Source organism: Sunxiuqinia dokdonensis (assembly GCF_001270965.1).
GTDB lineage: Bacteria > Bacteroidota > Bacteroidia > Bacteroidales > Prolixibacteraceae > Sunxiuqinia > Sunxiuqinia dokdonensis.
In genome coordinates this window covers 1-57,671 of record NZ_LGIA01000161.1, presented here as the reverse complement: position 1 = coordinate 57,671, position 57,671 = coordinate 1, and the positions used below count along the sequence as shown (strand labels likewise).

At 45.9% G+C, this 57,671-nt stretch carries 47 protein-coding genes, 1 tRNA gene and 1 pseudogene (1 of these 49 running past the window's edge); 23 read left to right on the top strand and 26 right to left on the bottom strand.

All coding sequences use genetic code 11. The features are described from left to right. Both NC99_RS12455 and tyrS read right to left on the bottom strand, forming a co-directional pair. A protein-coding gene (locus NC99_RS12455; RefSeq protein ID WP_053184158.1) for a GumC domain-containing protein crosses the window boundary here: on the bottom strand, positions 1 to 762 show its 5' portion. 192 nt of this gene lie to the left of the window's left edge; the window shows 762 of its 954 coding nt (coding positions 1–762); it begins with the start codon at positions 760 to 762; its stop codon lies off the left edge, out of view. Between the two features lie 77 nt (positions 763 to 839). Continuing rightward, on the bottom strand, positions 840 to 2,132 hold the full coding sequence (gene tyrS / locus NC99_RS12450) for a tyrosine--tRNA ligase (RefSeq protein WP_053184156.1): 1,293 nt from the start codon (positions 2,130 to 2,132) through the stop codon (positions 840 to 842). 461 nt (positions 2,133 to 2,593) lie between these two features. On the opposite strand from tyrS, the gene NC99_RS12445 reads away from it, so the two are divergent. Both NC99_RS12445 and NC99_RS12440 read left to right on the top strand, forming a co-directional pair. Then, complete coding sequence (locus NC99_RS12445) at positions 2,594 to 3,577, top strand: hypothetical protein (RefSeq protein ID WP_053184155.1); 984 nt, start codon at positions 2,594 to 2,596, stop codon at positions 3,575 to 3,577. 31 nt (positions 3,578 to 3,608) lie between these two features. Then, on the top strand, positions 3,609 to 5,582 hold the full coding sequence (locus NC99_RS12440; protein WP_157624853.1) for a BACON domain-containing protein: 1,974 nt from the start codon (positions 3,609 to 3,611) through the stop codon (positions 5,580 to 5,582). 211 nt (positions 5,583 to 5,793) lie between these two features. On the opposite strand, the gene NC99_RS12435 is transcribed toward NC99_RS12440, so the two are convergent. Continuing rightward, a tRNA-Met gene (locus NC99_RS12435) sits at positions 5,794 to 5,867 on the bottom strand. A 239-nt stretch (positions 5,868 to 6,106) separates the two neighbouring features. Between NC99_RS12435 and NC99_RS12430 the strand changes: the two genes are divergently transcribed. The 9 genes from NC99_RS12430 to NC99_RS12390 all read left to right on the top strand — a co-directional run bounded on the left by NC99_RS12430 (position 6,107) and on the right by NC99_RS12390 (position 15,706). Beyond that, entirely contained in the window at positions 6,107 to 6,484 is a 378-nt protein-coding gene (locus NC99_RS12430) for an START-like domain-containing protein (protein WP_053184250.1), read from the top strand. Positions 6,485 to 6,547: 63 nt separating this feature from the next. Then, the gene (locus tag NC99_RS12425; protein WP_053184148.1) at positions 6,548 to 8,029 is read left to right on the top strand and encodes an LptF/LptG family permease; all 1,482 of its coding nucleotides are present in this window, start codon (positions 6,548 to 6,550) and stop codon (positions 8,027 to 8,029) included. Position 8,030: 1 nt separating this feature from the next. Continuing rightward, positions 8,031 to 9,236: a glycosyltransferase family 4 protein gene (locus NC99_RS22480; protein ID WP_053184146.1), complete on the top strand. Its 1,206-nt coding sequence runs from the start codon at positions 8,031 to 8,033 to the stop codon at positions 9,234 to 9,236. Then, on the top strand, positions 9,229 to 10,422 hold the full coding sequence (locus tag NC99_RS12415) for a glycosyltransferase family 2 protein (protein WP_053184144.1): 1,194 nt from the start codon (positions 9,229 to 9,231) through the stop codon (positions 10,420 to 10,422). Before NC99_RS22480 ends, NC99_RS12415 begins: the two co-directional genes overlap by 8 nt. 67 nt (positions 10,423 to 10,489) lie before the next feature. Further along, positions 10,490 to 11,713 carry a bifunctional 3,4-dihydroxy-2-butanone-4-phosphate synthase/GTP cyclohydrolase II gene (locus tag NC99_RS12410; protein WP_053184142.1) on the top strand — a complete coding sequence of 408 codons (1,224 nt, stop codon included), beginning with the start codon at positions 10,490 to 10,492 and terminating at the stop codon, positions 11,711 to 11,713. A 7-nt stretch (positions 11,714 to 11,720) separates the two neighbouring features. After that, on the top strand, positions 11,721 to 11,942 hold the full coding sequence (locus tag NC99_RS12405) for a DUF5522 domain-containing protein (protein ID WP_204374986.1): 222 nt from the start codon (positions 11,721 to 11,723) through the stop codon (positions 11,940 to 11,942). A 199-nt stretch (positions 11,943 to 12,141) separates the two neighbouring features. Continuing rightward, entirely contained in the window at positions 12,142 to 13,044 is a 903-nt protein-coding gene (locus NC99_RS12400) for an OmpA/MotB family protein (RefSeq protein ID WP_053184140.1), read from the top strand. Positions 13,045 to 13,442: 398 nt separating this feature from the next. Further along, a complete protein-coding gene (locus NC99_RS12395; protein ID WP_053184138.1) occupies positions 13,443 to 14,732 on the top strand; it encodes a TlpA family protein disulfide reductase in 1,290 nt (429 codons plus the stop codon). Between the two features lie 11 nt (positions 14,733 to 14,743). Continuing rightward, positions 14,744 to 15,706, top strand: coding sequence for a TraB/GumN family protein (locus tag NC99_RS12390; RefSeq protein ID WP_053184136.1), 963 nt, complete (start codon positions 14,744 to 14,746; stop codon positions 15,704 to 15,706). A gap of 49 nt (positions 15,707 to 15,755) precedes the next feature. Here NC99_RS12390 and NC99_RS12385 read toward each other — a convergent pair whose 3' ends face one another. The 12 genes from NC99_RS12385 to NC99_RS12330 form a co-directional block, all read right to left on the bottom strand. After that, positions 15,756 to 16,283 (bottom strand): archaemetzincin family Zn-dependent metalloprotease, encoded by a 528-nt coding sequence (locus NC99_RS12385; RefSeq protein WP_053184134.1) that lies wholly within the window; start codon positions 16,281 to 16,283, stop codon positions 15,756 to 15,758. A 48-nt stretch (positions 16,284 to 16,331) separates the two neighbouring features. Further along, on the bottom strand, positions 16,332 to 17,672 hold the full coding sequence (locus tag NC99_RS12380; RefSeq protein ID WP_053184133.1) for a sigma-54-dependent transcriptional regulator: 1,341 nt from the start codon (positions 17,670 to 17,672) through the stop codon (positions 16,332 to 16,334). Between the two features lie 33 nt (positions 17,673 to 17,705). Continuing rightward, positions 17,706 to 19,376 carry an ATP-binding protein gene (locus NC99_RS12375; protein WP_053184126.1) on the bottom strand — a complete coding sequence of 557 codons (1,671 nt, stop codon included), beginning with the start codon at positions 19,374 to 19,376 and terminating at the stop codon, positions 17,706 to 17,708. A gap of 212 nt (positions 19,377 to 19,588) precedes the next feature. Next, positions 19,589 to 20,299 carry a glycine cleavage system protein H gene (locus NC99_RS12370; protein WP_053184124.1) on the bottom strand — a complete coding sequence of 237 codons (711 nt, stop codon included), beginning with the start codon at positions 20,297 to 20,299 and terminating at the stop codon, positions 19,589 to 19,591. 46 nt (positions 20,300 to 20,345) lie between these two features. Further along, on the bottom strand, positions 20,346 to 21,578 hold the full coding sequence (gene nrfD, locus NC99_RS12365) for an NrfD/PsrC family molybdoenzyme membrane anchor subunit (RefSeq protein ID WP_082326465.1): 1,233 nt from the start codon (positions 21,576 to 21,578) through the stop codon (positions 20,346 to 20,348). After that, positions 21,571 to 22,437, bottom strand: coding sequence for a 4Fe-4S dicluster domain-containing protein (locus NC99_RS12360; RefSeq protein WP_082326464.1), 867 nt, complete (start codon positions 22,435 to 22,437; stop codon positions 21,571 to 21,573). The genes nrfD and NC99_RS12360 overlap by 8 nt, the downstream gene beginning before the upstream one ends. Positions 22,438 to 22,479: 42 nt before the next feature. After that, the gene (locus NC99_RS12355) at positions 22,480 to 24,150 is read right to left on the bottom strand and encodes a hypothetical protein (protein WP_082326463.1); all 1,671 of its coding nucleotides are present in this window, start codon (positions 24,148 to 24,150) and stop codon (positions 22,480 to 22,482) included. A gap of 923 nt (positions 24,151 to 25,073) precedes the next feature. Next, positions 25,074 to 26,000: a DUF4382 domain-containing protein gene (locus NC99_RS12350; RefSeq protein WP_053184116.1), complete on the bottom strand. Its 927-nt coding sequence runs from the start codon at positions 25,998 to 26,000 to the stop codon at positions 25,074 to 25,076. Positions 26,001 to 26,051: 51 nt separating this feature from the next. Next, entirely contained in the window at positions 26,052 to 26,978 is a 927-nt protein-coding gene (locus NC99_RS12345; protein WP_053184114.1) for a FecR family protein, read from the bottom strand. 95 nt (positions 26,979 to 27,073) lie between these two features. Further along, entirely contained in the window at positions 27,074 to 29,635 is a 2,562-nt protein-coding gene (locus NC99_RS12340; RefSeq protein WP_157624851.1) for a TonB-dependent receptor, read from the bottom strand. Then, complete coding sequence (locus NC99_RS12335) at positions 29,622 to 30,458, bottom strand: FecR family protein (protein WP_053184110.1); 837 nt, start codon at positions 30,456 to 30,458, stop codon at positions 29,622 to 29,624. The genes NC99_RS12340 and NC99_RS12335 overlap by 14 nt, the downstream gene beginning before the upstream one ends. Further along, complete coding sequence (locus tag NC99_RS12330; RefSeq protein ID WP_053184108.1) at positions 30,455 to 30,961, bottom strand: RNA polymerase sigma factor; 507 nt, start codon at positions 30,959 to 30,961, stop codon at positions 30,455 to 30,457. Before NC99_RS12330 ends, NC99_RS12335 begins: the two co-directional genes overlap by 4 nt. A gap of 409 nt (positions 30,962 to 31,370) precedes the next feature. Between NC99_RS12330 and NC99_RS12325 the strand changes: the two genes are divergently transcribed. Beyond that, positions 31,371 to 32,357, top strand: coding sequence for an adenosine kinase (locus tag NC99_RS12325; RefSeq protein WP_053184106.1), 987 nt, complete (start codon positions 31,371 to 31,373; stop codon positions 32,355 to 32,357). Between the two features lie 135 nt (positions 32,358 to 32,492). Here NC99_RS12325 and NC99_RS12320 read toward each other — a convergent pair whose 3' ends face one another. Together NC99_RS12320 and NC99_RS12315 are read right to left on the bottom strand one after the other, a co-directional pair. Further along, entirely contained in the window at positions 32,493 to 33,107 is a 615-nt protein-coding gene (locus tag NC99_RS12320; protein ID WP_053184104.1) for a deoxynucleoside kinase, read from the bottom strand. Between the two features lie 62 nt (positions 33,108 to 33,169). Beyond that, positions 33,170 to 34,687, bottom strand: a complete 1,518-nt coding sequence (locus NC99_RS12315) for a GH3 auxin-responsive promoter family protein (protein ID WP_053184102.1) — start codon at positions 34,685 to 34,687, stop codon at positions 33,170 to 33,172. A 179-nt stretch (positions 34,688 to 34,866) separates the two neighbouring features. On the opposite strand from NC99_RS12315, the gene NC99_RS12310 reads away from it, so the two are divergent. From NC99_RS12310 to der, 9 genes are all read left to right on the top strand, one after another. Further along, positions 34,867 to 35,427, top strand: coding sequence for a CvpA family protein (locus tag NC99_RS12310; protein WP_053184100.1), 561 nt, complete (start codon positions 34,867 to 34,869; stop codon positions 35,425 to 35,427). A 256-nt stretch (positions 35,428 to 35,683) separates the two neighbouring features. Continuing rightward, entirely contained in the window at positions 35,684 to 36,913 is a 1,230-nt protein-coding gene (locus NC99_RS12305) for an LL-diaminopimelate aminotransferase (protein WP_053184099.1), read from the top strand. A gap of 191 nt (positions 36,914 to 37,104) precedes the next feature. Beyond that, entirely contained in the window at positions 37,105 to 37,854 is a 750-nt protein-coding gene (locus NC99_RS12300; protein WP_053184097.1) for a peptidase associated/transthyretin-like domain-containing protein, read from the top strand. A 452-nt stretch (positions 37,855 to 38,306) separates the two neighbouring features. After that, positions 38,307 to 39,125 carry a pseudouridine synthase gene (locus NC99_RS12295; protein ID WP_082326461.1) on the top strand — a complete coding sequence of 273 codons (819 nt, stop codon included), beginning with the start codon at positions 38,307 to 38,309 and terminating at the stop codon, positions 39,123 to 39,125. A gap of 39 nt (positions 39,126 to 39,164) precedes the next feature. Then, positions 39,165 to 39,647 (top strand): RNA polymerase sigma factor, encoded by a 483-nt coding sequence (locus tag NC99_RS12290; RefSeq protein ID WP_053184095.1) that lies wholly within the window; start codon positions 39,165 to 39,167, stop codon positions 39,645 to 39,647. A gap of 10 nt (positions 39,648 to 39,657) precedes the next feature. Then, entirely contained in the window at positions 39,658 to 40,341 is a 684-nt protein-coding gene (locus NC99_RS12285; protein WP_053184093.1) for a hypothetical protein, read from the top strand. Beyond that, the gene (locus NC99_RS12280) at positions 40,328 to 42,763 is read left to right on the top strand and encodes a DUF5686 and carboxypeptidase-like regulatory domain-containing protein (protein ID WP_053184092.1); all 2,436 of its coding nucleotides are present in this window, start codon (positions 40,328 to 40,330) and stop codon (positions 42,761 to 42,763) included. Before NC99_RS12285 ends, NC99_RS12280 begins: the two co-directional genes overlap by 14 nt. A gap of 306 nt (positions 42,764 to 43,069) precedes the next feature. Further along, the gene (gene era, locus NC99_RS12275) at positions 43,070 to 43,954 is read left to right on the top strand and encodes a GTPase Era (RefSeq protein WP_053184090.1); all 885 of its coding nucleotides are present in this window, start codon (positions 43,070 to 43,072) and stop codon (positions 43,952 to 43,954) included. A 122-nt stretch (positions 43,955 to 44,076) separates the two neighbouring features. After that, entirely contained in the window at positions 44,077 to 45,384 is a 1,308-nt protein-coding gene (der, locus tag NC99_RS12270) for a ribosome biogenesis GTPase Der (RefSeq protein WP_053184089.1), read from the top strand. A gap of 352 nt (positions 45,385 to 45,736) precedes the next feature. On the opposite strand, the gene NC99_RS12265 is transcribed toward der, so the two are convergent. The 4 genes from NC99_RS12265 to NC99_RS12250 all read right to left on the bottom strand — a co-directional run bounded on the left by NC99_RS12265 (position 45,737) and on the right by NC99_RS12250 (position 49,778). Then, positions 45,737 to 47,434: a PNGase F N-terminal domain-containing protein gene (locus NC99_RS12265; RefSeq protein ID WP_053184087.1), complete on the bottom strand. Its 1,698-nt coding sequence runs from the start codon at positions 47,432 to 47,434 to the stop codon at positions 45,737 to 45,739. A 151-nt stretch (positions 47,435 to 47,585) separates the two neighbouring features. Then, entirely contained in the window at positions 47,586 to 48,353 is a 768-nt protein-coding gene (locus tag NC99_RS12260; protein WP_053184085.1) for a TIGR00266 family protein, read from the bottom strand. A gap of 97 nt (positions 48,354 to 48,450) precedes the next feature. Next, positions 48,451 to 49,353, bottom strand: coding sequence for a YihY/virulence factor BrkB family protein (locus tag NC99_RS12255; RefSeq protein ID WP_162231211.1), 903 nt, complete (start codon positions 49,351 to 49,353; stop codon positions 48,451 to 48,453). Between the two features lie 32 nt (positions 49,354 to 49,385). Further along, on the bottom strand, positions 49,386 to 49,778 hold the full coding sequence (locus NC99_RS12250; protein ID WP_053184081.1) for a DUF4783 domain-containing protein: 393 nt from the start codon (positions 49,776 to 49,778) through the stop codon (positions 49,386 to 49,388). Between the two features lie 248 nt (positions 49,779 to 50,026). On the opposite strand from NC99_RS12250, the gene rlmH reads away from it, so the two are divergent. Beyond that, positions 50,027 to 50,500 (top strand): 23S rRNA (pseudouridine(1915)-N(3))-methyltransferase RlmH, encoded by a 474-nt coding sequence (gene rlmH, locus NC99_RS12245; RefSeq protein ID WP_053184079.1) that lies wholly within the window; start codon positions 50,027 to 50,029, stop codon positions 50,498 to 50,500. Positions 50,501 to 50,518: 18 nt separating this feature from the next. Beyond that, a complete protein-coding gene (locus NC99_RS12240) occupies positions 50,519 to 54,181 on the top strand; it encodes a sensor histidine kinase (RefSeq protein WP_053184077.1) in 3,663 nt (1,220 codons plus the stop codon). Positions 54,182 to 54,230: 49 nt separating this feature from the next. Here the strand turns inward: NC99_RS12240 and NC99_RS12235 are convergent, their stop codons facing one another. From NC99_RS12235 to NC99_RS12215, 5 genes and pseudogenes are all read right to left on the bottom strand, one after another. Beyond that, positions 54,231 to 54,896, bottom strand: coding sequence for a YiiX/YebB-like N1pC/P60 family cysteine hydrolase (locus NC99_RS12235; RefSeq protein WP_204374985.1), 666 nt, complete (start codon positions 54,894 to 54,896; stop codon positions 54,231 to 54,233). A gap of 53 nt (positions 54,897 to 54,949) precedes the next feature. Then, on the bottom strand, positions 54,950 to 55,366 hold the full coding sequence (gene arfB, locus NC99_RS12230; protein WP_053184075.1) for an alternative ribosome rescue aminoacyl-tRNA hydrolase ArfB: 417 nt from the start codon (positions 55,364 to 55,366) through the stop codon (positions 54,950 to 54,952). A gap of 57 nt (positions 55,367 to 55,423) precedes the next feature. Beyond that, the gene (locus NC99_RS12225; protein WP_053184072.1) at positions 55,424 to 56,296 is read right to left on the bottom strand and encodes a rhomboid family protein; all 873 of its coding nucleotides are present in this window, start codon (positions 56,294 to 56,296) and stop codon (positions 55,424 to 55,426) included. A gap of 9 nt (positions 56,297 to 56,305) precedes the next feature. After that, positions 56,306 to 57,046 (bottom strand): rhomboid family intramembrane serine protease, encoded by a 741-nt coding sequence (locus tag NC99_RS12220; RefSeq protein WP_053184067.1) that lies wholly within the window; start codon positions 57,044 to 57,046, stop codon positions 56,306 to 56,308. Positions 57,047 to 57,128: 82 nt separating this feature from the next. Beyond that, positions 57,129 to 57,671 (bottom strand): annotated as a pseudogene (locus tag NC99_RS12215) (DNA mismatch repair endonuclease MutL); the annotation flags it as partial.

The window sequence follows — 57,671 nt, the reverse complement described above, 5'->3', positions numbered from 1 at the left end:
GCTGGCAATGGTGTCGCGCTGCATTTCCAGGGCCAGCAGCTCTTTTTGAAGTAGAAAAAAACGGCCCCCTTTTTCTTCCAGGTTGGTCATCAGATTCTTAATATCGGCAATGGCACGGCTGTTGGCACCGCCTGCCAGCGCCGACATATAACCCTGAGTCACCTGTTCTGCTTGAATTTCGTAATCGAGCAAGCCATATTCTTTTCTCAGTGGCTCCATTTCGGCCGCAATCGCTTCAATTTCCTTTCGCTTGCGGTTCAAATCTTTCATGAAAAAAGCAGCTTGTTCCCGGGCTTTTTCTCGATTCAGACTGAGTACTTTACGGTTGTAAAAAACAATCAGCGAATCCACCAGGTCGCTGGCCACTTGCGGGTCAGCATCAAGCGCCGTGAGCTCAATCGATTCATATTCCGTTTTTTTACATGCGATCCGGTCATTGTATTCTTTCAGAATTTTGGTACGAAAATGGGCTTCGTCCGGCTTGATGTTGAACCGTTCCTGCAGCTTGAAAGTATGAATGATCTGCCACTTGAGATCGGTCGAATTCAGCACCTCAAGCATTTGCTCACTTTCCGATTCTTCGGAGTAGGTGCTGGTGTTGGTTGGGTAAATCCGTGCCTGCGACTCAAACATGGGCGTGATGAACCAGGGCGATGAGAATAGGGCAGCTCCGACAATGGCAATGGCGCCGATGGTAATCAAGTGCGTTTTCCATTTCCAAATCAGAGCCAGCAGGTTCTGGTTGTCAAAAAAGCTTTTCATAAGCGTTATCGTGTTAGGTCGTAATTCATGAACGGATTTCCCTTCCGATTATTATCAGGTTCCCACCCCTGCAGTTGCTATTCAGCAATTAGCAGGTAGTAATTCTTCTTTCCTTTTTGCACCAAAATATATTGATTACCAATGAGAAAATCGGTATTGACGATTAAATCCTGATCCGTAATTTTTTCCTTGTTGATGCTCAGTCCGTTGCCTTTGATGGTTCGTCGCAATTCGCCTTTCGACGGGAAAACGGCAGCGGTTTCGGCCAGCAAGTCCACCACGTTTATTCCCTTGGCAAGTGCCGCTTTGGAAACCGGAAACTGGGGAACGCCTTCAAAAACCGACAAAAACGTTTGCTCATCCAGCTTGCGCAGGTTTTCGGCTGTTCCGCTGCCAAATAAAATTTGTGAGGCCTCCACAGCCATGTCAAAATCGTCGCGCGAGTGAACCATCACGGTCACTTCTTCGGCCAGCCTTTTTTGTAGTTCGCGTGCATGCGGCGCCTCCCGGTGTTTGGCAACCAGTTCAGCAACTTCAGCCTGGCTTAAGAGGGTGAAAATCTTGATATATTTTTCGGCATCCTCGTCCGATGTATTCAACCAGAACTGGTAAAATTTATAAGGCGAGGTTAGTTTGGCGTCGAGCCACACGTTGCCACTTTCGGTTTTCCCAAACTTGGTTCCATCCGCTTTGGTAATCAACGGGCAGGTCATCGCAAAAGCTTCGCCACTCTCTTTTCGCCTGATGAGCTCGGTGCCGGTGGTAATGTTTCCCCACTGATCGGAACCGCCCATTTGCAGTTTACAGTTTTTGGTCCGGTAGAGGTGAAGAAAATCGGTTCCCTGAACCAATTGGTAGGAGAATTCGGTGAACGACATGCCGGTTTTTGCTTCCTCGCCCAAACGTTTTTTTACGCTGTCTTTCGACATCATGTAATTCACTGTGAGGTGTTTGCCAATGTCGCGAATGAAATCCAAAAAGCTGTATTCCTTCATCCAGTCGTAGTTGTTGACCAACTCAGCCGCATTGGGGGCATCCGAGTCAAAGTCCAGGAAGCGGTTCAACTGTGCTTTCAGGCAATCCTGGTTGTGGCGCAGCGTTGCTTCGTCCAGCAAGTTGCGTTCCTGCGATTTGCCCGAAGGGTCGCCAATCATGCCGGTAGCGCCGCCAACCAAGGCGATGGGCTTGTGTCCGGCCAGCTGAAGGTGCTTCAGCATCATAACGCCAACCAGGTGCCCAATATGTAAAGAGTCAGCCGTTGGGTCAATGCCAACATAAGCTGTGGTCATTTCTTTTTGCAGTTGTTCTTCTGTTCCGGGCATGATGTCGTGAATCATCCCCCGCCAGTTCAATTCTTCAACAAAGTTCATGGGTAAGTATTTTTGATTTTAATTTTTTACAATTGTTGTTTGCTTGTTGCTTCCTGCTCGTTTTTTTGATGAGCTGATTAGCATACCCGACCGGTTCCGACCGCGAAATCTCGGCAAAGATATAAAAATGAACCGTTAAGGGTTTGAAGGTCATCGAAAATATTTGAAGGTATTTCGATCGCACGTTTCTAATCCGTTAAGCTCGAATTTCAGCGAGAACGCCCGTTGGTAGGATTTTTCAACCGAATAAGTAAAGAGCATCTACGTGCAGAAAATGCAAGAATGACAAGGGTGCCGGGGCTCAACTTTTTCAGAAATGGATACAATTCATCGCGTCGCAGAAAAAAATCAAAATAAATATCATTTATAATGTATAATACATTGTTGGAAAGAGAAAAAATACTTTATTTTGAATCGAAGCGCCTAATAGGCGTCAAGAAACCTTAAATCACCTATTTGCAATGAAAAGACTCCTGCCTGTTTTGTTGTTTTTTATGTCATTGGCTGCCACTCACGCACAAGACAAAATTATTACTATCCAAAAAGATACGATTGAATGCCGGATAATTTCAGTTGGTGCCGAGCGGATAAGCTACGAGCAAAAAATTGCTGAAAATTATGTTGCCGGAAAGTCAATTGCCATTGCCGATGTATTGCAATATTTTCGTGCGCAGCATTCGGATGCAGTGCAAGGCATTGTCGGATTGAAAGTCAGCCGGCCAAAACCTGAACGCCGCTATTTGTTGACAGTTCAAGGAGGGTTGGCCCATTCGTTTACCGAATTTGCCGAATCAAAGAACTATATGACTTCGATCGGAATTTCGGTATCGGAGGCCGATGACTACATCGGGAAACTCAAAAACGGGTACCACCTGAACGCGGGTTTTCACTATCTGCTGACAAATTTTCTGGGAGTTGGTGCCGATTATTCTTTTTTCTATTCTGCCTCGGAGGGCGAATTTTTAATCAATGGCTATGGTGGGATGAACCTTCCTGTTTATGCGCAAATGGACTTGAATGAAAAAGTGTTTACCCATTTTGCCGGCCCTTCGGTTTTGTTTCAGCAATTTCCTGACAAGGAGAGAAAACTGAAAATTTCAGAAACGCTGTCGCCGGGTATTGTTATGTTTCGCGGTGAGAGCAGAGGCACTGAATATCAGATGTATTGGGGCGAGGATGGATACTACTACGGTGAACCTCCGCAATATTACGACCAGGCCAATTCGGTAACGAAAAGTACAGCGTTCGGTGTTAAAGGCGGTTTGTCAGTCGAATATTTTGTGGCGCCGCAACTGTCGGCAGGCCTGACGGGGAGCTTTCTCTGGGCGAAACTTCAGAGAATTTCAATGAAAAGTTTGGACTACGATGTGGAAGATCAGAAGCTGGAAAACGCGGTCAGCGTTTCACGGATCGATTACGGGTTTTCTGTTCGCTACAGTTTTTAACCGAATGTTGTACAAATAAAAAATGACCACGATGAAACGGATTTTGAAAAACAGCATCATACTAGCAACCGCCATTTTATTTTTTTCGTGTAGCGATGACTTTGTCAATGAACGCCTCGATCTTTCAGGAGTGGCCGCCTCTGCAATTATCATTTCGCCAGACTGGGACACCGACGACTACCAGTTTGAGTGCGAAGGTGTGGGAAGTGCCGGGTTCAGGATCGACAGCAAACCCGACTGGCTGAGCACAGACAGTCATTCAGGCAACTTTTCAAGTGACGTGGCCTCCATTCGTTGCAGGGCCAACACCGTCGCAGGTTTCTCAAAAACAGGGATCTATGTCGATCAAGTGTTGATCACAGCAAGCGAAAAGCAGTACGCTGTTCCTGTGTATTATATTACCGAAGGAAATCCTTCTGCAGAAATTAACCGGACTTTTGAAATCGATTACAATCACTATTACAGCCAGATGGAAATCTCCAATTCGGGCGATGGTATTTTGCTTTGGGACATTGTGGACATGCCCGAGTGGCTGTCGGTTGACATGAGCCAGTTCAACCTGATGTCGGTTGTGCTGGGCCAAGGAGCAGCTGCCACGATTCCTTTTGTCCTGGATGCTGGCAAAGCAGCTCAAAGCAGCCTTACGGGAACCATTACGCTGCTGACCAACGACAAAAACAATCCGCAAATTGATATTGCCGTTTCGGCCAATTTGGGAACGCCGCGGCTGACAGTTTATTCGTATTATTTACCCGTTGATTTTGGACCGACTGCCTCAGATAAATCACTGAGTATAAACAACAGTGGCAACGGAATCCTGACGTGGAAATTCGAAGGTCTTCCCGATTGGCTGAAAGTATCACCTGAAAACGGGATTTCTTATGGATATTCTGACTATGAAATTATGCTTACCTGCGACCGAAGCAAATTGGCGCCAGGATTAAATTCGGCCACTATTTATGTGAAATCCAACGACCCCACCCAACCATCCTATCCGATATCGGTATTTGCCCGCGCCCCGGGAGACAACGCTAATGTGCGCGAACTGGAAGGAAATTTGGTTGATGCGACCTTTGATCAAAGCACCAATACCTTGTATTACGTGACAAGCCAGCCGAATCAATTGGTGACCTATGACGTAACTTCGAAAGCAGTGTTGCATGAAATTGCCTTGGATAAGGCTCCTACCTGTTTGGCTGTTTCAGAGGATTTTACAAAAGCTGCAGTTGGCCATGGCGGGATGATTAGTGCGATCAACTTGAATGATTATTCGGTTGAAAGAACTTTTGAATATGGCTATACCATTTACGACATGGAGTGGGCAAAAGACGATTGGTTCTGCTATACAAAAGCCGGAACTTACATGAATAATTTACTTTGGATCAACATTTCAAGCTCGGAGACCGCTGAAAGCGATGACAATGAGATGGACGAAGGAACTTATTTGAAGAAAGTGCCCCGGCAGCCCTATGTTATTGCTGCCAGAAGACATTCCAGCCCATCGGGAATCACTGTTTTTGATCTCGATACAAAATTGGAGAAAAGTTATCGCCACCAAAGCATCGGCAGTTATTGGTTTTCTGCTGATGGTCAATTTATGTTTGAATCGAACGGAAATGTTTACAGGACCAACGCGGTGGTTGCTCCTTCAGGATGGAATGTGGAGTATATTGCGCCGATCGGACAACTGCAAGGATCCAGCGCCTGGTCTTATGAAAACACGTTCCCTTGGATTAATCATTGCGATGCGACTCATTCGATTTTCGGAATAAAGAATCAAGATTATCAGACGGTTTCATCTCTAATTTACCAGTTCGAGGATAACGATTACACCCAGGTAAAAACCTATATGTACGATAATTTATATCAGCCCGACGCGCAAACTCCGGCCTATGAAGTAGAAGCGCGTTATGTGTTCTCGAACGGTTCAGGAACCGAATTGTCGGTTTTACGCAAAGGAAAAGACAACAATAACTGGTCGGTAGAGTTCATTTCTGTGGAGTAAAAAAAGGCTGCAGTATGTCGGTGTTTTTACAATCCATTTCCTATTGAAAGTAAAAGCACTGAATTGTTGTTGAAGCTTTTGTCTTTCAGGCATCAACAGACGAATTTGAATTGCCAATCCACTAATCATTTTATGTGCGTACCTGTGTGCAAATTACATGCAAATAAAAAGGAGCTACAAATTCTATCTTTGTAACTCCTTTATTATCAAGTAGCGAGAGGCGGGCTTGAACCGCCGACCTCATGATTATGAATCATGCGCTCTAACCAGCTGAGCTACCTCGCCATTCATTTTTGCGGTTGCAAATATAGTATTTATTTTTTGTCGCCATAAGCCAAACCTAAATTTTTATCGATTCTTAAAACAAAAAATGTGACAAGGCTGTTTGTTCATCCTGTATTCATCGAAGATCCAATGATGAACAGAACAAAAGTACAGGAAAGATTGGAATTTTTACTTGGTGAATTTCCAACGGATTGCTATATTGGAGCAGATTCCCTATATTGCACAAAATGAAAAACCCGATGTCAGAAAAAGCTAAAATTCGACTGGAATATCCAATTAATTGTTCGCCTAAGGTGTTGTTTAACAGGCTGAGTACGGCTTCGGGCTTGGCCGAGTGGTTTGCCGATGATGTTCGGGTGAAAGGCAATCTTTACACCTTTGTTTGGGAAGGAAGCGAACAACAGGCGGAAAAGACACTGCAAAAGGACGATCGGATGGTTCGCTTTAATTGGGTCGATGAAGAAGACAGCTATTTCGAGTTTAGAATTACCAAAGACGAGTTGACAGGCGATGTTTCGCTGATTGTAATTGATTGTTCGGATGAAGACGAAGCTGAAGAGACCTCCGGATTGTGGAATTCGCAGATTGCTGACCTGAAACACATCCTCGGCTGTTAAGTGATTTTAACTTTCTATTTCTCCAAAATAACTTAGCTTTGTATTCGTTTCCAAAAACAGATTATGAAGCGACTGCACCTATTTGTATTAAAAACTTTTTTCGGGCCATTTCTGATGACCTTTTTCATCGTTGTGTTTGTCCTGCTCATGCAGTTTCTGTGGAAATACATCGACGACATGGTTGGCAAAGGACTGGAGTGGAATATTGTGGCCGAACTGCTGCTTTACGCGTCCTTCGCGCTGATTCCCATGGCTTTTCCTCTGGCCATGCTTTTAGCATCGATTATGACTTTTGGCAATCTTGGTGAAAACTACGAGCTGGTGGCCATTAAGGCGTCGGGGATTTCGCTTTTTCGCATTATGCGTCCGCTGATTGTTGTTGCCGTTGCTTTAACCTTCTTTGCTTTTTACTTTTCAAATAATATTTTGCCAAAAACCAATCTTAAGTTTGGCGCTTTGCTCGTGAGTGTCAAGAACCAAAAGCCTGAGATGGTTATTTCCGAGGGCGTTTTTTCAAACGAAATTGACGGCTACAGCATTAAAGTTGATCGCAAAAGCAACAAAAACAACATGCTTTATGGGCTGTTGATTTACGATCACACCGACAACAAAGGCAACACCAACGTCACGGTTGCCGATTCAGGATTCATGAGAATTTCAGAAGACAAAAAGTACATGGTCATGACCCTGTACAACGGACAATCGGCTACCAACATGGATCCAAACAAGCGGGGTAAAGACCGGACGTTTCCATTCCGCCGTGAAACGTTTGGCAAGGAGGTCGTCACAATCTCGTTGGAAGGATTTGACTTCCAGCGAACCGATGAAAACCGAATGCGAAGCCAGTACAAAATGATGAATCTGGATCAGCTGACTCACCAGGAAGACTCCTTTTACACCGACTTTAAGGCCCGGGTCAGGCGTTTTGCCGTTTCGATGACTTATCCCAAACCACTGAACGATGCGGTAAATTTTATGACCCAACCCACCGATTCGCTAAAGAAAGATTATCGCGCAACGCCCGATACGCTGGTGAATTTCGATTCCATCTACCATTCGCTGGAGCCCCATGTTCAGAATGAAGTGATCAGCATGGCCATTAGCCAGGCCCGGTCGAACCACCAAACGATTAATCAGAATCTCCATGAGCTTTACAATCGAAAAACATTCATCAATAAGCTGACCATGGAAAAGCACAAAAAGTTCACTTGGTCGGTGGCCTGTCTTATTTTCTTCTTTATTGGCGCACCCCTTGGGGCTATTATTCGGAAAGGCGGGCTTGGAATGCCGGTTGTTGTTTCCATTCTCATGTTCATTACCTATTACATGGTTTCCATTTCGGGCGAAAAATTTGCTCGCGAAGATCTCTGGAACATGTCTACCGGCATGTGGTTTTCAACCCTGCTCTTTTTGCCACTTGGCATCTTCCTGACCTACAAGTCAGCGAACGATTCAGGTTTGTTAAACCTTGAGACCTACGAACACAACATCAAACGTTTGTTCGGGTTTTTATTCAAAAGAAAAGAAAAAACCGAAACCCATTAGTATGCGAATTCTCCAGGTGTGCAACAAGGTTCCCTGGCCCCCGAAGGATGGCGGTGCCATTGCTACCTTAACCATGTCGAAAGGTTTTACGCTTTTAGGCCACGATGTGCATGTTTTGGCCATGAATACAAAAAAGCACCACATCACCATCGATGAAATTCCGCATGACCTGAAGGAAAGGATGCATTTTGAACTGATTGATGTTTCGGCAAGAATTACAACCATCGGCCTGTTGGGCAACTTGCTGTTTTCAAACTTACCCTACAATGCCAGTCGGTTTATATCCCGTCAGTTTAGCCGGAAACTGGCTGACTTGCTGCAAGCGAAAACCTTCGATCTCATTCAGCTTGAAGGCCTTTATCTTTGCCCCTATATTCCGTTGATTCGCAAACATTCCAAAGCATTGATCTCCTATCGGGCGCACAATGTGGAGCACGAAATATGGGAGCGTACCGCTGCGGTCACGCCGGGCTTCCGGAGTATCTATCTGAAGTTACTCGCTAGTCGGATCAAAAAGTTCGAAATAAGTTACTTAAACAGCTATGATGTTTTGGTTCCGATTACTGACCGGGATGGCGATTTGCTCGACCAACTTGGGAATACCAAACCCCGGCACACCACCCAGACTGGGATTGATTTGGCCACCCTGGTGCCCAAAGCCGGACAGCTCGAATACCCATCGGTTTTTCACCTTGGTGCGCTGGATTGGGCGCCAAACCAGGAAGGATTGCTGTGGTTTTTGGAAAACTGCTGGCCGAAGCTCCAGCAAAAATACCCGCAGCTCAAATTTTTTGTGGCCGGAAGAAATGCACCGGACTGGCTGCAATCGAAACTTCAATATAAAAATGTGGTTTTTTTGGGTGAAATTGAAGATGCCTATGCTTTTATGAATTCCAAAGCCATTATGGTTGCTCCCTTGCTCTCGGGAAGCGGGATGCGGGTGAAGATTATCGAGGGGCTGGCGCTTGGCAAAGCCATTGTGTCAACCGGTATTGGTGCCGAAGGTATTGCTGTTGAAAAGGGCAAACACATCTTGCTGGCCGACGAAGCCGACGAGTTTATTCAGGCGGTGAGCAACTTGATTGAAGACCGCGACCTCTACGACCAACTCTGTAAAAATGCCATCGATTTTATTCACGATAAATTTGACAACCTGGCCATTGCCGAATCGTTAACCGACTTTTATAAGCAATACCTGAATGCTTGAAATTGTCTTTTTGATATTGTTGCTTGTTGTTGTTTACACCTATCCGGGCTATGCTGTCGTGGTGTGGGGATTGGCCAAAATCAAGCAAGCAATTGTTGGGCAGCAAACACTTCCTACGCTGGATGTAGAAGAATTGCCGAAAGTTTGCCTCTTTGTGACGGCTTACAACGAGCTTGAAATTGCCGAACAGAAAGTACAAAACTCCTTCAAGCTAAACTACCCGAAAGACAAAATTCAGCATTTGTGGATCACCGATGGATCGAACGACGGAACCGTTGATTTGCTTAGAAAACACCCCCGATTGCAGGTAGAACACCTTCCGGAACGACAGGGAAAAGCACAGGCCATAAACCGTGGGATGTCATTTGTGAAAGCGCCGTTGGTGGTGTTCTCCGATAGCAACACCCTTATCGCTGAGAATGCCATCCTTGAAATTGTCCGGCAGTTTGAAGATCCAAATACGGGTTGTGTGGCAGGTGAGAAGCGGATTGTTGAAAAAGATCAGGACACAGCGACTGCCTCGGGCGAAGGATTGTATTGGCGGTTGGAGTCGTTTATCAAGCAGATGGATGCCCACCTCCATACAGCTGTGGGCGCAGCCGGCGAACTGTTTGCCATCCGCACCCCGCTTTTCCAAACACTGGAGCCCGACACCGTGCTCGATGATCTGATGATTTCACTTCGCATTGCAGCCAAAGGCCATCGGATTGCCTACGCACCCCAAGCTTATGCCACTGAAACTGCTTCGGCCGGGATCCGCGAAGAGTTCAAGCGTAAAACACGAATCGCAGCCGGCGGCGTTCAAAGCATCGGTCGGTTGGCTCATTTGCTCAATCCCTGGCGCTACGGATGGCTGAGCTTTCAGTTCTTCTCGCATAAAGTACTGCGATGGACCCTTGCGCCATTCGCCCTATTCCTGCTCTTTGTTATCAATTTTTTCATATTGTGCGAGCAGCAAAGTTGGCAGAGCCTGGACGTTTACACCGTTCTCTTTTATATTCAGGCACTGATGTATCTTATCGCGGGTGTCGGGTGGTTGTTCGAGAACAGGAAAATCCGCTTCAAACTCTTTTTTATTCCTTTTTATTTTGTAGCCATGAATTACGCTTCGATTGTTGGAATCGTCCGCTACCTCAAAGGCGGACAATCGGTTGTATGGGAAAAAGCAAAACGCGCGAAGGTGTAATTTGTCATTTGTAAATCGATAATTTTCCGTAGTTTTGCACCTGCATTTTGGAAACCAGATAATTATAATGGACGAGTTCAATTTAAATACGATACCAGAGGCCATTGAAGCCATCAGAAAAGGTGATCTGATTATTGTTGTTGATGATGAAGACCGGGAAAACGAAGGCGACTTTATTGCTGCTGCAGAACTAATTACCCCGGAAAAGGTGAACTTTATGGCTACGCACGGCCGCGGTTTAATCTGTGTGCCGCTGACCGAAAGCCGCTGCGAAGAATTGGAACTGGACCTGATGGTCGGCAAAAATACCTCGTCGCATCAAACCCCTTTTACCGTATCGGTCGATTTAATTGGACACGGCTGTACGACTGGAATTTCGGCCAGTGATCGGGCCAAAACCATACAGGCACTGGCGGATGAAAATACAGATCCGGAAGAACTGGGTCGTCCCGGGCACATCTTTCCCCTGAAAGCCAAAGACCGTGGCGTATTGCGCCGTAGCGGACATACCGAAGCGGCTGTTGATCTGGCGCGTTTGGCCGGAATGAAACCCGCCGGTGTGCTTGTCGAAATTATGAATGAAGATGGAACCATGGCTCGTCTTCCGGAGTTGATGGAGGTGGCAGAAAAATTCAACCTGAAAATCATCACAATCAAAGACCTGATCGCCTATTTGCTGAAAACGGAAAGTTTGATCGACCAGGGCGAAGAGGTGGAGATGCCGACCAAATATGGCGATTTCCGAATCATTCCTTTCCGTCAGAAATCGAACGGAGCCGAGCATGTGGCCCTGATTAAAGGTAGCTGGGAGGACAATGAAGAAATTCTGGTGCGTATGCACTCATCTTGTATGACCGGTGATATTTTCGCATCCTACCGTTGCGAATGTGGCGAGCAGCTGCATAAATCGATGGAGATGATTGAAAAAGCCGGCAAAGGCGTTGTGGTGTACATGATGCAGGAAGGCCGCGGCATTGGCCTGATGAATAAAATTGCCGCCTACAAACTACAAGACGAAGGGCTCGACACCATCGAAGCCAACATCCATCTGGGTTTTCAGGCCGATGAGCGCGACTATGGCGTGGGCGCCCAAATTTTGAGAAATGTGGGTGTACACAAAATGAAACTGCTGACCAATAATCCGGTCAAGCGCGTGGGAATCGAAGGTTACGGTTTGAAAGTCACGGAAATTATTCCGGTTGAAGTGGCTCCCAACGAACACAACCAAAGATACCTTAAGACCAAGCGCGATCGCATGGGACACTTTCTCCAACGATTTAAATACGATTAGTTGAGCGATGGGAATGTTCGATGATTTATTCCTCGACAGCTACGACAATTCCGTGGAAGGTGAAGATTATTACCTGACCCGCGAAGGCTATCGTGTGATGACCGAAAGTTTCCTTGTTAAGCGCGGCTACTGCTGTGCCAACGGCTGCAGGCATTGTCCGTACCATCCCAAAGCCCAAAAGGGAAACCGCCAACTGCGGCCCGATGTGGCTAAAAAATATCAGAAATAAAGTTTCATCTTTGGGTTTCAAGTTTAAAGCTTGAAACAAAGGCACTAACCGTGGTTGATTGACAAAATTACCACTTCAACCCCAGACTGAACTTTTAACAGTATGGTATGTTGATTTTTATCAGTTGGGAGGCGGACTTTCGATTCGACCCGTGAAGGCCATTTGAAGCGTAGTGATATCAAACTTTAATTCACATAAAATGAAAGCAAAAAACCTCATCTTGATGATTAGCGTGTTTGCCTTGCTGGCAAGCTCATGCAAACCATTTTACCAGTGCGGCCAAGCCAAGCCCGAGAAAGATCTTTTTGTGTCGCGGCGGGTAAACGTGCTCCTAGACGAGCGGGATAGCCTTTGCCAAACGCTCGACCTGAGGGAACGCGAAATTGTTTCGCTGAAATCAAACATCTCGGATTTGAATGGCGAAATAGCCGATCTAAATCAAACCATCGAAGACGTGGAGCGCAAGTACAATAACCTGGTTGGGGAGAATCTGTCGCAGTCGGAACAATACAACCGGGCATTGCAGCAAAAATCGAATGAATTGGAAGAAAAAGAAAGGTTGATTGAGGAACGCGAGCGGGCCTTGAACGAACTGCAGCAGGTGATTGCGCGGCAGGATTCGATTACCAACCGGCTGAACAACACTTTGCGAAATGCCTTGCTGGGTTTTCAATCGGATGAATTATCGGTTGAAATCAAAAATGGAAAAGTTTACGTCTCCATGTCCGATAAACTCTTGTTTAAATCGGGCAGTGCCGCCATCGAATCCAAAGGCAAGGAAGCCATTAACCTGTTGGCCGATGTGCTGGACAAGAACCGCGACATTGATATTCTTGTTGAAGGCCATACCGACAGCATTCCCATTCGAACGGCTGTTTACCGCGACAACTGGGACTTAAGCGTGGCCCGTGCGACCTCCATCGTCCGGATTTTGACCGAGGAGCACAACATTGCGCCCACCCGCTTAACCGCATCGGGCAAAGGAGAATATTCGCCCAAGGCATCAAACAGCACTGCCGAAGGCAGAGCCATCAACCGCCGAACCGAAATTATTCTTTCTCCAAAACTGGATGAAATCATGCAGTTGCTGAACGCGAACTAAAGCGAAAGTTAATCCTGAAAACCGGACGGAAACACCAAAAACCAGACGGAAATGGTATTTGACCTGGTTGAATGGCATTTCCGTCTGGTTTTTTCCATTTCCGTGCGGTTGGATCGCTCTTCCGTCTGGTTTTTTCCTTTTCCGTCTGGTCAAATGGCTCTTCCGTCACGTTTTTCCCATTTCCGTGTGGTCTGATCGCTCTTCCGGACGGAATTTCCGGTATCCGCGCCGAATGAGCGGAAGTGTTCAGGTGAGCTTAAAAAACCGCTGACAATTGCTCGCCGTGACAGTATTGTGTTACTGATTATTATTTCTACATTTAACAACAGTTTATCTGGATGATAGGATAACTACTAAAAACTTATAGACAGCCTTAAACGAAAACTAACCTGAACAACATGAAAGTAACAACAACATTGTTCGCACTACTTTTCTTCTTTATTACAACCTACGCACAAGAAAATAATATCAACGAAAAACTTGGTTCAATTGAGCTGCAGCAGATTAAAGATGGTGCTTGCACCGGTTTTAACTTCCTTGAGCAAACCAGTGGCAAAATTACGATCATTGAATTTTGGGAAACCTGGTGTGGTCCCTGTATTGAAGGGATGAGTCATTTAAATGCTTTGAAAAGCAAATTTCCAAATTCATTAAAAATCGTTTGCGTTTCAAGTGACAACTTTGAAAAGACAATTGATTTTATTTCTAAAAATGATTATCCATTCGACTTTATCTATGACAGCGAAAAGAATTTGTCAAAAATATTCCCTCATACGGGTATTCCACATACCATTCTTATCGACAAAAAAGGAATCATTCAGGCTGAAACTTATCCAGGTTATGTAACCGAACAAATCTTGAGTGAATTAAACAACGATAATCCAGTTAATCTGCCAGCAAAAAAGAATTTTGTTCCCTCTGAATTGGGACGGAATGAAAACAAAAGCTCATTGATAACATTCGAATTGCAAAGACATGAGCTTGGTGAACGAAACTATATTGAAACAACCACGAACATGGACACTCCCGTGAAGATTATAAATGGATATTCAGCGGGAATGTATTATGACACGCTTGAAACAATCAATGGGTGTATAATCGCCGGAAAAAACGCATTGCAAATTTATCAGTACGCCTACAACAATATTCCAATATCTCGTTTTTCATATGATAGCGACTTGAGCTATTTGGACTCGCATTTGCCAAATCACCTCTACAAAATGAATTTTTCATGTTCAAGTCTATTGGGCAATTATCAAACGATCTTAATTAACCAATTAAACAGTGTTTTTGGATTGGAAACAAAGATCATCGAAAAGGAGGTCGAAATTCTTATTTTAGATTCAATCGACACAAACAACGAAGCTTGCAACGAGTCAAGCGGCAACGTCCAAAGTCAGACGTTTCAGTACAGTTACAAAGATTATATTCTCAGCGGATCTGGTATTAGTGTGTCAGCCATTCTCAAAAGCATAGAGGATAAGATCGGTATGCCTGTCGAAAGCAAGCTCGAAGAACCTACCCTTTTCGATTTAAATATCGCGATTAAAGATGAAGAAAATCAGGATGTTAATGTTTGGCTTAATCATTTCAAGAAGAATGGACTAATACTAAGACAGGACAAAAAGCTTATCCGGTTTGTTAAAATTGAAAAGGCGGCTCATAATACCGTTCTTTCCGATATGTAAAAGCCTTGATTATGAATTTTCCTTTTTTGAAATCAATATTTGGCCTGCTGACGCTGATTATATTTTGTTGTTGCGGCAGTGATAAGAACACTGACGGAGGTTTATTGTGGCGGATAACTGGAAACGGACTACAAGAACCATCGTACTTGTTTGGCACAAACCATGGGATGAGTGGTGACTTTTTGAACCAGGTTCCTCATTTTTTTGAAGTTCTTGATTCGGTAAAGCAACTGGCTGTTGAATCTGACCCGGCAACACCGGGAAGACTGGATTTAATCAAACCCGTAAATAAGTATTTGTCGCCCCAATTTTCGTATCGTGATTTGTTGAATGAAGATGAGATCGCCGTTTTGGACACTTTGCTTTCGCGTTATGCGAAAGTTGATTCTGAGAAAATAAACTCAGCTCCTTTCCATCTTTTAATCAATCTGCAAATGGGAATTACCCGAAACGAATCCCTTAAATGGGCGGAAGTAAATCCGTATTTGCGCATGGTAGATTTCAGCAGAAACATCGATTCGAGAATATTGAAAATTGCCAAATTCAGATCTTATCCAATTGTTGAACTGGATTCGGAGGAAGAAATGGACCGGCTGGGACTAAGGGATTGGAGCATTCTGTTTTCTTCGGATGACTTGCAAGTTCAAGCAAAAGAAGTAATACGAGCTTTGGTTGATCTGGAAAAGGACTCGCTAATAGCAATTACAAAAAAAGGGCAGGAGGCCTATTATGCACAGGATCTAAATTCAACTGGTCAGTGGAGTACCCATCCGAAACTTTTGAAAGACAAAAAAGCGGAGGAGATTTATTACAACATGTGCACCGCTAGAAATATCTTTTGGATAGAACGGATTGTATCTGCAATCGAGCAACAACCAACGATGATCGCCGTTGGAGTTGGCCATTTGCCTGGTGAAAAAGGAGTGATCAATCTTTTAAGAGATCAAGGCTTCACTGTTCAACCAGTAGAATAAGATCAGAATGATTAGAAAAGACAGATAAAATCCCGAAAGCTGAGATTCTTTACCCCAACTCTTTTTTACATTTCGCGCAAAACGACCAGCTTTTTTGGTCAATATCTTCCACGTAGGTGCTGGATCGCATGACACAAGTGGGGTTTGGGCAGTGAATCAGTCCGAAGGCGTGCCCCAACTCGTGAATAACTTCCTTGCACAGGCGGTCAATAAACACACGTTCATCGGGCTTAAGTCCGTAGCGTTCGTTATACAGCCGGTAGGCCGAAGCAATGCCACAGCGCCCGTTTAAAAATGCCTGTCCAAAAATAAAGGTCAGAATAGGAATGTAGAGGTCGACATTGAATAGCGCCAGGGTTTTCACCCGGTCCGAAGCAAACTGCTTGTCAATATCGCGCAACAGGAGGTTGCCATTGTATTGCCGACGTGCGGGATCAAAATATTCGCTCAGGTCAAGATGGCCCTCCTCGATCACCACCGGAACCCGGAATTCGCGTTCCACATCGTACATGATCTCACCGAGAAATCGTTTCTCGAAATATCCAAATGAGATTAAGGTGATGTTTTCCGGCTTCATGCGCGACGCGGTTTAATGAATGGTTCGGGTGCGATCAAGTTTTCCGGTTTATTTCGTTTGCTTCAACTGGTATTTTTTGATCTTGTTGTACAGGGTAACACGGTCAACTTTGAGCGCTTTGGCCGAAGCTGAAATGTTCCAGTTGTATTTATTCAAAATTTGCAGCACGTGATGTTTTTCCAGCTCATCCAGGCTTTCAAAGGCCGGCATGGCTTCCGACTTTTCAATCGGCAGATCTTTCAAGGTGATTTTTTTGCCGTTTCCAACCACAATGGCCCGTTCGATCATGTTTTCCAATTCGCGGATGTTTCCCGGGAACGGAAACTCTTCCAACCTTTTTAAGGCTGCCGGATCGATCGTCATGATGGGCCGGTTCATGGTGGTGCAGTATTTTTTTATGAAGTAGTCGACCAGCAGCGGAATATCTTCGGTACGTTCACGCAGGGGCGGCACCTGGATGTTCACCACATTGAGCCGATAGTAGAGGTCTTCGCGAAACACGCCGTTGTCGACCATTGCCTTGAGGTCGCGGTTGGTGGCGCAGATCACCCGAAAGTCGGATTTGATTTCCTTGTTTCCGCCAACCCGAACAAAACTTTTGCTTTCGAGCACCCGCAATAGCTCCACCTGCATTTTGGAGGAGATGGTCGCAATTTCGTCGAGGAAAATGGTTCCGCTATCGGCCATTTCGAACCGACCTTTGCGATTATACACCGCACCGGTAAAGGCGCCTTTTTCGTGGCCAAACAGTTCGCTTTCGAGCAAGCTTTCGGACAAAGCGCCGCAATGCACACTCACCAGCGGAAAGTAGCGGCGGGGCGAGTTGGCATGAATGGCGCGCGCCACCAGCTCCTTGCCGGTTCCACTTTCGCCGGTAATAATCACCGAAGCGTTGGACTGGGCCACGCTTTCAACTTCGCGAAGCACCTGCATCATGGCTTCGCTTTCGCCAATCAGATCTTCCACATTTTCCAACGAAACTACTTTATCCTTCAGCACTTCGTTTTCGTCCATCAGCGAAATTTGTTTCGACGCATTGCGAATCAGGTGCGACAGGTCATCCGGATCAAAAGGTTTGGTGACATAATCGAATGCCCCATCCTTCAGCGCCTGAACGGCCGTTTCGACTGTTGCAAAAGCCGTCATCATAATTACAATGGCATCTTTCTGAATGGTTTTAATGCGTTTCAGCATTTCCAAGCCATCCATTCCGGGCATCTTGATATCGGCCAGCACAATGTCGAAACTTTCAGCTTCGAGAATAGATAAAGCTTTTTTGGCATCTTCGGCACAATCAACATGGTAACCGTCTTCGATAAACCAATTGAACAAGGAATCCCGAACCGATCGTTCATCGTCAACAACTAATATGGAGATTTTCTTTGTCATGGCTCATTTTCATTAAGTTCCGTATAAATTATTTCATGTTTTTATTAGCGGCAGGGTGATAGCCATGGTCGTGCCGGCTCCCTGTTCTGACTTTGCTTCGATCTTTCCTTTGTGATTTTGAACGATGCCATGTACAATGGACAAGCCCAGTCCAATTCCGCTGGCCTTTTCCTTGGTCGAAAAGAATGGTTCGAAAACGTAGGGCAGATCCGCTTCATCAATCCCCACTCCATTGTCAATCACTTCAATCCGAACGTGTTCATCCTCGGAATTTAGTGTGCGGAAGGTAATTTCGCCATTTTCGGTCACTGCCTCCGATGCATTCACCAACAGGGCAATGCAGGCTTGTTTGATTTGGTTGGGACTACACGAAATCAAATCTCTTTTTGCTGAAAAGTCGCATAAAAAGTGGATGTTGGCAATTTTCATCGGGTGCGACATCAGCTCGGCAGTGTCGTGCAAAATTTCATGCAGATGCTTCGGCTCAAATCCTTCCTGGTCTTTTTTCGAGAAATCCAGCAAGCCTTTCACAATGTCGCCGCAACGTTTGGTTTCGCTTTCAATCAATTTCAAATGCTTCAGCATCACTTCAACCTTCTCCGGCTCCAGATCAGGTTTACTCAGCTGTTTATGGATCAACTTCGTATAAACCAAAATGCCCGATAGGGGATTGTTAATTTCGTGCGCTACCGACAGCGACAATTTACCAAGCGATGCGATCCGCTCAATATTAATCAATTCATTCTGGGCCTGTCCCAGCTCTTCCGATTTCTTCTGCACCTTGTATTCGAGCTGTTGCGACCAGTTTTGAAGTTCGAGGGTAGCCGTATGCAAATTGTCCAACATTTCGTTGAAAGCGTAGGAAACCATACGCATGTCGGAAAGTTGGTTCGGTTTGATTCTGAGTCGGGTGTTTTTATCACCTTTGGCAACCGCCTCGGCAGCCAGAATGATTTCGTTGAGCGGATTTTTAATTTTTTTGTTGGTGAAAAGCACTAAAAAGCCAATGAGCAAAACCGTCATCAGGGCAGCCATCAAAAAGAAGTCGGTGGTTGATTCCTGTAAGGCACTGTCCAGTTTTTCAAGCGGCATTTTAATGATCAATGAACCCAGCACTTTTTCGTCGGGACTATGGGCATGGCAGGCGGCTGTGTAGCACGAAGGATTATTCAGAATGGGCGACTTGATCATCAGGTTGCGGATGCTGTCGTTATCCGGATTCATGATACATTCGCTTTTGGCTTCGATAATCCGGTAGGATTTTTCTTCGCGCGAAAACATCTGCTCAAAATCCTCGTGACAGCTGGCACAGTCCGGGTCGCTGTGATTGGATGAGTGGGCTGAAATGGAGGTGTACGCCAGGTTGTTGTTGTTATCATACATGCTCACATTGTCGATGCCCGACATCGAGTTGATCAAGTCCAGGGTTCGTTGCAGTGAGGCCTGATCGTTTTTCAGCATGGCATCGTACAATGCTCCTTCAACCAGGTAGCCAATGTTGTTGCCGTTTTCGCTAATCACCGATTTCATGTAGTTCTCATTCACCGACCGGAAAATGATTCCAAAGGAGACAAACAGCACAAGCGAAGCGATGGTGATGACAAAAATAACACGCCCGTAGATGGACGACCGGAACTTGACATAGCCGTTGACAATGGGCGTTCCAATGCGGTTTTTCTTTTTTATTCTCTTATACCAAGGCATGGTGACAGGCAAAAAGTTAGTTACTACGGACGAAGTTAATTTTTATAATTGAAATCGGATTCAAATGATGGTTTTGTTTTATAACATCTGTCCGGTTTTAAGCCCTAAGGGTGTATAGAACTTCGCAGTGGGAACAACAAATTCCGGCCGGCCTGCTTTGACCTTTCATGCCAAAGTTTTGCCAGCCGGAATTAAACTACAAGCTCAACGATTTAACTCAGAAAGGTCTGTTGGAAATCTTCCCAAACTTCTTCCGGCAGTTCGGCCAGTGGCTGGTCAATCAATTCGCCACCATCCTGCAGAACAACTTGGTTTGGATTAGCCAGATGCTTCATCACCGAAGCCGACAGAAAATCCTTGAAACGATCCAACTCCTGGGCTGCCCACTTGCTGGCATCTTCGGCCAGAAAATGGGTGTTGGTGTCGGCTTTCCAGTTCGACGGCTGAATGACGTACATCCATCCTTGCTGGTAGGGGTCGGCCTTCATCAGTTCAGGTTCATCCACCAACTGTTCGTTGGTTCGCACAATTTCGCCCGAGATGGGAGCAAAAATCTTAAGGCTTTTCCCATCATGGTTGATTTGGGTTAATAGCTCGCCCTTTTGTACTTTTTCGCCTGGCTCACGCAGGTGGCTGATACTGACTTCGCCGGTCAGGTGGAGCAGCAAATCGTCCAGTCCAACCCGGGCTTTTCCGGTTTTTTCGAGGTAAGCCCAGCTGTGGAATTTGCTGAAAAAGATTCCCTGCGGAATGCGTAGCGATTGGGCTGTGATGAGTCCGCCAGCCAGTTGGGTTTGCATGGATTGTTTCGACTTTCGCGTCAGTAACATCCAGAAAGGAACCATAATCAAAAAGAAGGCAATGATCGCCAAATATTCGATTCCTTTGGTTTCAAAAATATTGGTGTATGTAAATCCGTCCATAACAATTTATTTTTAGGTTGATCCTTGATTGCAAGGAACAACAGGTTTAATGACTGGTATTTTTAGCCCATTTGGGTGGTTCGTCCAGCACCGGCATGCGGCTGATGACCCACCTGAAAATCCAAATTTGAACGAGTATGATGGTGATGGCAACAACCACCTCCATCCAGGAAGGAACGTAGCGAACGGCGGCATCCCAGCGGAAAGCGATAATTGAAACATTGAGCCGGTTCAGAATAATCCCGACGATTGTGATGACTGCGGCCACCCGGCTCAGTGTGAGGTTGGATGTGCGCGATGCATAGAAGTACAAGGCCATAGGAAGTGCGACAAAACCGATCATTTCGAGCAAGAACCAGTAGCCCATCGAGGTGTTGAGCAAGTCCCAGTGTTGTCCGTGAATGAATACCAAAAACTGCATAAAGAGGTAGGCGAACATGCCAAAAGCACAAATCTTCGATAAGCTTTGAACCATGCTGTTGCGCGCCTGGCGGTTTTTCTCGCTGATCTTCCGGAAGAACACGCGCTGGCTGATGGAGCCTTCAAAAATAACCATTGACAAACCGGCAAAAACGCTGGACACAAGGAACAGCAGCGGAATAAACTCATTGTACCACAGCGGATGGATCTTTTCGCTGGCCATGAGGAACAAGGCACCCAAACCCGATTGGTGCAAGGTTGACAGCGTGATGCCAAAAATAACCGCTCCCAGTGTCAGTCCCGACAAGATTTTGTGGGCGCGCCGTGCTCCCAGCCATTCGGCCACAGCCGGCGAGAATTCAATCAGCTGAGCAATAATGTACAGCAAGAAGTGCCAAGCCACCAGAAATAACACCGAGCTGGCTCCAAAGTTATTGCCGATGATTGGGTTGAAGATGTTCCAGGGTTTACCCAGATCGAGCACCAGCGCACCGGCGTAAAACATGTACGCCAGAAAGCCGTTCAGTACCGTGACGCGAACAATGGAGTGGTACTTTTCAACCTTCAAAATATAAACAATGAAAGTGAGCACATACGCGCCGCCCGCAAAGGCCACGCCGGTTACCACATTAAAACCTTTCCACAGTCCCCACGGAACTTCTTGGTTGATGTTGGAAACAGCTCCCAGCCCTTCGGTAAAACGGATGACAATTAAGGCCAGTCCAACCAGAATAATCGGAATGGAAATCAGATTGAAAGGTGTGAGCCATTTTCCCCTGGGCTTGAGCTCGTTCATTAAAAATTGCCAGGTCGATTGGCTTTCTTTTTCTTTGGTCAAAGGATATATCGGACTAGTCATGATTTTCTTCTTTTGATTTGCGTGATTTAGTAGCTTCGTGAATTCCCAGCAACAGCGTTGGAACCAAAACAAAAACGGATGGAACACTGTACAGGAATCCTTTGGTTAGTGCCGGGTATGATGAGTTCTGCAGCCTCGTGTCGAATCCCAGTTCTTTGTGATCAACCGGAGCCAGGTATAAGTAGCCCGTTCCTCCGGCAACATGTTCACCATAAATCTGATCGATATACAATTCAGGGATTTCAGCAATCCGGCGGCGTGCCTCGGCAACCAGTTCGCGGCGGGTTCCAAAGAACAAAGCATCGCCGCAGGTTTCAACACAAACCGGTTTCTCACCTTTGATAATCCGATCGTAACACATGTCACACTTTTGAATCTTCGGGTTGGTGCTGCCGTATTCGAATTTTGGTACGTCAAACGGACATGAAATCATACAGTAACGGCAACCCATACATTTGTCTTCGCGCCAAATGACCGGGCCTTCCTTGGTTTTATACATGGCCTGGGTCAGACAGGCGGAAGCGCAGGCGGGCTCGTTGCAATGCATACATTGGTTCCGCACATACACTTCGCCTTGCGAAGTTTCGTAGGCGTTGATGACGCAGCGCTGATTTTCACTGGTTTTCCGGATGACGCCCACTTCCGGTTTGGCAGTGGGTTCAGGCAGGCCGTGGGCTTCGGCACATGCTTTTTCACAGGCCTGGCATCCGATGCAGATGCTGGAGTCGTAAAGAATGCCGTGAAATTCCGTATCATCGTCGCCGGAGCTCTTTTTATTGGCTCCTGTGGCATTCACACCAATAATGGTCATGCCCGTGATCGCGACGCTTTTGAAAAATTTTCTACGATCGATAGTCATAATTCAACTTTTAAGGATAGTGATTATAGAAGTTTAGTTTGCTTATTTCGAGGTGTCGATGAAATGGGTTTGAAAATCTTCCCACACTTCAGGACCTAGATCTGCCAAGATGTTGTCCGTTAGTTCGCCGCCATCCTGAAGAACGATGTGCTCGAAAACAACGGTGTTGGAGTTGGCCGAAGTCGCCAGGAAGTCTCTCAACCGGGCGAACTCATCTTCCAGCCATTCTTTGTAGGTGTCGGCCATAAACAGCAGGCGCACTTCGCGGGTCCAGTTCAAGGGTTCAATCTGGTACACCCACCCGTTGGTATAAGGATCTGTATTGACTTGCTGTGGCATGCTTAAAAGCGACTCGTTGCGGCTTTTGATGATTCCGGACACCGGCGCGTAAAGGTCCAGTTGCTTGCCATCGCGAACAATGCTCAGTATTTTTTCACCTTTTCTAACTTTTTCGCCCGATTCTTTCATTTTAATGTGGGTCAGCGATCCGGTGAGGTGCTGCATGAAATCATCGACACCGATTTTTACCAATCCGTCGCGTTCCATAAAAGCCCAGGTGTGTGTTTTATCGTAGTACAAGCCGGCTGGTGCCTTGATTGAATTCTCATTCATAGCTGGAGTCATTTCAATGTCTTCGCTGTCAATCCCCAGCTTTTCCTTACGTTTTGACCGTACGAGCAAACCAACCAATAGAAGCACCAGTGCCATTCCGATTGCAAGCATCCAACCGAAAGACAAGAAGGCTTGATTGCCATTGCTGGCTCCGGGAGTTACGGGTTTAGTAAATGCCACCATGTTGGCATTTTTTTCCCGGCTTGACAGTTGGCTGAAACCTGCGTGAGCCAGTTGCTCCTGTCCGTCGCTGCTTATCCAGCTTAGAAAGTCGATGGCCACTTGGTTCGTGGGTTCGGTGACTGCCAGTGCACAAATATCACCACATAGTTCTTTGGGGTATTTACCAATCCAAACGCCTCTGGTCAAGGCTTCAGGGCTCGAATAAATGTTTTCAAACTGATCTAATCGGCCATTGCGGTTTTTGTCGATAGGGAGTACACTGATTTGCGGGGCAAAAGTATTAGTCTCCACATTGATGATGTCGATGAGTTTGCAAAAGCCAATGGCATTGACGTCCTGCTGCACTGCTGCAATGAGCTCAGCGGCGGAACTCACCCTCGTAGCTCGAATTTCAGCTTGTGCATAAGCGGCGAACTTACCCGTGACCTGCTGATCATTAATGACATACGTTTTTGCCGGGTTTGCCGGTGCGTCGTCAACAAGCATCGACCAGTTGGGGGTTTCGGCAAGAAGTATGGCAAGATCTTCAGCGTTTACACCTCTTTGGGCAATTGCTTCAAACAAGGGATTGTTTGAGTTGACAATTGGAACGACCACATCGTGCCCAACCACCATTTGCCAGGCTGAGTCTTCTTGACCGGCAATCTGTTGCTCAGGGCTTAGCAGGTAAAGAGCCTCTGCCGATAATGATGATTCATCAGTGAGTTGGGTAATACGAATGTTTAATGCTGGGTGTTGAGCTTCAAAGCTGGAAACCCAGGTAGAAGTCAGATCGAATAACTCCGGAGAACTCACAACCTGCAAGCTTGTTGCTTCTGTCTGATCTCCTGTTTTGTTATCATTTTCAACATTACCCAAAGCGGCCATGCTGAAGATTAAAAATGACAACGTAAAAATGGAAGAAAAAATGGTTTTCATAACGTTGATATTAAGCGTGGTTTTTATTCTAATAACTTTATGATGCTGATAGTCAGCTGATAATTCATTTCGACTATCCTTTTGCCAAATAGAATGCCAAAAAAACCAAACCCAATAAACAGCTGATAATGAGAGTTCAAAGAGAAAGCCTATTCAAAAATTAAACAATCCGACTGTTGAAGATTTAAACAGTGAAAACTAAGCAGCAGGCGAACATGCAGAATATCAAGTCAATAGACGACGTGTTGTCTTTTTCAACACCGATGAATATCGCAACACTTTTTCCAATAGTCTTCTGGGATCAATCGATTCACAGCGCAAAAAAAAAATCCAGGTAAGCTCCTCTTTGGGGCTGAATAAAATTGAAGAAGCTTAGGTTTTTTATTTTCCACTGGTGGACGCAGTATGCCCATCTGTATCAATCCTACGAGGCTTTTGGAATAGAAAACAAGGGACAAAATTTAGGACGTTACCGAAATTTAAGCGTATTTGACATGGAATAAGAAGTTAGGCTGCACGGCATTTTCAATTGGTAGCTATTCATTGGGGTAAAGCTTGTGATGACGAACGCAATTCACTTGATTCTTCTTCCTGCCTAAACGAAAGTCTTCTGCCAATCATGATCAATGCTTATTAAAGAGTCAAAGGCCGTAGAATGTCCTCTGTTTCCACAAAAAAAGAGATAGAAAAAGAGTTGCCCCTTAATCTATCTCTAAACCCATGAACTAATCGTTCACCCAATCAAGTATTTTTAATCGAAAGCTCGGATTCTGTCATCCTTCTGCTTTTTTTGATTGATCTTCTCCAGCGCGAGAACTTGTTCAAAAAGAGATAGAAAAAGAGTTGCCCCTTAATCTATCTCTAAAACCCATGAACTAATCGTTCACCCAATCAAGTATCTTTGGTCGAAACCGAACGATATATTATTCGTCAGTTCCTTCACCTGTTCCTTCGTCGCCTTCAGCTGGCGTTTCTTCTGCCTCTTCTGGTTCCACCAAAATGTCTACCGTTACAGCTTTGTTCGATGTTACTGCAACATCTTCCACTTCTGCTTCAACATATCCGTCAGCCAGCACTTTCAGGTCGTACTCACCCAGTGGCAAGCCAATGGCTGCATAAAATCCGGTGCTGTCTGTCAGGGCCGAAGTAACTAAGGAATCCATGTCGTAAAATTCAACTGTTGCGTTTCCAACAGCCAATGTATCTCCAACAGTGACGTGGCCTTCAATGCTTCCGGTTGCTTCTTCCACAACTGCACGAATGACTGGCTTGAAGATGAATCCTTTGATGCCAGCATTGGTCAATGGATTGCCTTGAACGACAAACGATTTGCTCACATCAAAGTCTAAAAGTACCGTTGCGAAACCGCCATCCTGCACAACAAGGCCATCTTTGATGTTGATTTTGAGTCCGCTGGCTGATCCACTTGGGATCTTCAAATCAAAAGTTGTACTGGCTTCATCACTCAGAACCACGCTGGCATCAACCACATGCAACCGGATTTGGTCGTAAGTTCCTGCATCCAGCTCCGCGTTGGTCAGCTCGGCGGTTACACCGTTTCTCAGATCCAACAGGTTGAATTCCATGGTTTCTTCACTTAGAACCATGAACGAGGATCCTTCGGTTTCCTCTCCTTCAGCTTCATCCGCTTTACGAATTTCAATTTTATCAATGGTCACATTGGCTTGCGCAACTAAATTGGTTGGGAATGGGGCGTCGGTCACTAAAAACGAAACCGTTCCTTTTCCATCCGGATTTTTTGAAATATCCTCATCGTTGGTACAGGATGTTGCAAATCCTACGATCAGTCCAAGTAACAGGATCATTCTTGTTTTCATCTTGTTCTTCATAACTTTTTAATTTTCATTAATGATTAATCTTTCTTACACATTTTACTCTCACTACTTCGTCATTAATTTCGCATATATCCTGTTCGTCAAATTTCCTTGTTTCTTAGCTTCACTGATGGTGATCTGGTTGGCCGGATTCGTATGGCAATCGAGGTTGAGCGAACGGCAAATAATCCCGATCGCCGTTTCAGCGTCAGCCGAATCAATGGTGCCGCTAAAGTGTTTTGAACCTTCAATTTTCAACTGGATGTCAAGATTAAAAAACCGTCCAAGATCATCCATGACCTCCTCCAGGCTCTCATTGGAGAACGACCGGTTGAAGCGGGCTACTTTTGGGTATTCTGCATCCAAACTTGTCAACTCATTTAAAGTTTGGTTTTTGTATTGCAAAGAGTTTCCCGCGGTAACCAATTGTTTTTGTTTTTTATTTGCAAACTGTACCTTCCCTTCGTAACAGTTCACCGTTAGTTGGTTGTTTTGCTCCGAAACCAGGAATCGTGTTCCGAGCACCTGAACCTCACCATTTGATGTTTCAACAGTAAATTTGTTGCCTTTTTCAACTTCAAAATAAGCTTCGCCTTTGAGTGTTACTTCTCGTTTCCACCAATATTTGGGGTATGTGGCGGTGCTGTTTTGGCTCAGTACGATCCGCGATTGGTCAGGAAGCCGAAGTGATAGGGCCTCCCGGGTGTCGTTTTCGAAAGTTGATTTGGCCAGAAAAACATGAAGAAGGAAAATCAGAATAAGAGAAGCCGCAACCGGAATAGTGAGTTGATAGATGACATTCAGGCGTGATAATTTTCCCCGAGACTGACTTTTACCTTCTTCAATTTTTTGTAGAATTTGATCGAACACAAGCTCCTTCTCTTTCGTGTCAGGTATTCTATAACTGCTAATTACCTGATCGATCTGCTCTTGCTTGAATGGCAGGACAAGTAATACAGGAAAAGAATATTTGTTTTTGCTTGTGAACATCATGCAATAAATATGTTGATGCCCTTAATAGTCATTCGGCACAAAATACCCTACCCTAAAAATGAAGTTTTTTCAAGAGTGTGTTCCAAGTTGTTGACTTATTGTAATTTAATATTGAAGAAAAAAACCGGCGTGAATCGCATGGCCGTAACATCAGTACGAACAGAATAAGATCCGGCCTCATCAGCAATGCTGAAGTTGTCGATTTCAAGCACATTCTCGCGGTTTAAGAAATTAAGCAGCGAAACGCCTGAACTTAGGGTGAAGAATTTGTAGTTCCATCGTTTGATGAGTGAAAAATCAGCCTGGACAAAGAATGGCAGGCGCCCAAATTCCTGGCTGCTTTCCCCTTCTGTCATAAGAAAAGGGCTGCCGGTATGATAGGTTAGGTTGGTTGAAATAATCCAGCTTTTGTAGCGCGCCATTTCGGTCCAACGCAAGCGGTGGCGCTGGTCATCAAACGACGGATAGTCTTGTCCGTTGTTAAATACTTCAAATCGCTCCACCGATTCCGATAGCGAATAAGCCAGCATGTGGGTGAAAATGCCTTGTTTGTAGTGAACCAAGGCATCCAGTCCGTAGTTTCTGGCTTCACCACTCCGCTGCACATAGTGGATTGTTTTTTCCTTCCCCCCGCTGGTTTCGGCATACAAATTCAACTTACCGGTAGTGCTTTTGTAGTAGGGTTCCACATCGACTGACAGACCATTTTTTTCGTAGCGGAAACCCAAAACATGCTGCTGCGATTCAAGAATTCCCATGCCCGCTGAATCTGGTAAATACCAAACCAGGTCGCTGTTGCCGTTGCTGTCGATCTTCCGAATTCGCGATAAAAACTGGTAGTAAGTACCTCCGGAGTAAAACAGTTTGACTGCGTCGGAAAGATCGTAACTCATTCCCCATCGGGGTTGCAGGTACAATTTGTTTTGCTGGTTTTCATGGTTGACACGCATGCCCAAGCGGGCTTGCAAACGGTCAGTTAATTGAACTTTCTCCTGAAGGTAGGCATGCAGGATGGTCAACTTCGAATCGTAGTTGATGGAATCGGATTGAATAGCTCCGGTGGTCCGCTTGCTTAGGTAGGTGTACGATACCTGGTCGTGGTTAAACCCAAATCCAAAAGCATGGCTATAATTGCCGGTTGTCCATTCGGCCGACATGCTGGCAATCAATTCCTGCAATTGGTTGTCGTCTGTGTCCAGCTCTTCTTTGCCACCTTTTCCTTGTCTGTTTGGCTGGAGCCCCGCAATTGATCCGGATGACCGTTCAAGTTCATTGTAGCCTGCATTCAGGTGGAGCTGCCAGTTTGTATTGGGCTGATAACGCCAGTTTCCGCTGATTCCGCGATTTTTGCTGTCGGCTTGCTGGTTGCGGTAAAGGCGTGAGTTTTCATTAAAAAGGAATTCCCGGTCTTGCAAATCATTGCCTTCCAGTACGCTAATGCTAATTTCCTGTTTTTCGGATGGTGTAAGGCTGAATTTGAAATTGAGATCGTCATAGGCGACTGTTGGAACAACAGCAGACTCATCTTCGCCGCTTGGGGAGCCTTGCTCCAGAATTTGCCGGTAGAGATAATTTTCCCATTGGTCGATGTATGATTTTCGATAAGCGCCGCTCAGGGAGGCCACTTTTCCAATTGGGACGGTGCCGGTGGCATTTACATTCAGTAGGTTGGCCGATAAATCGAGGCTAGGGCGATAGTAGTTGCTTTTTCCGGTGAGTTCGACAATTCCGGAAATTCGTTCGCCGTAGCGGGCATCAAAAGCCCCCCGCGAAACAAAAGCCTGCGAAATGTATTTGGCATTTAACACACTTAGATTACCGAACAAATGGCTGGTTTCCAATACTGGCATGCCATCGAGTAAAATCAGGTTTTCCGATGGCGATCCTCCCCGAATCGAAATGCCTGCGTTCTCACCTCCCAAAAAATTGACGCCGGGAATCAAGGTCAGTGCCGTTACCAGATCGCTGTCGTCAATGCGCGGCAAATTTTCCGATTGTTTGGGGTTGAATGCCATTCGGTCCGGCTGGCTCCCCAATTCCAGCACATTTTTCTCCTGCTGGTAAACATTGATCGTTTCAATATGAATGTCGAACGGAGCAAGCTCCAGTTGATGAAACGGTTGGCTGGCGATTTGCAGCGTGGTGTCGAGCTGGCGGTAGCCCAAATGACTGATTTGAACGCGGATGTCGGCTGCTTTTTCTACCTTGGCACTAAAAATACCCAGTTCGTTGGTTATCGTACCTTGCTGTTCGCCCAGGCCAACATTGCAAAACAGGAGCGGTTCGCCCGTGTTTTGGTCAAACACTTTTCCGCGGAACGTGATGAGTTCGGGTTTTGGTTCGGGGAGGGGAGCGGGATTTCGGTACAACACGTAGGTTCCATCCATCTCGTCATATAGCAGGTGGTATTTTTTGCTCAGCTCATTCAAAAAGTCGGTCAGCAAAACCTGTTCGTATTGCAGGTTAACTTTTATTTCAGAAAAATAGTCGGCATCAAACGCAAACCGGATGGCGGCGGTTTCGGATAATTCTTCCAAAACAAGGCTCAGGCTTTTATTTTCGGCTTGAACTGAAATCATTTTTTCCTGACCGGCGACTGGCAAACTCAGCAGCATAATCAGCAGGAAACAAGCCATATTGTAACTAGTCTTTTTCAACGATCTGCAGCTTGTTGTTATTTAATTGATAGTCGAAGTTCATGGCTCGTGCCAAAATGCCAATGGCCTTTTCGGGTTTATCCAGTTGCAAGGGGCCTGTGAAGTTTTTCCGGAGGATCTGATCCGCAGCTTCCAAGGTGTAGTTTTCGCGCTGACAAATCAGTGTCAAAACCTCTCTGAGCGGGCGGTTTTCCCAGTAGTAAGTGTTGTCAGGCAAGTTCAGCTTTTGTTCGGGATTAATGTTGAAAGGGCCACCTGTGCCGGTTTGGTCAAAAACGATGGCCTGTCCTCCTTTGAGTATGAAATATTGCTTGTCTAGCTTCACTTTCACCGATCCGCTGAAGCAGTCAATTCGGGCTGATTCTTCAGAATAGGCCTGAACGGTGAATTCGGTGCCCAAAACTTCCAGGTGCCCGCCCGGAAACTCAACCTCGAAGCGATTTCCTTCTTTAACCTCGAAGCGGGCTTCACCGCGCAATTCGATTAAGCGGGCGCCACCAATTTTTTGGTAGTGGTATTTTACAGCCGAATAGGCTTTCAGTTGAATCAGGCTGCTGTCGGGTAGCCAAACCGTTTGACTGGCCATGGCCTGGTTGTGCTCGCGGTGTGCCAAAACGCCCGATTCGGCCAAAACAAACACAAGCAAGACAGCAGCGGCAAGGCCAGCCGCAATTTGCCCGATACGGCGAAAATCAATTTTTCTGACGGGCTTATGCTGGCTTTTGGCTTCCATCAAGCGTTCCCAGGCAGCTTGTTCTCCAATCGATTCGGGAACACGCCAGTTGGAAATGTGCTTATCTATTTTTTCATGTTCCTGGCTCATAATTTTTTGTCCACTTTTTGCCGTAACAATTGCAAGGCTTTACTCATGTGCTTTTCGACCGCTTTGTTGCTCAGTTGCATCACTGTGGCAATTTCGCTGTAAGTCATTTGGTCAATGCGGCTCATTAAGAAAATAGCACGGGTTTTATCTGGAATCTCCGCAATTGCTGACTGCAACTTTTGATCAAATTCCTTTAGCTCCAAAACAAATTCGGGTGACTCGTGGTTTGGTTCGTTGATCAGCTTGTTGACGAAATTCAGACGAATGGTTTTTTTTTGATGATGTTTGAAATACCGGTTCTTTGCGATGGTGAATAAATAGGATTTAACGGTTTCATCGTTGATCTTATCGCGTTCTTCCCACAAAAACAAAAATACATCCTGGGTCAAATCATCAGCCAGGCTCAGGTCCCCGGATAAGTAGTAAACAAAGTTTCGAATCGCTTTGTAGTGTTTGTCAAATACCTGTCGAAACCAGTTGTTGTTTCTCTCTTCAGCCGTCATTGGTGGCGTTTTTTCGTGTCATAGCCCTGCAAATATAGAGAATTACAACCATCAAAACCGTTTGCCGGAGGATATTATTGTTCTTCAGTCGGGAAAGCCCGGTGCGCCATAGGCAACCCTTTTTACTTGCCAGCAATCAAGTATAAATCTGTCAGAACATTTCAGGAGAGGTCATTCATCCTGCTCAACCGCCGTCCCTTGATGCTGGTCTACCCATAACTACCTGTCGTTTATCGTTGACAACCTATTGCCTATTGTTGGCTACGTCCTTTCTGTCCTTGACTACTTGCCGTTTATCCTTGACAACCTATTGCCTATTGCTGGCGGCTACGAGTTGTCTATTGTTGCCTACGCGTATTGTTCAGCGGAGCGTGTTTTTTATTATTTTTGCCAGCCTATGAAAAACGCTATGACACCAAAAACAATTGTGGGCATTGGAAGTGCCTTGGTTGATATTCTCGTTCAGTTGGAAGATGACCAGCTGCTCAATACTTTTCAGCTGCCCAAAGGGAGCATGACCTTGGTTGATGCCCCGCTTTCGCAAAAAATCCTGGATTCGACCGAAGGGCTGGAACGCTCGATTGAAACCGGAGGATCCGCAGCCAATACGGTAAGGGCCATCGCACAACTTGGCGGTAGCGCTGGCTTTATCGGTAAAATTTCGAATGATCCGATGGGCCACTTCTTCAAGGACGAATTTGAAAAAAACCGAATCGTCCCACACCTGTTTTATAGCCAGATTCCTACCGGGAAAGCGGCCACGCTGATTTCGCCCGATTCGGAGCGCACTTTTGGAACTTACCTGGGTGCGGCCAGCGAACTGAGTGTCGACGAGCTTTCTCAGGAACTCTTTTCAAACTACGATTACCTGCATATTGAAGGTTACCTGGTTTTCAATCATGCTTTAATTGAGGGCGTGTTGAAGTTGGCGAAAAAGCAAGGACTGAAAATTGCACTCGACCTAGCCAGTTTCAACGTGGTGGAAGCCAACCTCGACTTTCTAAAGGGTTTGATTGCTGAGTATGTCGACATTGTATTTGCCAACGAAGAGGAAGCCAAAGCCTACACCGGCCTGGAGCCCAAGGCTGCATTGAAACAAATAGCCAGCCAATGCGAAATAGCCGTCGTCAAAATTAGTCGCGATGGCTCGCTTATTCAGGCGGGCGACCAGTTTGTGAAAGTTGAAACACCCCAGGTCAAAAGCATCGATACCACCGGAGCCGGCGATGTTTACGCGTCGGGATTTTTGTACGGTTTAGCCAATGGTTTCAGCCTGGAAAACTGTGGAAAGTTGGCTTCGCTGCTGGCCAGTAAAGTGATTCAAGTGTTTGGCGCCAGAATTCCGGACGAAGAACTACAGCTGATTAAGCAGGAAGTTGACGCATTTAAGGGTTGATTGCGCAGTTTTCTGAACAATCCACGACCATTGAATGACGATGAATGGCACTCATTGACTTCCAGCCGATCGTTTGCGGTTAAGCTTCGGAACGCGATATCAACAGGTTAAGAGTTCGCATGCGCCGTACACGGCTTAAAACAAACCGTGAATCTGTGCATCAATCTTATCAATCACACTGCTCAGGTCTTCCGGGTTGTTGGTGATATCAATTTTATCAACATTGATGATCAGTAATTTGCCTTCGTTGTAGTGACTGATCCAGGCTTCGTAGCGCTCGTTCAATTGCTTCAAATAATCCAGGCGAATGGAGTTTTCGTATTCGCGGCCGCGTTGCTGGATCTGGTTGACCAGCGTTGGCACGTTGGCCCGCAAATAAATCAACAGGTCGGGTGCTTTCACCAGCTTGCTCATCAGCCGGAAAAGCGTGACGTAGTTGTTGAAATCACGCGTTGACATTAAGCCCATGGCATGCAGGTTGGGCGCAAAAATTTCTGCATCTTCGTAAATGGTCCGGTCCTGAACCACGGTCTTTCCCGAATTCTGGATGTCCATAATTTGTGAAAACCGACTATTTAAAAAGTAGATTTGCAGGTTGAATGACCACCGTTGCATATCTTCGTAAAAATCATTCAAATAGGGGTTTTCGTCCACATCTTCGTAATGTGGTCGCCATCCGTAGTGTTTAGCCAATAAGGCAGTCAGGGTTGTTTTTCCGGCACCAATGTTACCTGCGAGAGCAATATGCATGATTTCTTATTTTCAATTTTGATTTACAAATTTAGTCGAGCTACCTGAATCCGGGCTATAAATTACAATCTTTTTTGCAGCTCGATCAATTCATCCAGGTATTTTCGGTCGTTGGCCAGTCGCGGAATCTTGTTTTGTCCGCCCACTTTGCCGCGTTGTTTCATCCACTCGTAAAATAAACCCGGCTTGGCCACCAAAAGGTGAGGCTTTTCCAAAGTCAGATTTTTGTGGCGCTTGGCTTCGTAATCCGAGTTGAGCGTCTTCAGTGCGTCATCCAGTACATCAACAAAGTACTCCAGGTCATTGGGTTCCTGCTCAAACTCGATGATCCACTCGTGTGCTCCTTTCTGATCCTGTTTCATAAAAACCGGCCCGGCCGTGTATTCCTTCACAATGGCTTTTGTACGCTCGGTGGCAATCTTCAGTGCTTGTTCGGCATTGTCCACAATCACTTCCTCGCCAAAGGCATTGATAAAATGTTTGGTTCGCCCGGTAATTTTTATTTTGAAGGGTTTTTTGCAGGTGAATTGAACCGTGTCGCCAATAATGTATCGCCAAAGCCCGCCGTTGGTGCTAATCACCAAAGCGTAGTTTTTGTCCAGTTCAACCTCGGACAGGCTGAGTGTTTTTGGATTTTCATCCTCCAGATTTTCCATCGGGATGAATTCATAATATATTCCGTAGTCGAGCATTAAAAGCATGTCGCTGCTGTCGGGGTCGTCCTGAATGGCAAAAAAGCCTTCCGAAGCATTGTAGGTTTCCATGTAGTTCATGGATGCCGATGGGATGATGCGCTGGTATTGTTCGCGATACGGATCGAACTTGATTCCACCGTGAATAAAAACTTCCAGGTTGGGCCACACGTCCAGGATGCTGCTTTTGCCCGTGTGTTCCAGAATCCGGTTGAGCAGCACCAAAAACCAGGAGGGAACTCCGGCCAGCGAGGTCACGTTTTCATCCAGCGACTCGTCAATGATCTTGGCGATTTTTTCTTCAAACTCTTCCAACAAAGCCACTTCGACCGATGGGGTGCGAATAAACTCGGCCCAAAAAGGCGTGTTCTCAATTAAAATAGCAGAGAGGTCGCCAAAATACGATTTGTTGCTGAAGTTGTTCACCTGCTGGCTGCCACCCAGGGTGAGCGTTTTCCCGAACAGCACGCCCGAGTCGGGATTGTTTTTCAGGTAGAGTGCAAAAACATCCTTGGCTCCGCGAAAGTGAACATCTTCGAGCGATTGCTTGCTGACGGGGATGAATTTGCTTTTGTCGTTGGTGGTTCCCGACGATTTGGCAAACCATTTGATTTCGCCCGGCCAAATCAAATTTTTCTCTCCTTGACGCAAACGTTCGATATAGGGTGCAAAATCTTCGTAATAGCGAATGGGGACACGTTCTTTGAATTCTTTTTCGGAGCGAATGCTTTTGAAGTCGTATGTTCGCCCAAACTCTGTGTCGCTGGCTTCTTTCAGCAGATCGAAAAATACTTCGAGCTGAGTGTCAAAAGGATGTTCTTTAAAGAGGTCGATCTCATTGATTCGCTTGAAATTGATCCAGTTGATCACAGAATTAATAAACGGCATAGGTCTGATTTTACAGGGTTAAAACAAATGACAGAATCCTGTTCTGTAGCAGTCAAATTTATCTTTTTTGATTGAAACTACCTACTGACCATCTTAGCAAAAATATTTTTCTATTTTTACTTAAAAATATTTTCAGGCAAAAATCAACAACATTCATCTGGCCATTTAAATCTATTGACGTGAATTATATCGATATTATTCTTGGGGTATTGCTGGTACTGGCCGCATTTCGCGGATTTTATAAAGGCTTTGTAGCCGAAGTGGCGTCGCTTGCCGGACTGATCTTGGGTATTTGGGGCGCCATCCATTTTTCGCACCTCACGGCCGGGTTTATCGTTGATACCTTCAACTACCAGCCCGAACACCTCGGCTTGGTTGCATTTATCGCTACCTTTATTGTTATTGTACTGCTGGTCCATTTAATTGGCAAGGCGGTCGAAACCATCATTTCGGCTGTTGCTCTGGGCTTTATCAACCGGCTGGCCGGCATTCTTTTTGGCATCATCAAATCGGCATTGATTTTAAGTGTGTTGCTTATTGTTATTGATGAATTGGATGAAAGTATCGGCCTAATTCCGGAGGACGTAAAAGCGGATTCGCAAATGTACGAGCCGGTAAGAAATTTGCTGCCGACCGTCTTGCCTTTTTTGAATTTCGGCCTTGAGGACGGTAAATTGTTCGAAAATGAGCGGTCAGGACGTCAGCCGGTTGCCATTTCAACGTTCAAATTCCAAGGATAAGCACGACGCGTGTGATCGCCAAAGCGGTTTTTTAAGGTGAGCGCATTCAGTGGTTTTCATGCTTTTTGGTATTTTCCCTTGTTTGATTCACGATCGCGTTTAAAGCGTTGGCTTTGCTTGCGCAACGATGAACTGGTCGTTCTTCAAAAATTAAAATTTGTCTTGCTTTTAGGCAGAACCCCCGCAATTTTATACCTTTGCAGGCCTGAATTTGAACAGATTCACAGAAAATAATCACTAAAAATAAAAAATTGATATGGCATTGATTAATGAGCATTATCTGAAGTTGCAAGCGGGCTATTTGTTTCCCGAAATTGGACGGCGCGTCAATGAATTTGTGGCAGCCAATCCCGACAAAAAAATCATAAAAATGGGTATTGGTGATGTCACCCGCCCTTTGGTTCCGACCGTGTTGAAAGCCTTTCACGAAGGTGTTGACGAGCAGGGAAAGCCCGAATCGTTTAAAGGATACGGACCGGAGCAAGGCTATGAGTTTTTGCGCAAGGCGATAGCAGAAAATGCGTATCAGGCCAACGGAATCGATATTCCGGCTGATGATATTATTGTTTCTGATGGTTCGAAGTGCGACACCGGAAATATCCAGGAGATTTTTGGCGCATCGAACAAGATTGCGATTTGCGATCCGGTTTACCCGGTTTATGCCGATACGACCGTGATGTCTGGCAAAACAGGTGCCTGCCAGCCGAATGGCTACTACGAAGGGGTGATTTACATGCCCTGCACCGATGAAAATGGCTTTACGCCCGATTTGCCAACCGAGCGTCCCGACCTGATTTTCCTGTGTTATCCGAACAACCCAACCGGAACCGTAGCCAGCAAGGAAGAGCTGACCAAATGGGTGAACTATGCCCGCGAAAACAAAAGCATCATCTTGTTTGATGCCGCTTACGAAGCGTTCATCACCGATGACTCCATTCCGCGGTCGATTTACGAAATTGAAGGCGCCAAAGAAGTAGCCATCGAATTCCGCAGCTTCTCGAAAACAGCCGGATTCACCGGAACACGCTGTGCATTTACGGTCATTCCCGAAGAGCTGAAAGCCTACGATAGCCAGGGCAATGCCCACTCGGTGAAGAAATTGTGGTTGCGTCGCCATTCAACCAAGTTCAATGGGGTGTCGTATCCTGTTCAAAAAGCTGCGGCTGCCGTTTATACACCCGAAGGCAAAAAAGAAGTGAAGGAAGTGATTGCCTACTACATGGAAAATGCCCGGATTATGCGTGAAAGCCTGAATGAAATCGGCTATACCGTGTATGGTGGAGTGAATGCTCCGTATGTTTGGGTGAAAACCAAAGGAGGAATGAGCTCGTGGGATTTCTTCGATAAAGTGTTGAATGAAGCCAACGTGGTGGGAACCCCCGGGTCGGGTTTTGGCCCGGCAGGCGAGGGCTACTTCCGCTTTTCAGCTTTTGCCGATCGTGACAACGTATTGGAGGCCATGACCAGGATTAAGAACCTGAGTTAAAGACTGAATAAAACGATAGGAATGGTGCCCGGACAAGTCATTTGTTCCGGGCTTTTTGTATTAAACCCGTACCCTCACGATGTGCTGTGCCCATTGATCTTGCGCTCAAAGACATAAATATTGTTAAAAGCGTGGCACCCCTGAGGCTTTTCGTTTATTATCAGCCTTAAAATATTAAATTTGTTGCTGGCATGAAAAAAGCACTTATCCTATTTTCGTTGTTTTGTTTCTTCCTGAACGGAGGCCAGCTTGTGGCGCAAGACTTCATCGATGTTGATCCGATTCTGATTCACCTCAATGGGCAAATTCTGAATCGCGATGATGGTTTGCCTGTTCCCTACGTGCATGTGGTCAACATGCGCAACCATGCCGGAACAACGACCAATTCGCAGGGACGGTTTTCCATGGAAATGCTGAATGTGGATAGCCTGGCCATTTCAGCCATGGGATTTATGAAGGAATTTGTGCACGTACCGCCCAAGCACCACCCCGACAGTGTGTTTACCATCTGGATCAGGCCCATTCGCTTTGCCATTGGCGAGGTTGAAGTCAAAGGAAAGTCGAACGCCATCAGCATGGAGGGAATTTCAACAGGTAAGCCAGTGGACATTGATCCGGAGCTGCGCGGCGATGCGTTCAACTCGAAACCGCCTTGGTATGCGGCTGTTTTTTCGCCAGCCTCGTTTTTGCAATATCATATTAGCCGAAAGGAAAGGCAAAAGCGAGAGGTGCGGAGCGCAATCGTTTCTGAAAAGCGATGGGAATACCTCTCGCAATATTACAGCAAAGAGATTGTGATGGAATTGACTGGTCTGGATGAGCTTGAAGCTGATTCATTCATGATCTACTTCAATTCGAAGGGAATATTAAACGACGTAAACAACAACTACCAGGTTCGCGAAGCTATTCTGGAGCAGTTCGAATTGTATCAGCAAGAGTAAGAGTAGGCGATCTGAAATCAAAATCATCATTGTCGGCTTATATTCCTATTTGTGCTGTCCGGGCTGTCAATGATCGTCATTCATAGTGTTTTAATTGTCATTGGTCGTTTCAAAACAACGGAATGAGTTTATGAAGTGTTTGGGCTAAAGCCCGGCTTCGTCCGCTACGACGGGCCTGCCCTGAAGGACAGGGTTACTGATTATGAAGCAGACTCAATTAGCGGAACGAAGATGATAACCACCATCACTAACGCCCGGATTCATCCGGGGGACAGCACACGCCATCGAGCAACCGGGCTTTAGCCCTTCATTTCGATAAGCTTCAGTTTGATTTCTGCACCTCCGTTTCTAACCCGATTTCTTGTGCTTACAGCGTTAATTGGCCAATCTTGGTTTGCCATGTGCCAATCTAAATTCTTTTTCCGAACTTTGCGACAATTTGAAAACCAATTATGACAAAGAAGTTTAAGTTTGAAGGACGCGATAATCAGCAGCACGAGCAGCCCGGCGATGGACAGCCTGTTTCTCGAAACAAAAAAGTAAGCCTGATCAAAAAGTCGGATCGGGAGATTAGGTTGAACAAGTTTATTGCCAACGCGGGTATTTGTTCGCGTCGCGAAGCGGACCAGCTTATTGAAAAAGGCGAAATAACAATCAATGGTGAAGTGGTTACCAGCCTGGGCTATAAAGTAACTTCGAAAGATGAGGTGGCCTACAAAGGCAAGGTGATCAGTGCCGAGAAGAAGGTGTATGTGTTGTTGAATAAGCCCAAAGGTTTTGTCACCACGATGGATGATCCGCATGCGGAAAAAACAGTGATGAGCCTGGTGCAGAGCGCTTGTCCCGAGCGCATTTACCCGGTTGGGCGGCTCGATAAAGACACCACGGGGCTGCTGCTGTTCACCAACGATGGCGAAATGACCAAAAAGCTGACGCATCCCAGCTACGAAAAGAAAAAAATTTATCACGTATTTTTAGACAAAGAATTTACTCCGGCTGATCTGGAGCAGGTGAAAAAAGGGATTGAGCTGGAAGACGGACCGATTGCCGCCGATGCCATCAGTTATGTTTCGATTGATGACAAGCGGCAGGTGGGTATCGAAATTCATTCAGGCAAAAACCGGATTGTTCGCCGGATCTTTGCTCATTTGGGTTACCGGGTCATCAAACTCGACCGGGTGGTGTTTGCCGGGTTGACCAAGAAAAACCTTCCCCGTGGCAAATGGCGTTTCCTCTCCGAAAAAGAAGTCGGCTTTTTGAAAATGACTTAGTGTAATTTCTTTTGAAAAGTCAAGACTAATACCATCGCTTTGGAAAAGGAATTTGTTCAAATCATATCACAAAATCAGGGGATCATTCACAAGGTGTGTTCCATCTATTGTGATTCTGAAGAAGACCGTCGCGACTTGTTTCAGGAAATACTGGCGCAGTTGTGGAAGTCTTTTCCTTCTTTCCGGAGTGAATCCAAATTCTCGACCTGGATGTACCGGGTAGCCTTGAATACAGCCATTACAAGCTTCAAAAAAAATAAACGACAGCCAGACAAAAGTGGACTCGGAATTGAGAATTTCCAGTTGGCTGTTGAGGAATACGATCACGAAACCGAAGAACAAATCAAGTTATTGTATAAGGCAATAGCCAACCTCAGTGGAATTGAAAAGTCCATTGTTCTGTTGTATCTTGAAAACAAGAAATACGAGGAAATTGCGGAGATTACGGGGATTACTCAAAATTATGTGCGTGTAAAGATGAACCGGATCAAGGCCAAACTGAAGAAATACATGAACATCTGAATTTGGAGGAATGGAACTGAAAGATTTAAAATCGGCCTGGAATAAGTTTTCGTCTGACGATGCCAACAAGCACCAGTTGGGAGAGGAAGCGATTTATGACTTGCTGAAAAAGCGCACCCTGAATTTGATTGAGCGCATTGACCGCAACATCAAAATTGGCTTTGCAGTACTCATCGCGCTCAGCCTGCTGTTTGTTCTGGATGCCTACTTTTTCACCCCGCGCCTGGTGGCTGGCTACGAGCCTGCTCCCGGATGGATTCAGTGGATAGAAAGCCTTGGCATTTTGTTTATTGCTGGTTCCTTCGTGTATTTTTGGCTGGGATACCGCGGGGCCACCCGCGATTACTCGCAAAGCAACGACCTGAAAAAGGTGCTGCATGCGATCGTCCGAATTTTATATGTCTATCGAAAACTGTTTTATCTGGCTCTCGGCATTCTTTTACTTATCATGAGTATCAGTTTTGTCACTGGCTTGTATAGCGGAGTCGACTTGAAAGCCCACGAACTGGGAGCAACGCTGACTGATGTGAGTAGCGCGCCCGAAATGATCAAGACAATTGTCCTGGGCATTACTATTTTTCTGGTGTTTATGGCGGGTCTATTTGCCTTATCTAGCTGGGGCTTTCGAAAATTATACGGCAACTACATCATCAAATTAAAAGAAACACTGAAAGAGCTTGATGAAATTGAATAAGGGCGCAAGAATAAAGTTATACTTCATTTTACTGCTGTTTCTGGCTTCATTTCAACTGGCCGGACAAGCACTCAGTTTGCGGGTTGTCGATGCTGAAACTTCCCGTCCACTTCCCTTTGTCAACGTTTTGTTCGATGGGCAAAGCCTTGGAACAAGTACCAATATTGATGGTTTTTTTAGTTTAACCCGGCAAGCGGCCGACACCATTTGGTTATCGTACATTGGCTATTCAAAACAACAATTGGCTTTAACTGATTTGCATGATGGCGACCAGATCAGGATGTCGCCGTCACTTGTGCAATTGGGTGAAGTCGAAGTGTTTCCGGGTGAGAATCCGGCGGAAGTCGTCATGATGAAAGTGGTGGCCAACCGCGAAAAACACCGGCCCGAAAATCTGGATTCGTACCATTACCAGTCGTACAATAAACTCACTTTTTCGTTGGATGATACTTCGCGCCGGCAGTTTGCAGCATCCTTGAAGGAAAAGCCCGACTCAGCTAATTCGGTGCTGAAAAGGTTGTTGGAGCAGCAAGACTTGTTTTTGATGGAATCGGTCAGTAACAAGATTTATCAGAAACCGCAAAAAGAGAAGGAAGTCGTGATTGCCAGCCGGGTTTCCGGATTGGAAGATCCATCCTTCTTTCTGCTGGCTACGCAATTGCAGTCTTTCACATTTTACCAGGATTATGTACGGCTTTTCGAAAAGCAGTTTCTGAGTCCGGTTTCGCCTAATTCGTGGAACCGCTATTTGTTTATTCTGGAAGAAACCTTGCTTACTTCGGCGGGTGACAGTTTGTTCGTGATTCGGTTTCAGCCACGGAAAAGCAAAAATTTTCAGGCTTTAAAAGGGATTCTGAAGATTCGTTCGGATGGGTATGCCATTGAGTCGCTGCGGGTGAGTGCTGCCGATCCTTCGAATGACCGGATTCAGCTGTCTGTTGAGCAATCCTACGATAAGCTTCCGTCGGGCGTTTGGTTCCCAAAGGCATTAAACTCCGAGATTTTGCTGAAGGGGCTGAACCTTCCGGGCAGCGGGTTTCCGGCAAATTCGGTTAATCTGAAAGCCTTCGGAAAGACTTACCTGAGCAACCGCCAGATCAACCTGCCGATTGACAGGCAGCAGTTTCAGGGCGCACAATTGAGTGTTAATCCTTCGGCCACCCATCCCGAAATCCCGTGGGATACCTTGCGCTCGGTTTCATTGTCGGCCAACGACTCGCTGGTTTATCAGCTCATTGACAGCTTGGGCCAGCACAATCGTTTTGATGCCAAGATGGCGATCGTGGAATCACTGGCGGATTACCGCTTGCCGGTTGGAAAGGTGGATCTTGTTCTGGACCGGATGATCGGATTGAATAAGTTTGAAGGAGTTCAACTTGGGCTGGCCTTGGAAACTAATCCCAGATTCAGCCGTTGGCTGAGCTTGAGTGGCTATTGGCGCTATGGATTGAAGGACAAGAAGGACAAATACGGAGGCGATGTTCAGTTCAAAATACATCAGAAAAGCAACACCAGCCTGTTTTTTCATTACGAAAACGATGTCCGTGAGGACGGGGCGATTTCGTTTTTGGAGCAAAAGCAGCCATTTATATCCCGGCAGTTGGATTCGTGGTATCGGACAAATTTCACCTATCACGAAATGTGGCAGGCCGGTGTTGCGGGACGTCCATTTCCTTCGCTTTTAACAAAAGCCTATTGGAAGGATTATCGGCTCAAAACCCCCACTTTTATTGTTGATGGGCAGGAGATTCAGCCTGTCGATTACCAGTTGGTTGGCGTGCAGTTCCGTTTGGCATTTAAGGAGCGTTTGTTTCGTCGGCGTGGCGAGATCTATTCTCTGGGCAGCGATTTGCCGGTGCTACATTTCAACTACGAACGGGCTTTGGCGAATCGTTCCGACCGGCCATACGAAGCCGTGGAATTCAAACTGTCAGACTCGTATCGCATCCGAAATTTGGGCGAAACAGAAGTGGTGATGCTTGGCGCATTTCGTGAGTCGGGTGGGGTGGCCAATTTACTGGCAAGCCCGCCATCATCGCGTCCACGCTTGTTTTCTTTTTACAATAAAGCGTCGTTTGCGACCATGCGCATCAATGAGTTTGCGAATGATGAAATGCTGGCCCTGTTTTTTCGTCATAATTTTGGTTCGTTGCTGTTTCGGTACAAACAAATTCGGCCGGATATTTTGTTGGTTTTCAACGCCGGCGTGGGTTCTTCGGCCTACGATCAGCAAACTGATTTTGACCGGCCATACCCTTCCATTTCGAAAGGGTATTACGAGGGCGGCGTGCTGGTTGCCAAGCTCCTGAGGGTGGGGCTGTTCAAGCTGGGAGCCGGTGCTTTCTATCGTTTTGGCCCCTATCAGCTGGATTCGTTTCAAGATAACCTGGCCTTGAAATTCACGCTCGATTTGGCCATTTAGGCACAGAATGCTTGCTGAAATCCCTTGCCTGCTATTTTTTTGAATTTTATAACGATCTGTAAGATTGCCTAATGTCATTAATCGTCACTCAATTGACATTAAAAGATGGTCATTAAGTTGTTTCGGGGCAATCAATGACAATCAAATGACCAGGAATGACAACGATTGACCGCCAGAGGAGGAGAGAGGCAGTAAGGGGACAATCTGTGCCGATTATAAATGCGTTGATGTGTTGTCATGCCATGAGCTTTCTTCCAATTAATTGCTTATCTTTGCGCCGTTTTTAAACACTTCATTTTTAAATAAATGGCACATAAATCAGGATTTGTAAATATCATAGGAAACCCGAACGTCGGAAAGTCAACCATCATGAATTCGCTGGTGGGCGAGCGTTTGTCAATCATTACTAAAAAGATGCAAACCACCCGCCACCGCATTAAAGGGATTGTGAGCGGTGAAGATTTTCAGATCGTGTATTCCGACACACCGGGCATTCTGAAACCCAATTACAAGCTTCAGGAATCGATGATGAAGTATGTCAACACGGCCTTGATTGATGCTGATGTGATTTTGTACGTGACCGATGTGGTGGAACAGCCTGATAAAAATGAGGAGTATCTGACAAAAATCAGGAAGTCGAATGCGCCGGTGATTGTTCTGATCAATAAAATTGATTTGTCGAACCAGGGCGATGTGATGAAGTTGTACGAATACTGGAAAAGTCTGCTGCCGGCTGCCGATGTGTTTGCCATTTCGGCGACCGAACGATTCAATATCGGGCCCATCTTTGACCGTATTCTTGAGTTGCTGCCCGAAGCGCCGCCTTATTTTCCAAAGGACGAACTGACCGACCGGAACGACCGTTTTTTTGTCTCGGAAATCATTCGCGAGAAAATATTGTTGTATTATCAGAAAGAAGTGCCCTACTCGGTTGAGGTTGAAGTGGAGGAGTTTAAGGAAGAAGACAAAATTTTGCGCCTGCGTTGTGTGATCAATGTGGCACGCGACAGCCAGAAGGGAATTATCATCGGGCACCAGGGAGCGGCACTCAAAAAGGTCGGTACAATGGCTCGTAAGGATATGGAAGAGTTTTTTCAGAAGAAAATATTTTTGCAGTTGTACGTGAAAGTGTCGAAGGACTGGCGTGACAAAGACCGAATGCTGGGTAACTTTGGATACGACTTTCAGTAAAGCAAACGCTGGCCCATATGCTGCAAGACAGAAACTTTAGTTTGGCAGCAATCCTTGTTTGGATCTGAAGTTGGGATGGGCAAGGTGGATTTTGGAATTTTAAATTTGGAATTTAATTAGAAATGAGCAATATAGTTGCAATTGTAGGAAGACCCAATGTGGGCAAATCAACTTTGTTTAATCGTTTGGTCGAGAGCCGAAAAGCGATTGTTGATGAAGTTTCGGGCGTAACGCGTGACCGGAACTATGGAAAATCGACCTGGAATGGAAAAGATTTTTCGGTGATTGACACGGGCGGCTACGTCACCAATTCGGAAGATGTTTTTGAAGAAGAAATTCGCAAGCAGGTGCACCTGGCTATTGAAGAGGCCGATGTGATTATCTTTGCTGTCGATGTTGAAGGAGGAATCACGGATTTGGATCAGGCAGTGGCCAGTATTTTGCGCCGTGCGAAAAAACCTGTCTTCCTGGCTGTTAACAAAGTTGACAACCACCAGCGCATCATGGATTCGCATGAGTTTTATGGGCTCGGCCTTGGCGATTTGTATTGCATTTCAGCCATGACCGGCAGCGGAACGGGCGAGTTATTGGATGCCGTTGTCAAAAACTTCACGAAAGATCAGGAAGTTGAAGTTGAGGAAGGGGTTCCAAAGTTTGCGGTTGTGGGCCGGCCGAATGTCGGGAAATCCTCGTTTATCAATGCGCTAACCGGCGTTGAGCGGAATATTGTGACCGAAGTGGCGGGAACAACGCGCGACGCGATTAACACCCGTTACACCAAATACGGCCATGATTTTTACCTGGTTGATACGGCCGGCTTGCGTAAAAAGGGCAAAGTTCATGAAGACCTGGAGTTTTACTCGGTGCTGCGTTCGGTTCGATCCATCGAAGATTCCGATGTTTGCATGTTGCTGATTGATGCGACACGCGGTGTTGAAAGCCAGGATGTTAACATTTTCAACCTGATGATCCGCAACAAGAAGGGCGTGGTTATTTTGGTGAATAAGTGGGATTTGATCGAGAAGGACAACGCGTCGGTGAAGAAATTTACCGAGCAGATCCACGAACGAATTGCGCCATTTGTCGATGTGCCCATTATTTTCATGTCGGCATTAACCAAGCAGCGTATTTTTAAAGCGCTCGAAGCCGCCATTGAGGTTTATGAGAACCGTCAGCAAAAACTGAAAACTTCGAAGCTGAACGAAGTGCTGCTCGAAGCCATCGAACGTTATCCGCCGCCTTCGATCAAAGGGAAATATATCAAAATAAAATACGTAACCCAGCTGCCAAGCCCAACGCCATCGTTTGCCTTGTTTGCCAACTTGCCGCAGTATATTAAAGAGCCTTACCGGCGTTACATCGAAAACCAGATTCGCGAGAATTTTAATTTCTCGGGTGTGCCGCTGCAAATCTTTTTCAGAAAGAAATAGGTTTTTGTAACGGCTTGATCTCTTTCGTTAGTCACGGCTGTGTGGATGAACAATAAATAGAAACATCGGCATACGTGTCGGGATAAATTTTCACACGTACGCAGGTAAATCTCCATAAGTATCGGAGTAAATTTTCATAAGTGTGCAGTCAAGGCTGCATGCGTATGGAAGTCGTACTTACGGTGTGTAAAAGTTTAGCTATACACGTGTGCAGGCTCAGCTACAGACGTATGCAGCCGAGGCCGCACACGTGCGCAGATTTGGCTACGCACGTGTGCAATGCTTAGTTCCTTTTCAGATGTTATGATACCACGGTTCTTTGGCTGGATAGATTTTTGTACGGGGCTGTAGATCATTCGTTTAGATATTCACCGCTTAAAACCCCCGAAACACTCCAGTGGCTGAAACTGTTGCCTTCGTCCGGACCTTGGTCAATGACCACTTGGAGCGAATGCTGGCCGGGGCTAAGGTTGTTGAGCGGAATGACATACGGTGGCGTGAGCGTGGCCGGACACCAGTTCGACCGGCTCAGGTCGCTCGACGACAGGCCGTTGCCGAAATTACCCGATGCCGGATTGTACAGGCGGTAAGTGGCACAGTCGGTTCGCCACGGAACCACCTTGTAGAAGGGTTCGCCGTCAATAAATATTTCGTTGAGCTTTGGGTTGAATTCATCGCCGCCACCCCAGCCGCCATGCCCCGTTGAGGTATAAAGCAGTTGCAGGTTTTCGACGTTTTCAGGCACTTCAAACTCCAGGGTAAGTGTGTCATTTCGAAATAGTCGGCCGTAATTCTGTCCCGACATTTCCATGATATTAACGGTGTAGAACAGCGGTTGAATGTAATGAACCGGCTCTTCCCGGTCGCCAAATGACGGATAGAAATTGAGTTCCAGGCTGACTTTGTGTCCGCCCTGGTCGTAATTCCCGATAAAAACACCCACCCAAATTTCATCCTGATCGTTCGGCAAAACCGAACTTACATCCTGCTTGTAGATGGCTTCGTATTTCCAGGGATAATTGTTGATTTCGCGGAGCTTATTAAAATGACCAACGCCAAACGACGTGAAAAAGCGCATCAATTCAATCGGGCTGTCGTAGTTGGTTGTGCTTGTAATTCCTTGGTATTCCGAGCCCTCATTGTCGGTGATAACCGGCAGTTGATCCAATCCATTTTGAAGGGCGTCGAGCATCGATTTCTTGTCCGTATCTGCAGGTATTGCAAAAACTGAACCCGTTCGGTCGTAGGCATCGCCATTGGACCAGCAGTTGAGCTTGGCAAAAACCTGTCCGCCTTTTCGCCAACTTTTGGGAAGCGCAACTTTTTTCATGACAACGCTGCCTTTCGAAAAGCGGTAAGTCCGGTTTGATTCCAGGTTTTGACCTTCGTAGCTTTCTTCCAAATTTTCAAAATTGACGATCTGGTTCTCGAAAACGGGAAGAGTCGTATAGCGCGACTTGATTTTTAGCTCTTCCAGCTCGCTTGCCGAAACTGCTGTTGCCTGGCTAAACGGATAGTCGGGAACCGAGTCCTTGTCGAGTTTTTCGATGGATTTGGCGAGTAACGTGCGGCTTCCGTTGACGGTGACTTTCAAAACCAGTGAGTTCCTGTCGGGCAAATAGGCCTGGTAGGGCGAACCTTTGGCGCCGGTTTTATCCGAGTACCAAATTTCAATGGTGTTTGAAAATGACGAAAGCACGGCATATTGGCAGTCATATCCCAAGATGGTTTCGGTTTTGTCGCCAGCCTTTGGTTGCGGAAGCGAATCGAACGGCGTGAGCGTTTTATACAATTCATCTTCATAATTCAACAGGGTTACGGTCTGGTTCTTCCCGTAGTCGATGAAATTTTGAATTTGGTCGTCCGATTCGGACAGGAACGCTACGTCATCGCTAAAAATCAAAGTCATGCCACGGCCCGGTGATTCGGTACCATTGTGAGTGGCTGAATAGTTCACTTTGAAGGCGTTCTTTTTCTTCGATTTTTGGGCATAGGTCGGCGTTGCGAAAATAAAAAGCAGTGCAAGACTAATATTAAAGAGTTGTTTCATCGCAGTATGTTGTAGTTTATTAAAAGCTTAATTTGGTAGGTGCCAGCAAAAAAGTTAAGGACAATCAAATGTCCTTAACTTTTCAAAAATATCGAGTAATGGCAATCGGGTCAACCAGTAAATCAAACCAAGTTGACTCCAGATCGACAGATCAATCTTGTAAAAACTGGTTCAACAGTCCGCCTGATTCTTTCCGCTGGTTGCCGCCGCGTGGCGACAGTTCAGCAATCAGTTTGCGGATGGGCATGGATTGCAGCCACACTTTGCCGGTGCCGCGCAAGGTAGCCAGAAAAATACCTTCGCCGCCAAACACCATCGACCGTAAGCCGCCCGATTGCTCCACGCTAAAATCAACGCTGGGTTCGTATGCCACAATGCAGCCGGTGTCAACCCGCAAAACCTCATTGTTCAGCTGGCGCTCAATCACGGTTCCGCCGGCATGAATAAAGGCTTTCCCGTCGCCCTGCAATTGCTGCATGATGAAGCCTTCGCCACCGAAGAAGCCCGCACCCAGGCGCTTATTAAAAGTGATGGTGATTTTTGTGCCGAGTGCTGCACACAGAAAGGCATCTTTCTGGACGATAATCCGTCCGCCCAGCATTGGAAGATCGAGCGGAATGATGGAGCCGGGGTAAGGCGCTGAAAAAGCAACGCGCTTTTTTCCCCAGCCCTGGTTGGCAAAGTGGGTGAGGAAAAGGGATTCGCCGGTAATGATCCGTGATCCGGCCGATAGCAATTTGTCGAAAAATCCGGCGCGCGGGTTGGATCCATCGCCCAGCTTGGCTTCGAAACTGATGCCGTCTTCCATGTAAATCATGGCGCCGGCTTCGGCGATCACCGTTTCGCCCGGGTCTAACTCAACTTCAACCAACTGCACATCGTGCCCAATAATTTTGTAGTCTATTTCATGTGATTGCATAGAAATTGTGATTTTAAGTGAATTTGAGAGCTAAATTTACGAATTGTCGCCAAGCCACGTGCAGCTTTTCGATGAAATAACGATTTTTCGGGATGAACTAATCGTCCAGCGCACGCTGGTGTGCTTCGTTGATGCTGGCATTTAGTTCGAAGCCAATCAGCAGAATGAGCGACATGAGGTAAAAAAGGATCAACACAACCAGCAAGGTTCCGATTGATCCATACAGTTTGTTGTACTGCCCAAAATTGGTGATGTAGTAGCTAAATCCAACCATCGTGATAATACTCAGGATGGTAGCCAAGGTTCCGCCGGGAGAGATAAAGCGCCAGCGGGTTTTCTTAGCCGGAGCGAAGTAGTACAAAAAGGCAAAGGCAAAGAAAAACAAACCGATGGTAATGATCCACTTGCCGGCAATTAACAAATAGTAGGTAAAGGTGTCGTTCAGCAGTCCTTCCCTGTCCATGTAGTCAATGGCAAATTGTCCACCTGTAATCAGGGTGATGGCCAGGGTAATTAAAACCGAAAGTATAAAAAGCAGCATGGTGGCCACCAGCCGTTGACTCAGCCAACTTCGGCGTTTAAAGGTGTGCAGCGATGCGTCAAAAGCACTCATCATGCTGGCCAGTCCGTTGGTTGAAAAAATTAGCGCCATAAAGAAACCAAGTGACAGCAAGTCGCCCCGTTGGCGGGTCAGAATGTCCTGAATGGTCTGTTCCACGGTGGTAAAAGCATAGGGAGGAAGTAAATCCTGAATCAGTAAAAACAACTCCACCTGGAAATTCTTGATCGGAATATACGGAATCAAGGTAAATATAAAGATGATGGCCGGGAAGAGCGCCAGGAAAAAGTTGAAAGCAATGGCTGAAGCCCGCGTGGTAATTGCTCCTTGCACGATGCTTCGGTAAAAGAAAACGCCGACATCGTACAGGGCAATCTCATCAAAGCCGGGAAAGCTGACTTTTCGGGCCCTAATAAAAAGCTTGAGAAAGAAACGCTTCATCTTATGGCTTCGACTGCTGGCGGCCATGCAGTTTATTGTTTTTCAATTCGAAACTGATGAATATAGGCTTTTTGACCCTTTTCCTTCAATAGAAAATACACCCTGAAAACGCCCGTTGCGGTGGTTAGGTTGCCAATGGCATAGCGTGCACCTTCTTTCCCGCCCTGGTGAATGATGGCGAAACGCTGCGGTGAATTGGCCGAAAAAAATGAGGCTACAATTTGTTTGGCCTGCTCTTTACTGTAAACATCGTCTTTATCCAAAACTACCAATTCAATATTTTCATTGAAATAATTGGAAAGGGTTGATGCATCTCCGGTTTTCAGGCTCAAAATCACTTCGTCAGGGACCTGCGCCAAGCTCACAATTCCGGTAAAAAAAAGGAGAAGCGCCGGAATGATGGTTTTAATCCATTGATTTTTCATTTCATATCGATTTAAAATGCCCTGTTCCACTTCATAAACTGTACCAAAACGCTGAAGTACACAACAGGATGCATAACTTTGTAAAGTTAATAATTTTCAGGGGACCATCGCGGGCTGAATCCCTGATCATTTTTAACTGGCAAAAGGTACTCACTTTTTCAGATAGAATGCTGATATTTATCGATAACAATTCGCCCAACCTGAAAAAAGGAAAAAAAGCGAAGCCATAGGATTTTAAAAATTATAGCGTGAAGATTAAGTTGGTTGTTATAGGAAAAACGGATCAGGGGTATTTGAGGGACGGAATTGAAGATTACCACAAGCGGATTCCGCATTACCTTCCTTTTGAATATCAGATCATTCCGGATTTGAAAAATACCCGTAAGCTATCGGAGGAGCAGCAGAAAGAAAAAGAAGGTGAGTTGATTTTGGACCAGCTTAAAGCCGGTGATGAGTTGATTTTGCTCGACGAGCGGGGACAAACCTTTCGGTCGGCAGAATTTGCACGGTTTTTGGAGAAGAAGATGCTTGGCGGGCTGAAGACCCTGGTTTTTGTTATCGGCGGTCCCTACGGATTTTCCGATGCCGTGTACCAAAAAGCTGCCGGAAAAGTGAGCCTGTCAAAAATGACATTCTCGCACCAGCTAATCCGGCTGATTTTTAGTGAGCAGTTGTACCGGGCATTGACCATTTTGAAGGGCGAACCCTACCATCATGAATAATTGACCTGAATCCGGTTTATGGAAAACATTAGAAAATACAGTTTCCTTATTCTTTCACTCACTTTTTTTGCATTTGCTTTTTTACTCGAGCATCAACGTTTACACCATGCACCGGAGGTGAAGTTGATTGACCAGTTTGAGCAGCAACTGCACGAACAGAAGAAGCTGCTGAATAGTCGCTTGGATGAGATTGAGGAATCGCTGACCGAGGCTGATTTTAACGGAAATCTGCAGGCGACACTTTTTCCATATTCCTCATTGTTTCCCAATCAGGGCCTTGGTTTTGTGGTGTTGGATGGCAACGAACTCATTTACTGGTCGCACAATCATTTTGCTTTTACCAGTCGGTTCTCCGGCAAAATGGCAAGCCAGGAGCTGTTGGCCTTGCCCAACGGGATCTACCTGAGTTTGACCCGGAAGGTAGATTCGCTCCAAGTGGTTGGCTTAATTCATATCAAAAATATTTACAGCATCGAAAATCAGTACATCAGCAACGAGTTTGTTGAGCCTTTCGTGTTGCCCGAAAGTTTTGTCATTCAGCGTGAAAAATCAAGCTATAATCTTCCGGTGCGCGATGAAGTGGGGGATTATTTGTTCTCGGTACTTCCGGCAGGAAAAATAAAATGTACCAGCGCACAGCTGTTGTTTCCCGCTGCCCTTTTTGTCATGGCCTTTTTGTTTTTGCTCGTGTTCACACGAAAAATGGTCAAGCATTTTCGTCATGAGGATTTCCTGATGCGAATCATGGTGCTTGCGCTGGCACTTTTTGGCTTTTACTGGATTCATATATTATTTCGTTTGCCCCAGCTGGTTTACGCCTTCGATTTGTTCGATCCTTCACTTTACGCTTATTCCTTTTGGCTTCCATCCCTAGGCGATTTGCTTTTGCTGGCGGTTCTGTTCTTTTTTTGGAGCATGAATTTTGCCAGGGAATTTTCCTTTTCGAAGGGGAATAACCGGAACGAGATTTTTTCGGCTCACTGTTTTAGTTTGCTTGTTTATCTGTTTGCCAACTATTTAATCGGAAATCTCATTCAAAACAGCAGCATTTCTTTTCAGCTAAACCGGATTGATGATGTGGACCAGTATAGTGTGATTGGATTCATCATTGTCGCCTTACTCTTCTTTGCCGCTTTTCAGATCAACCTGAAGATTGTGGAATCCAGTGTGCGTTACCTTTCCAAAAAGCGTTTTTTGTGGGGTCACCTCTTGTTGATCGTGGTTTTTGTTGGCCTGTCGGTTCACTATAAAAACAGCTATCTGTATATGATTTGCCTGTTTTTGCTAACCAATTTTTCAGTTTTGGCACTCGAGAACACGCACTTTAAAAAGCATTCCATTTCGTATATCATCTATTTCGTGTCGCTTTTTGCTTTTTTCACACTGATTAATATTCAGTACTTTAACCAGCAGCGAACCATCGAAAGCCAAAAGCTGATGGCCGTTACGCTCAATTCGGAACATGATCCGGCGGCAGAAATTTTCCTGACGGATATTCAGCAGGAACTCAATGTCGATTCCGTCATTCCGTATTTGTTATCAACAACTTACCAGGAACTGGAGAGCTACCTGGAGCGACAATATTTTGGCGGTTACTTTCGGAAATATGAGCTGGACATCATTTTGTGTAGTGGTTCGGACAGCTTGTTGGTTGAGCCCGAAAACCAGTGGGTGCCGTGCTTTCCATTTTTTGAGGAGATGATTGAGGAATCAGGGACACGGATTCCGGGAACCAACTTCTATTTTATGGATAACCTGAATGGCCGGATTTCTTATATGGGCCGGATTTTTTATCCTTTGTCGGCCGATTCACTTGGTACATCGGTGTTTTTCGAGCTTAACTCCCGTTTGCTGCCCGAAGGTGCCGGTTTTCCCGAGCTACTTTTGGATCGTTCCATGGCCAAGCCGCATCGCTACCGCCATTTTTCGTATGCTAAGTATTTCAATCACGAGCTGGTCACTTTGAGTGGTGACTACCAATACAATTACTACATTGATTCGTATGATGTGCAAACCGACAGCTCGGAGTTTGTGCTTGCCAGGTGGGATGGCTACGATCATTTGACCCATGATCTGGGGAAAGGGAACTTTATTATTGTGAGTTGTGAGACATTCGAACTCATGGACTACCTGATTTCGTTTCCTTACCTTTTTGTATTCTACTTTGTCTTTGTGTTGTTGGTTGTTTTTGGTGGCAATTCATCATTTCGAAAAAAAGCGAAACTTTACGATTTGAAGTTCAAAATACAAGCGGCAATCATTACAGTGGTACTGGCTTCGCTTTTTGTTGTAGCTGGCGGTACTATTTATTACAACATTCAGGAATACGAAAACCGACATCAGGATGATTTGAACGAGAAAATGAAGTCGATAAGCGAGGAAATCGGGATAAACCTGAATGATGTGAATGCGTTGTCGCCCGACTTGGTTGATTGGTTATGGCGCGAACTGAATAAGTTGTCGATCGTTTTCCGCACCGATATCAATATTTTTGGGGTGAATGGCGAATTGATCGCTTCCTCGCGCCCCGAGCTTTATTTGCGTGGCATTGTTTCGAACCGGATGAACGCGGAAGCCTACTATGAGCTGATTGAAAACTACCAGATCAGCTACTCGCAACCAGAACGGATCGGTGATTTGTCTTACCTTTCTGTTTACGAGCCAATTATTAATGACATGGGCGATTACCTCGGTTTTATCAACCTGCCTTATTTTACGCGTGGCGACGAATTGAAACAGGAGATATCCACGTTCATCGTTGCCTTTATCAACTTGTATGTGTTGTTGTTTTTGGCGAGTGTGCTTGTTGCTGTGTTGCTTGCCAACCAGATTACACGCCCGCTGAGTATGGTGCGCGAAAAATTGAAAGGCATTCAGCTGGTGAAAAAGAACGAGCAAATCAGCTACCAGCGCGACGACGAAATTGGCGCCCTGATTAAGGAGTACAACCGCAAGGTGGAAGAGCTGGCCGAAAGTGCCGAGTTGCTGGCCCGGACGGAGCGCGAGCTGGCCTGGCGCGAAATGGCCAAGCAGGTGGCCCACGAAATTAAAAATCCGCTGACCCCAATGAAGCTCAACATTCAATACTTGCAGCGGGCAAAAAATGAAAAAGGCGCTCATTTTGATGAATATTTTGACCGGGTGACACGAACTTTGATTGAGCAAATAGACACGTTGTCGGACATTGCGACCGAGTTTTCCAATTTCGCCAAAATTCCAAAAGCGCGAAACGAAGTTTTCAACCTGGCCACGCAGTTAACCAAAGTTACCGAGCTTTTTGAGTCAAGTACGCACATCGACTTGTCGGTTGAATTGGACGGGCGGGACGAACTGCTCGTTTGTGCCGACCGGGAGCAGATTTCGCGAGCCTTGGTCAATCTGATAAAAAATGCTATCCAGTCTATTCCGCCCAAACGAAAGGGGAAGGTGAAAGTTGTTTTAGCCAAGAAACAAGATTGGGCTGTGATCTCCGTGCGCGACAATGGCACGGGCATCCCCGAGGACATTCGGCAACAAATGTTTCAACCCAATTTTACAACCAAAAGTAGTGGGATGGGACTTGGACTGGCTATCGTAAAAAAAATCATTGAAAATGCGCACGGTAAAATTTGGTTTGAAACGGAGCTGGATCAAGGGTCAACTTTTTACATTGAACTTCCTTTACACCAAGAGATCAGCTGATCAGCAGCAGTTTTCAAATCAGCCTTCGAAGGTGGGTACGCGTTCATGTTCAGTCGTTTTCCTGCAGCTCAGGCGCTATGAGCAGTTCCAAAATACCCAGCTTGACCAGTTTTTCAGAAGCTGCCATGCCATTTGGATTGCAGCCGGGAAGGCCCTCCGGAATGTCCATGTTCAGTTTCCGGTAGTGGTTCACCCAGGTCGGATCAAATGCTCCGGTTTCCGGATTCTTAAAAGTCATGGGGTTCAAGGTAAAAATCGAGTCTTTTTCAAAAGCCAGGTAAATAAACTCGGAGCAATACAAGCTGGTATCCGACAGCACATAACTGAAATTGTAGGGTTTTCCCAGCAAGCTTTTGGCGGTGGACACCGCTTCGGGAATGGCGGCCTGATAGTCCTTTTGCAAGCGATAAACCGAAACGCGTGCCATGTCGCCACCGGGCTGCGAGAATTCGAACAATGAAACCCGGCACGTGCCGCCAATGGGGCTGGCGTGAAGCACATAAACCGAATCGTTTTCAATAATGGCCAAGCCAACATGCGAGAAATGGGTTTGCTTTTCGGTTTGAGTCACCTGATCAATGGCCTGCGATAGGTTGCTTGACGCGGTTTCGCGAAACAACAAATCGCCTGTTCGAAGCTGGCTCCGACTAATTTTTTGGGCTTCCGTGTTCATTCCTAAATTCAGGAAGAGAAAGCTGATCAATACAAATTTCATTCAACATGAATTAAACTGTTTGGCACTTTCAATTTCAGTATGCATCAATTTGTTCACAAATCAATTTTCCCCCGCCATTTCTTTTTTTCGCCGGTTTGTTTTTTTGTGGTGATGCGTTTTTCAACCGACGTACGTGTGGGTTTGGTCGGCCTTCGTTTTTTCTTTGGTTGAAGGGCTTTGGCTAACAAGCTATAAAGCTTTTCGATCGTAATTTCTTTGTTGCGCAGTTGCGAACGTTCTTTCTGACTAACGACAATCAAATCGCCTTCGGTGGTTAGTTTGCTTTCGAGTTTCTCTTGAAGGATTTTTTTTTGAAGCTCCGTGAGCAATTGGGAGTTTTCAATGTTGAAACGCAGCTCCACGCGCGAATCCACTTTGTTGACATGCTGCCCACCCGGTCCGCTGCTGCGCGAAGTTCGAAACGAAAACTCGCTGCTTAAATCTGGAATATGAACGGATGTTTTGTTCATGGATTGAACTTTAAAAAGAGCTTATGCGGGATGTCTTGTTACAGGTAAACGTTGGATTTATTTACCCATCTTAAAGAGCAGTTCCTTTTCTTCTTTGGTCAATGAGTCGTAGCCCGATTTGCTGATTTTCTCCAGCACCCGGTTAATTTCTTCCTGCTTGAGGTTGCGTTGCCGGTTGTATTCAACATCGTCAACCGGTGTCCCTTTGTAGGTCACCTTAATTTTTTGTTTCGGCTTGAAAAGTTTTTCTCCCTGGGCCAAAATACTGGAAACCCCTTTCGTGAGGTCCTTGTTTTTTCGGTACTGCAACACAAAGAGCATTCCCATGAAGGCGCCACCCAGGTGGGCCAGGTTGCCTCCTGCGTTTGACGACGCAATGCCAATAACGTAAATGACCAGTGAAAACAAGGCAATGTATTTCATTCGAATTGGCCCGATAAACAGCAGGTTGATCGTGTGGTTGGGTGCCCACATGGCCACGGCAATTACAATGGCAATCACCGATGCCGAGGCGCCCAGTAGCCTCGAAAAAACAATGACTTCAGTAAAGGCCGGGAACAAATTGTAGGCCGCCAGAAAAAAGACACCGCCGGCCAGTCCGCCCAGCAGGTAAATGCCCACCAACTGTTTCGAGTTAAAGTAGATGAGGAATATTTTGCCGAGCCAGTAAAGCCACAGGATGTTGAACAGGATATGCAAAAAATCAAAGTGCAAAAACATGTAGGTGATCAACGTCCAGGGTTTGTAGGTCAGTTGGTTGATGTCGGCAGGCAAAGCCAGCCAGTTGACCAGCGAAAAATCCTGATTCAGCAAAAAAAAGAAAACATTGAGGATGCGGATAAACAGAAAAACACCCAGGTTAATATAGATCAGCCGGGTCAGCACCGATCCTTTTTTGAAAGACTCCTTGATTTCGTCGATAATGCTCATAACCACAGCCTAGTAAAAGTTTCGCGTGTTCTTGTTCCAGTAACGGATGAGCAAATACCCAAAAAGCATCCCTCCCAAGTGGGCAAAGTGGGCTACGTTGCTTCCCGGGCGCGACAAGCCGAGGTACAATTCCAGGATTCCGTAGCCAATAACGAAATATTTGGCTTTGATGGGAATGGGTGGGAACAGCAGCATCAATTGGGTGTTGGGGAACAACATTCCAAAACCCAGCAGAACGCCAAATACAGCGCCGGAAGCCCCAACGGTTGGGACATTCAACAAGAGGTTTAGCTTACCCATTAAGGGGTCGGTGTAATTTTTTCCCTGCATCCAAATGCTGGCCCCATTTTGCATCACCAAATCAATTTGTTCGGGCGACATTTGCGATACAACCGACTGGTATTCGATCCAGTTGACAAAGGTGTGCAAAACCGCAGCACCCAGTCCCGTGGCAAAATAATAGATGAAAAACCGTCGCGGCCCCCAAACGCTTTCCAAAATCCGGCCAAACATCCACAGGGCAAACATGTTGAACAGAAGGTGCGTGAAGCCACCGTGCATAAACATGTGGGTGACAATTTGGTAGGGTTCGAATTTTGGCGATGCAATGTAATGAAGGCCCAGTATCCGGGCTAAGTCAATATTCTGCATGCTCATGACGTAAGTCGCCAAAAGCATCAGCACATTAATAATGATCAGGTTTTTGACGACCGGCGGTATGGAGCTTAAGTTGGGTCTGAAATTCTGCATAGTTGAAAATTTAGATGCTGGCTGCAAGAGCCACGCCAAAAGTTGTTTTCAATACAAAGTAAACAATTCTATAGACAATTTGTCACTTCAAAAGTTTTTCGAAATGCTCAATCGGAACAATTGTTAACACTTGTTTTCCCGTAGGCGAAAAGTTGGGTGTAGCGCAGGCAAATAGTTGGTCAATCAACTGGTTGATCTCTTCCTGCTTCAAATTGTAGCCATACGAAATAGCCGATGCCCGGGCCAGCGAAGCGGCTACTTTTTCGCGCGCTTTTTCCTTCAAATCTGAGGCCGAGCTTTTAATATCTTCAAGCAAGGTTTCGATAACCGACAGGGGCGACGAATTGTCGAGCATGGCCGGGGTACCATTGATGATGAAACTGTTGTTGCCAAAGTCGCGGATATCGAAGCCAAGTGCTTTCAAATCGTCCAGCACCGAGCGAAGCAGCTCCGCATCGGCGGCGTTTAGGTCGAAAGTGTGTGGAAATAATTGTTGCTGGCTGACTGTTTCCTGGCTTTCGATGACGGCCATAAAGCTTTCGAAAAGAATGCGTTCGTGTGCCCGCTTCTGGTCAATGACCATCAATCCCGATTTTACCGGAGTGAGGATGTATTTGTTTTTAAA

Coding starts and splice junctions, on each gene's coding strand:
- tyrS (WP_053184156.1), bottom strand. CDS start 2,132: ATGAACTTTGTTGAAGAATTGAACTGGCGGGGGATGATTCACGACATC.
- NC99_RS12445 (WP_053184155.1), top strand. CDS start 2,594: ATGAAAAGACTCCTGCCTGTTTTGTTGTTTTTTATGTCATTGGCTGCC.
- NC99_RS12440 (WP_157624853.1), top strand. CDS start 3,609: ATGAAACGGATTTTGAAAAACAGCATCATACTAGCAACCGCCATTTTA.
- NC99_RS12430 (WP_053184250.1), top strand. CDS start 6,107: ATGTCAGAAAAAGCTAAAATTCGACTGGAATATCCAATTAATTGTTCG.
- NC99_RS12425 (WP_053184148.1), top strand. CDS start 6,548: ATGAAGCGACTGCACCTATTTGTATTAAAAACTTTTTTCGGGCCATTT.
- NC99_RS22480 (WP_053184146.1), top strand. CDS start 8,031: ATGCGAATTCTCCAGGTGTGCAACAAGGTTCCCTGGCCCCCGAAGGAT.
- NC99_RS12415 (WP_053184144.1), top strand. CDS start 9,229: ATGCTTGAAATTGTCTTTTTGATATTGTTGCTTGTTGTTGTTTACACC.
- NC99_RS12410 (WP_053184142.1), top strand. CDS start 10,490: ATGGACGAGTTCAATTTAAATACGATACCAGAGGCCATTGAAGCCATC.
- NC99_RS12405 (WP_204374986.1), top strand. CDS start 11,721: ATGGGAATGTTCGATGATTTATTCCTCGACAGCTACGACAATTCCGTG.
- NC99_RS12400 (WP_053184140.1), top strand. CDS start 12,142: ATGAAAGCAAAAAACCTCATCTTGATGATTAGCGTGTTTGCCTTGCTG.
- NC99_RS12395 (WP_053184138.1), top strand. CDS start 13,443: ATGAAAGTAACAACAACATTGTTCGCACTACTTTTCTTCTTTATTACA.
- NC99_RS12390 (WP_053184136.1), top strand. CDS start 14,744: ATGAATTTTCCTTTTTTGAAATCAATATTTGGCCTGCTGACGCTGATT.
- NC99_RS12385 (WP_053184134.1), bottom strand. CDS start 16,283: ATGAAGCCGGAAAACATCACCTTAATCTCATTTGGATATTTCGAGAAA.
- NC99_RS12380 (WP_053184133.1), bottom strand. CDS start 17,672: ATGACAAAGAAAATCTCCATATTAGTTGTTGACGATGAACGATCGGTT.
- NC99_RS12375 (WP_053184126.1), bottom strand. CDS start 19,376: ATGCCTTGGTATAAGAGAATAAAAAAGAAAAACCGCATTGGAACGCCC.
- NC99_RS12370 (WP_053184124.1), bottom strand. CDS start 20,299: ATGGACGGATTTACATACACCAATATTTTTGAAACCAAAGGAATCGAA.
- nrfD (WP_082326465.1), bottom strand. CDS start 21,578: ATGACTAGTCCGATATATCCTTTGACCAAAGAAAAAGAAAGCCAATCG.
- NC99_RS12360 (WP_082326464.1), bottom strand. CDS start 22,437: ATGACTATCGATCGTAGAAAATTTTTCAAAAGCGTCGCGATCACGGGC.
- NC99_RS12355 (WP_082326463.1), bottom strand. CDS start 24,150: ATGAAAACCATTTTTTCTTCCATTTTTACGTTGTCATTTTTAATCTTC.
- NC99_RS12350 (WP_053184116.1), bottom strand. CDS start 26,000: ATGAAGAACAAGATGAAAACAAGAATGATCCTGTTACTTGGACTGATC.
- NC99_RS12345 (WP_053184114.1), bottom strand. CDS start 26,978: ATGATGTTCACAAGCAAAAACAAATATTCTTTTCCTGTATTACTTGTC.
- NC99_RS12335 (WP_053184110.1), bottom strand. CDS start 30,458: ATGAGCCAGGAACATGAAAAAATAGATAAGCACATTTCCAACTGGCGT.
- NC99_RS12330 (WP_053184108.1), bottom strand. CDS start 30,961: ATGACGGCTGAAGAGAGAAACAACAACTGGTTTCGACAGGTATTTGAC.
- NC99_RS12325 (WP_053184106.1), top strand. CDS start 31,371: ATGACACCAAAAACAATTGTGGGCATTGGAAGTGCCTTGGTTGATATT.
- NC99_RS12320 (WP_053184104.1), bottom strand. CDS start 33,107: ATGCATATTGCTCTCGCAGGTAACATTGGTGCCGGAAAAACAACCCTG.
- NC99_RS12315 (WP_053184102.1), bottom strand. CDS start 34,687: ATGCCGTTTATTAATTCTGTGATCAACTGGATCAATTTCAAGCGAATC.
- NC99_RS12305 (WP_053184099.1), top strand. CDS start 35,684: ATGGCATTGATTAATGAGCATTATCTGAAGTTGCAAGCGGGCTATTTG.
- NC99_RS12300 (WP_053184097.1), top strand. CDS start 37,105: ATGAAAAAAGCACTTATCCTATTTTCGTTGTTTTGTTTCTTCCTGAAC.
- NC99_RS12295 (WP_082326461.1), top strand. CDS start 38,307: ATGACAAAGAAGTTTAAGTTTGAAGGACGCGATAATCAGCAGCACGAG.
- NC99_RS12285 (WP_053184093.1), top strand. CDS start 39,658: ATGGAACTGAAAGATTTAAAATCGGCCTGGAATAAGTTTTCGTCTGAC.
- NC99_RS12280 (WP_053184092.1), top strand. CDS start 40,328: ATGAAATTGAATAAGGGCGCAAGAATAAAGTTATACTTCATTTTACTG.
- era (WP_053184090.1), top strand. CDS start 43,070: ATGGCACATAAATCAGGATTTGTAAATATCATAGGAAACCCGAACGTC.
- der (WP_053184089.1), top strand. CDS start 44,077: ATGAGCAATATAGTTGCAATTGTAGGAAGACCCAATGTGGGCAAATCA.
- NC99_RS12265 (WP_053184087.1), bottom strand. CDS start 47,434: ATGAAACAACTCTTTAATATTAGTCTTGCACTGCTTTTTATTTTCGCA.
- NC99_RS12260 (WP_053184085.1), bottom strand. CDS start 48,353: ATGCAATCACATGAAATAGACTACAAAATTATTGGGCACGATGTGCAG.
- NC99_RS12255 (WP_162231211.1), bottom strand. CDS start 49,353: ATGAAGCGTTTCTTTCTCAAGCTTTTTATTAGGGCCCGAAAAGTCAGC.
- NC99_RS12250 (WP_053184081.1), bottom strand. CDS start 49,778: ATGAAAAATCAATGGATTAAAACCATCATTCCGGCGCTTCTCCTTTTT.
- NC99_RS12240 (WP_053184077.1), top strand. CDS start 50,519: ATGGAAAACATTAGAAAATACAGTTTCCTTATTCTTTCACTCACTTTT.
- NC99_RS12235 (WP_204374985.1), bottom strand. CDS start 54,896: ATGAAATTTGTATTGATCAGCTTTCTCTTCCTGAATTTAGGAATGAAC.
- arfB (WP_053184075.1), bottom strand. CDS start 55,366: ATGAACAAAACATCCGTTCATATTCCAGATTTAAGCAGCGAGTTTTCG.
- NC99_RS12225 (WP_053184072.1), bottom strand. CDS start 56,296: ATGAGCATTATCGACGAAATCAAGGAGTCTTTCAAAAAAGGATCGGTG.
- NC99_RS12220 (WP_053184067.1), bottom strand. CDS start 57,046: ATGCAGAATTTCAGACCCAACTTAAGCTCCATACCGCCGGTCGTCAAA.